Annotated in this window: 51 protein-coding genes (2 of these 51 cut by a window edge); 39 read left to right on the top strand and 12 right to left on the bottom strand. The window is 52.1% G+C overall.

Annotated features, from left to right (window positions below; translation table 11 throughout):
- The 3 genes from efeO to PRIO_RS27375 form a co-directional block, all read right to left on the bottom strand.
- Positions 1–252 carry the beginning of an iron uptake system protein EfeO gene (gene efeO / locus PRIO_RS27385; protein ID WP_020428610.1) on the bottom strand. 645 nt of this gene lie to the left of the window's left edge, so the window shows 252 of its 897 coding nt (coding positions 1–252); it begins with the start codon at positions 250–252; its stop codon lies beyond the left edge, outside the window.
- Positions 253–808: 556 nt separating this feature from the next.
- Positions 809–1,531 (bottom strand): hypothetical protein, encoded by a 723-nt coding sequence (locus tag PRIO_RS27380; protein ID WP_144412137.1) that lies wholly within the window; start codon positions 1,529–1,531, stop codon positions 809–811.
- Between the two features lie 989 nt (positions 1,532–2,520).
- Positions 2,521–3,504: a LacI family DNA-binding transcriptional regulator gene (locus PRIO_RS27375; protein WP_020428609.1), complete on the bottom strand. Its 984-nt coding sequence runs from the start codon at positions 3,502–3,504 to the stop codon at positions 2,521–2,523.
- Positions 3,505–3,906: 402 nt separating this feature from the next.
- On the opposite strand from PRIO_RS27375, the gene PRIO_RS27370 reads away from it, so the two are divergent.
- Positions 3,907–4,131, top strand: coding sequence for a helix-turn-helix domain-containing protein (locus PRIO_RS27370; RefSeq protein WP_019908812.1), 225 nt, complete (start codon positions 3,907–3,909; stop codon positions 4,129–4,131).
- Between the two features lie 205 nt (positions 4,132–4,336).
- On the opposite strand, the gene PRIO_RS27365 is transcribed toward PRIO_RS27370, so the two are convergent.
- Positions 4,337–4,522, bottom strand: coding sequence for a hypothetical protein (locus tag PRIO_RS27365; RefSeq protein ID WP_020428607.1), 186 nt, complete (start codon positions 4,520–4,522; stop codon positions 4,337–4,339).
- Positions 4,523–4,828: 306 nt separating this feature from the next.
- Positions 4,829–5,206, bottom strand: coding sequence for a Dor-1 like family protein (locus tag PRIO_RS27360; protein ID WP_020428604.1), 378 nt, complete (start codon positions 5,204–5,206; stop codon positions 4,829–4,831).
- A gap of 258 nt (positions 5,207–5,464) precedes the next feature.
- Here PRIO_RS27360 and PRIO_RS27355 point away from each other — a divergent pair, with 258 nt between their 5' ends.
- The 3 genes from PRIO_RS27355 to PRIO_RS27345 are packed head-to-tail and all read left to right on the top strand — an operon-like array spanning position 5,465 to position 9,073.
- Positions 5,465–6,886: a spore germination protein gene (locus PRIO_RS27355; RefSeq protein ID WP_020428602.1), complete on the top strand. Its 1,422-nt coding sequence runs from the start codon at positions 5,465–5,467 to the stop codon at positions 6,884–6,886.
- Positions 6,887–6,900: 14 nt separating this feature from the next.
- On the top strand, positions 6,901–7,980 hold the full coding sequence (locus PRIO_RS27350; protein WP_046505594.1) for a GerAB/ArcD/ProY family transporter: 1,080 nt from the start codon (positions 6,901–6,903) through the stop codon (positions 7,978–7,980).
- A complete protein-coding gene (locus tag PRIO_RS27345) occupies positions 7,973–9,073 on the top strand; it encodes a Ger(x)C family spore germination protein (protein ID WP_020428599.1) in 1,101 nt (366 codons plus the stop codon). Before PRIO_RS27350 ends, PRIO_RS27345 begins: the two co-directional genes overlap by 8 nt.
- A 102-nt stretch (positions 9,074–9,175) precedes the next feature.
- On the opposite strand, the gene PRIO_RS27340 is transcribed toward PRIO_RS27345, so the two are convergent.
- Genes PRIO_RS27340 through PRIO_RS27325 form a run of 4 tightly spaced genes read right to left on the bottom strand, consistent with a single transcriptional unit; the run spans position 9,176 to position 11,928 of the window.
- Entirely contained in the window at positions 9,176–9,943 is a 768-nt protein-coding gene (locus PRIO_RS27340; RefSeq protein ID WP_020428597.1) for an ABC transporter permease, read from the bottom strand.
- Positions 9,944–10,705, bottom strand: a complete 762-nt coding sequence (locus PRIO_RS27335) for an ABC transporter ATP-binding protein (RefSeq protein ID WP_020428596.1) — start codon at positions 10,703–10,705, stop codon at positions 9,944–9,946.
- A 15-nt stretch (positions 10,706–10,720) separates the two neighbouring features.
- On the bottom strand, positions 10,721–11,584 hold the full coding sequence (locus tag PRIO_RS27330; RefSeq protein WP_020428595.1) for a pentapeptide repeat-containing protein: 864 nt from the start codon (positions 11,582–11,584) through the stop codon (positions 10,721–10,723).
- A 14-nt stretch (positions 11,585–11,598) separates the two neighbouring features.
- A complete protein-coding gene (locus PRIO_RS27325) occupies positions 11,599–11,928 on the bottom strand; it encodes a PadR family transcriptional regulator (protein WP_020428594.1) in 330 nt (109 codons plus the stop codon).
- Positions 11,929–12,153: 225 nt separating this feature from the next.
- Between PRIO_RS27325 and PRIO_RS27320 the strand changes: the two genes are divergently transcribed.
- The 7 genes from PRIO_RS27320 (at position 12,154) to PRIO_RS27290 (ending at position 20,238) form a co-directional block, all read left to right on the top strand.
- A complete protein-coding gene (locus PRIO_RS27320; RefSeq protein WP_020428593.1) occupies positions 12,154–12,660 on the top strand; it encodes a MarR family transcriptional regulator in 507 nt (168 codons plus the stop codon).
- 19 nt (positions 12,661–12,679) lie between these two features.
- Complete coding sequence (locus PRIO_RS27315) at positions 12,680–13,258, top strand: nitroreductase family protein (RefSeq protein ID WP_046505589.1); 579 nt, start codon at positions 12,680–12,682, stop codon at positions 13,256–13,258.
- A gap of 227 nt (positions 13,259–13,485) precedes the next feature.
- Entirely contained in the window at positions 13,486–13,971 is a 486-nt protein-coding gene (locus PRIO_RS27310; protein ID WP_020428587.1) for a nitroreductase family protein, read from the top strand.
- 356 nt (positions 13,972–14,327) lie between these two features.
- Entirely contained in the window at positions 14,328–15,341 is a 1,014-nt protein-coding gene (locus PRIO_RS27305) for an ABC transporter substrate-binding protein (RefSeq protein WP_039788374.1), read from the top strand.
- The gene (locus PRIO_RS27300) at positions 15,322–16,098 is read left to right on the top strand and encodes an ABC transporter ATP-binding protein (RefSeq protein ID WP_020428582.1); all 777 of its coding nucleotides are present in this window, start codon (positions 15,322–15,324) and stop codon (positions 16,096–16,098) included. The genes PRIO_RS27305 and PRIO_RS27300 overlap by 20 nt, the downstream gene beginning before the upstream one ends.
- Positions 16,092–16,844 carry an ABC transporter permease gene (locus PRIO_RS27295; protein WP_020428581.1) on the top strand — a complete coding sequence of 251 codons (753 nt, stop codon included), beginning with the start codon at positions 16,092–16,094 and terminating at the stop codon, positions 16,842–16,844. Before PRIO_RS27300 ends, PRIO_RS27295 begins: the two co-directional genes overlap by 7 nt.
- A gap of 1,024 nt (positions 16,845–17,868) precedes the next feature.
- Complete coding sequence (locus tag PRIO_RS27290; protein ID WP_020426650.1) at positions 17,869–20,238, top strand: S-layer homology domain-containing protein; 2,370 nt, start codon at positions 17,869–17,871, stop codon at positions 20,236–20,238.
- Between the two features lie 130 nt (positions 20,239–20,368).
- On the opposite strand, the gene PRIO_RS27285 is transcribed toward PRIO_RS27290, so the two are convergent.
- On the bottom strand, positions 20,369–21,196 hold the full coding sequence (locus PRIO_RS27285; protein ID WP_020426651.1) for a TerC family protein: 828 nt from the start codon (positions 21,194–21,196) through the stop codon (positions 20,369–20,371).
- Positions 21,197–21,772: 576 nt separating this feature from the next.
- Here PRIO_RS27285 and nifB point away from each other — a divergent pair.
- From nifB to PRIO_RS27200, 16 genes are all read left to right on the top strand, one after another.
- A complete protein-coding gene (gene nifB / locus PRIO_RS27280) occupies positions 21,773–23,143 on the top strand; it encodes a nitrogenase cofactor biosynthesis protein NifB (protein WP_020426652.1) in 1,371 nt (456 codons plus the stop codon).
- A 3-nt stretch (positions 23,144–23,146) separates the two neighbouring features.
- Positions 23,147–24,016 (top strand): nitrogenase iron protein, encoded by an 870-nt coding sequence (nifH, locus tag PRIO_RS27275; protein WP_231869764.1) that lies wholly within the window; start codon positions 23,147–23,149, stop codon positions 24,014–24,016.
- A gap of 134 nt (positions 24,017–24,150) precedes the next feature.
- Positions 24,151–25,608, top strand: coding sequence for a nitrogenase molybdenum-iron protein alpha chain (gene nifD, locus PRIO_RS27270; RefSeq protein ID WP_046505584.1), 1,458 nt, complete (start codon positions 24,151–24,153; stop codon positions 25,606–25,608).
- The gene (nifK, locus tag PRIO_RS27265) at positions 25,605–27,164 is read left to right on the top strand and encodes a nitrogenase molybdenum-iron protein subunit beta (protein ID WP_020426654.1); all 1,560 of its coding nucleotides are present in this window, start codon (positions 25,605–25,607) and stop codon (positions 27,162–27,164) included. The genes nifD and nifK overlap by 4 nt, the downstream gene beginning before the upstream one ends.
- A gap of 67 nt (positions 27,165–27,231) precedes the next feature.
- On the top strand, positions 27,232–28,596 hold the full coding sequence (gene nifE, locus PRIO_RS27260; RefSeq protein WP_020426655.1) for a nitrogenase iron-molybdenum cofactor biosynthesis protein NifE: 1,365 nt from the start codon (positions 27,232–27,234) through the stop codon (positions 28,594–28,596).
- Complete coding sequence (gene nifN / locus PRIO_RS27255; protein WP_020426656.1) at positions 28,586–29,914, top strand: nitrogenase iron-molybdenum cofactor biosynthesis protein NifN; 1,329 nt, start codon at positions 28,586–28,588, stop codon at positions 29,912–29,914. The genes nifE and nifN overlap by 11 nt, the downstream gene beginning before the upstream one ends.
- Complete coding sequence (nifX, locus tag PRIO_RS27250) at positions 29,889–30,299, top strand: nitrogen fixation protein NifX (RefSeq protein WP_020426657.1); 411 nt, start codon at positions 29,889–29,891, stop codon at positions 30,297–30,299. The genes nifN and nifX overlap by 26 nt, the downstream gene beginning before the upstream one ends.
- On the top strand, positions 30,283–30,846 hold the full coding sequence (locus tag PRIO_RS27245; RefSeq protein WP_020426658.1) for a DUF269 domain-containing protein: 564 nt from the start codon (positions 30,283–30,285) through the stop codon (positions 30,844–30,846). The genes nifX and PRIO_RS27245 overlap by 17 nt, the downstream gene beginning before the upstream one ends.
- A gap of 38 nt (positions 30,847–30,884) precedes the next feature.
- Positions 30,885–31,637: a HesA/MoeB/ThiF family protein gene (locus PRIO_RS27240; protein WP_020426659.1), complete on the top strand. Its 753-nt coding sequence runs from the start codon at positions 30,885–30,887 to the stop codon at positions 31,635–31,637.
- The gene (locus PRIO_RS27235; protein ID WP_020426660.1) at positions 31,634–32,776 is read left to right on the top strand and encodes a homocitrate synthase/isopropylmalate synthase family protein; all 1,143 of its coding nucleotides are present in this window, start codon (positions 31,634–31,636) and stop codon (positions 32,774–32,776) included. The genes PRIO_RS27240 and PRIO_RS27235 overlap by 4 nt, the downstream gene beginning before the upstream one ends.
- 207 nt (positions 32,777–32,983) lie before the next feature.
- Positions 32,984–33,457: an IS200/IS605 family transposase gene (gene tnpA / locus PRIO_RS27230; RefSeq protein ID WP_046502536.1), complete on the top strand. Its 474-nt coding sequence runs from the start codon at positions 32,984–32,986 to the stop codon at positions 33,455–33,457.
- Positions 33,458–34,214: 757 nt separating this feature from the next.
- On the top strand, positions 34,215–35,915 hold the full coding sequence (locus PRIO_RS27225; protein WP_046505577.1) for a glycoside hydrolase family 13 protein: 1,701 nt from the start codon (positions 34,215–34,217) through the stop codon (positions 35,913–35,915).
- 356 nt (positions 35,916–36,271) lie between these two features.
- The gene (locus PRIO_RS27220) at positions 36,272–37,006 is read left to right on the top strand and encodes a class I SAM-dependent methyltransferase (RefSeq protein ID WP_020430154.1); all 735 of its coding nucleotides are present in this window, start codon (positions 36,272–36,274) and stop codon (positions 37,004–37,006) included.
- A gap of 40 nt (positions 37,007–37,046) precedes the next feature.
- Positions 37,047–38,072: an MBL fold metallo-hydrolase gene (locus PRIO_RS27215; RefSeq protein ID WP_144412136.1), complete on the top strand. Its 1,026-nt coding sequence runs from the start codon at positions 37,047–37,049 to the stop codon at positions 38,070–38,072.
- Positions 38,073–38,925: 853 nt separating this feature from the next.
- On the top strand, positions 38,926–40,119 hold the full coding sequence (locus PRIO_RS27205; RefSeq protein ID WP_020426247.1) for an IS256 family transposase: 1,194 nt from the start codon (positions 38,926–38,928) through the stop codon (positions 40,117–40,119).
- Between the two features lie 244 nt (positions 40,120–40,363).
- Entirely contained in the window at positions 40,364–40,672 is a 309-nt protein-coding gene (locus PRIO_RS27200) for a hypothetical protein (RefSeq protein ID WP_046505573.1), read from the top strand.
- Between the two features lie 35 nt (positions 40,673–40,707).
- Here the strand turns inward: PRIO_RS27200 and PRIO_RS36465 are convergent, their stop codons facing one another.
- Both PRIO_RS36465 and PRIO_RS27190 read right to left on the bottom strand, forming a co-directional pair.
- A complete protein-coding gene (locus PRIO_RS36465; protein ID WP_046505571.1) occupies positions 40,708–41,685 on the bottom strand; it encodes a hypothetical protein in 978 nt (325 codons plus the stop codon).
- Positions 41,686–42,147: 462 nt separating this feature from the next.
- Positions 42,148–42,753, bottom strand: a complete 606-nt coding sequence (locus PRIO_RS27190) for a phosphatidylglycerophosphatase A family protein (RefSeq protein ID WP_020426434.1) — start codon at positions 42,751–42,753, stop codon at positions 42,148–42,150.
- A gap of 176 nt (positions 42,754–42,929) precedes the next feature.
- On the opposite strand from PRIO_RS27190, the gene PRIO_RS27185 reads away from it, so the two are divergent.
- From PRIO_RS27185 to PRIO_RS27130, 12 genes are all read left to right on the top strand, one after another.
- Positions 42,930–44,054, top strand: coding sequence for a GerMN domain-containing protein (locus tag PRIO_RS27185; RefSeq protein ID WP_020426433.1), 1,125 nt, complete (start codon positions 42,930–42,932; stop codon positions 44,052–44,054).
- Positions 44,055–44,414: 360 nt separating this feature from the next.
- Positions 44,415–45,173 (top strand): ribonuclease PH, encoded by a 759-nt coding sequence (gene rph, locus PRIO_RS27180; protein ID WP_020426432.1) that lies wholly within the window; start codon positions 44,415–44,417, stop codon positions 45,171–45,173.
- Position 45,174: 1 nt separating this feature from the next.
- The gene (locus PRIO_RS27175) at positions 45,175–45,819 is read left to right on the top strand and encodes an XTP/dITP diphosphatase (RefSeq protein WP_046505568.1); all 645 of its coding nucleotides are present in this window, start codon (positions 45,175–45,177) and stop codon (positions 45,817–45,819) included.
- Positions 45,820–46,272: 453 nt separating this feature from the next.
- A complete protein-coding gene (locus PRIO_RS27170) occupies positions 46,273–48,201 on the top strand; it encodes a glycosyl hydrolase family 18 protein (protein ID WP_046505565.1) in 1,929 nt (642 codons plus the stop codon).
- Between the two features lie 142 nt (positions 48,202–48,343).
- Positions 48,344–50,797, top strand: coding sequence for a glycosyl hydrolase family 18 protein (locus PRIO_RS27165; RefSeq protein WP_052741526.1), 2,454 nt, complete (start codon positions 48,344–48,346; stop codon positions 50,795–50,797).
- 391 nt (positions 50,798–51,188) lie between these two features.
- The gene (locus PRIO_RS27160; RefSeq protein ID WP_020426282.1) at positions 51,189–52,517 is read left to right on the top strand and encodes an ABC transporter substrate-binding protein; all 1,329 of its coding nucleotides are present in this window, start codon (positions 51,189–51,191) and stop codon (positions 52,515–52,517) included.
- Positions 52,518–52,586: 69 nt separating this feature from the next.
- Positions 52,587–53,468: a carbohydrate ABC transporter permease gene (locus tag PRIO_RS27155; RefSeq protein ID WP_020426283.1), complete on the top strand. Its 882-nt coding sequence runs from the start codon at positions 52,587–52,589 to the stop codon at positions 53,466–53,468.
- Positions 53,465–54,313: a carbohydrate ABC transporter permease gene (locus PRIO_RS27150; RefSeq protein ID WP_020426284.1), complete on the top strand. Its 849-nt coding sequence runs from the start codon at positions 53,465–53,467 to the stop codon at positions 54,311–54,313. Before PRIO_RS27155 ends, PRIO_RS27150 begins: the two co-directional genes overlap by 4 nt.
- A 35-nt stretch (positions 54,314–54,348) precedes the next feature.
- The gene (locus PRIO_RS27145) at positions 54,349–55,884 is read left to right on the top strand and encodes a DUF4127 family protein (protein ID WP_020426285.1); all 1,536 of its coding nucleotides are present in this window, start codon (positions 54,349–54,351) and stop codon (positions 55,882–55,884) included.
- 45 nt (positions 55,885–55,929) lie between these two features.
- Entirely contained in the window at positions 55,930–56,631 is a 702-nt protein-coding gene (locus tag PRIO_RS27140) for an N-acetylmannosamine-6-phosphate 2-epimerase (protein ID WP_407944507.1), read from the top strand.
- A complete protein-coding gene (locus PRIO_RS27135) occupies positions 56,609–57,436 on the top strand; it encodes a MurR/RpiR family transcriptional regulator (RefSeq protein WP_020426287.1) in 828 nt (275 codons plus the stop codon). Before PRIO_RS27140 ends, PRIO_RS27135 begins: the two co-directional genes overlap by 23 nt.
- Positions 57,437–57,467: 31 nt before the next feature.
- Positions 57,468–57,671: the 5' portion of an ROK family protein gene (locus tag PRIO_RS27130; RefSeq protein ID WP_020426288.1), read on the top strand. It continues 729 nt past the right edge of the window; the window shows 204 of its 933 coding nt (coding positions 1–204); its start codon is at positions 57,468–57,470; its stop codon lies off the right edge, out of view.

Below are 57,671 nucleotides of genomic sequence, written 5' to 3'. Positions count from 1 at the left end.
AGCTTCTGTCTGCTTCACAAACTCGTCGCATTGTTCAATAACATAAGCGCGATATTGCTCAATGGCAGCGGTGAAGTCGGCCGCCGGAGCAGAAGCATCAGGAGCCGCGGTATTAGTTACAGCGCCTGCAGTGGCGGCTGCTTCATTTCCTGAATTATTTCCAATATTATTGCTGTTATTGTCATTGCCGCAGCCGGCGAACAGAATGGAGGCCGCAAGCAGGCCCGCAGGAAACGTATAACTAAACTTCACCAAGAACACCCCTTTTTATATATGCAAATGATAATCGTTATCACTATTGCTGGATTTATCATAATTGCCTGCCCGTAGACTGTCAATATAAAAATGTGATTTACATCACTGACATATCACTGGGCCAAAGCATTACACAAAGAGGGCCAAACGAAACAAGCGGAGGGAATCTTAGACTTGAAGCAGAAAGAGGGATATGTGACCGGAGGAAGGTGAAGGAGGGAAGAAAAGTAGCAACGGAGGAAGCAGAGAAGAGAAGAGAAGAGGGATATGAAGCAGAGGGTGAAGAGAAATGGAAGTGTGAACATAAACGTAGGCAGTGCGCATGCGTAAGTGAAAGTGAATATGTAAGTGTAAGTGCGTGATGTGGGTATGAGTGTGCAACGTTAAGTGTTAAATGAAGAGGGAAGTAGACTGTAGTGAGTGAAAAGAAAGTGTTGCGGGTGTTGTTAAAACAATATAAAAAGATACGCCCTTTGGCTGTTCCGAAGTCACAGAGCGTATCTTATTGTTTCGCGCATTAACAGAGCGGAGGCTCGCCTTGAGACCAGAGCATTCAGCTGTTAAACAAATTGATCATAGACAATGTTTTAGGTGCAAATGCTGCTTGTGTATTTGCCATTACGATTACCATCATTAACAAAGCAAGAACAACCGTGGCACTACCAAAAACAAAGCAGGTTTTTTCTTTAAATCTCCATTTTGAATCATTTGATTTAGCCCTTCTTACCAATGCGTTCCAAATATACACACTAAGTCCCGCAAATAGTATCAACAATATTCCACTAACAATGGCTTTTGTAGTATGAAACTCAATGCGCTTATTAAACCTTTCCTGAATAATAGACGGGATATTTTCATTACCTGATTGTATCCATTCAGTAAACGCATAACGTAATTCGTCCTTATATGGTTCTCCAGAGGAGATTTTAAACGAAAAATCAAGCAATGAAAATCCATGCAAAGGATTCAACGTGTTTGTCAGATTGGCTACAACAATCAAAACCATAAATAATGCAACGCTACTACTCAAAAATCCGAAAACAAAGCAGGCTTTTCTTTCAAAGCCCCATTTTAAACTGCTGACTTTAGGCGACCTTTTAAATTTTGTCCAAAAAATTATACTAAGCCATGCGAATATGAGTACCAAGCATCCGCCCACCATAGCGAGTACAGCATGAAATTTAGCGTAATCACTAATAAGTGCATTCACGGCGGGGTTAGATTGTGAGCCTGATTCAATGATCTCACTTAACGTGCGTTGTAACTCGTCATTCATTTTAACTGCCTCCGAAATTTGATTTATGCTTTGTATTCTATTGTGCCAACAACCGTTGCATGGGTAAAAGTCCCACGAATATAACCGCAGGTGGGGTTTTAATACATTCATTTTGAAGTATAGCAATTGCTCCATCCAGATCAGAACCAGCTCAAGTCTAGTCTTTTTCCCAGACCTAAGGCTTGTAGGGAATAAGCATATTGTTGAAGAATCAGCAAACGGCGTCGTCGATCCTAATGTGAGGACAGCTGAGTAACTCGCTTTTTTCTCCACTTGCTTGGAAGTGCGGCGCGCGACTCCCATTCATTTGAGTCTCTTCTCTCGCCATAGAAAACTCCTCCCTGGTTTGGCTTCGGTGGAGAATTATCTCATAGCGAATTCACGAATCGAAGGTGGAGACAGTCTGTTGTTTACATTTGTAAGTTCAAGTGTAAGTGGAACGGAGTACGAAATAGCTAAACTGAATTTATGAGAAGAGGGAAGAGGAGGAGGAGGAGGCGTTGAAGACCATGGGGCCGCGGCAGACAGGAGTAGTTAATGAAGTGTTCAAAGACAGCTATGCCTGAGAGCTCATTGCAGTTTATGCAATAGAATAACTTATTTCGGCGCTTCCAAAAGCTTCTATTGCAGTTTGTACAGCAGATTTCAGAGAAACAGTCTTAAATCACTCTTTTTGGCGAGATCTATTGCACATAGTGCAGCAGAATCGAAATTAACCCCCGTTTGTGAGCAGATCTGTTGCAGAAAATGCAATCGAAGTCGCACGTAGTCACCCAAGTCACTCAAGTTACTCAAGTAAATGAATCACTAAAGTAACCAAAATCGCTCAAAGTCAGAGCATCCCACTCAGAGCATCGCATTCTGGGAGGAAGCACAGCTGACCGCATTTTTTGTCCCCGTGGCCGATTTCTCGGTTACAGTAGTCCGCATATGTAAACGATGCGGTTAATTACCCGCCAGCGATGCTCCAAGACTGCGAACTTCCGCCCTTATACCGTGGACCGCTCGATAATCCGGTAATCCAGCTTGCGCGTAACCGGAAGGCTGCTGCCGTTAATCTGCTCATGTATGATCCCGAAGGCGGCTTCGCCCATCTGATAGAGCTGATTGTCGATCGTCGTGATCCCGAGCAGCCGTCCGATCGGCTGGTTGTCAAATCCCATCACCGCGAGGTCCTCCGGGATTTTTAGGCCGTGTTTGCGGGCTTCGATTATCAGGCCTGCGGCGATATGATCCCCTGAGATCATCATGGCCTCAGGCCGGCCTGACCTATCCGGGTTATCCAGCAGCCGCCGGGCCACTTCCGCACCATCCTCTTCACGCATACAGTCAAAAATCATCCATTCCGGATCAAAGAGCAGCTCTTTTTCAGCAAGGAAGTCCTGGAAAGCGTTCTGGCGGATGGAGGCACTGCTGCCGTTCTGACGGCCTTCGCAATAACCGATTCTGCGGTGTCCCTTGCCGTACAGATACTCCAGGCCATGGCGGAAAGCGGCATAATGCTCAATATATACAGAAGAGAATTGGCGCTCTCCGCTATTCTGGCAGGTTACAACCGGTCCGTAAATTGTATAGGATTCGATGACTTCCGGCTTCAGAGCGGTGGAAACAATGATTACCCCGTCAATCTCCTTGTTGCGCAGCATGTCCAGTACCTTTAGCTCTTCTTCAGGGACATAGTTGGTCTGGCACAGAATCAGCCGGTACTGCGCGGCCAGCGCTGCCTGAGCCAGCCCGTCCATCACCACCGAGAAATAAAAAGAACTGATGTACGGCAAAATCACCGCCACCGCCCCGGTACGGCCAGTGATCAGATGGACAGCGTTCATATTGCGTGTATAATTCAGCTGCTCTATGGTTTGCAGCACAGCAGTTCTTTTGTCCTTGCTTACATAAGGATGATTGTTCAGCACACGTGATACAGTCGTTACGGAAACCCCGGCAATGCGGGCAATTTCTTTGATGTTGGCCATTGGCGCTGCCTCCTGGGATCAGAGATATAGTGCTTTTATTTTAGCACATTGCACGCCGGCGGCCCTCCGAATAAAAAACTTGCTATGGAATCCATTTCATAAACTACACTAAAGCTGCAACAGCATTACCGGACCAAACCGGCGTGACCGCAAGGGCGTGACGGACCGGTATATGTAACCTATAACGGGTGGGCTTCCTGATGCGAAGGGAAGCGCAGCCGTTTCTGCTTGTTTACTGTCTGGAGCGCTTAGGCATCTAGGGTTGTTTTATGTTAGAAAAGTGCACCGCCCATTTTAAAGCTGTGATCGCACCATTGATCTCCCTGAAACATAATATGGTTTTGACTGTATCCCTTTACCTTGTTATACCAAACAAACCCAGGGCAAGGAGGGGTGACACCATTGAAAGGGAACGAACATCACAGTAAATTTCTCTTGACGCACCGTGAGCGCGAAGTATTCGAGCTTCTTGTGCAGGACAAAACAACACGGGATATTGCCGGATTGTTATTCATCAGCGAGAAAACCGTCCGCAACCACATCTCCAACGTCATGCAAAAACTAAACGTCAAAGGCCGTTCGCAAGCGGTTGTCGAGCTGATTAAGCTTGGGGAGCTAAAAATCTAGCTCCTTGCTTCTGAAGCGACGCGTTTATGCCTTCTTTTATCCTTTGGGATGAAGGGAGGTTTTTTGTTGGGGGAGTTCACCCGGGGGCTGTTCCTAATTCAGGTCTACATAGTAGTTAAAAAAACCGCGTAGACCGGAATTTCTCCGGCTTACGCGGCTTTATGCTCAAGATATTATAAGAGTAATTGATCTCGTTAGTAGTTGGTTAGTGGTATTTCACTGATTTGATGCGTGCTTCTTCCTGATAGGTGAGCGGGCTAGGTGTTGGCGGAGTGTGCAGATGGCGCTCTGCCGAATATTCGATTTTCCAGTAGTCCTCTTCCTCTGAGGTCATCCACGGCTGCCACATTCCCGCTACCCAATTCTTAAGTTCCTTCAGTCCTGCCAGCATTTCTTCCATCCTCCTTGGGCGATGAAATCTATTGTTCACAGCTCCTTTGGTTACGCTTTCATTATAACACAATAAAATGATTTTAAAAGGTGTGTCCGCCTGAAAAAGACAGAAATATGTGAACTATTTGCGTAGATAAAGGAGTTTGTTTCTGGGCGGAAGATATATGTCTCCTGGGGGAGGACGCTGTTTGGATCTCCGCAGTGCCGTTCAAGAGTAGCGCCGGGAAGGTGGACCAAACCGGCTTGTCCCCAAAAAAAGCGGCTGGCTACGAAGGCAGCCTCATGGATAGGATATGCAGAAAGATTATTTAATCCGCTTCAAAGCAGCTTCCTGATCGATGGATCGTCTGGACAGCAAATCAAGTGTTACGTCATGTCCGCGCAGCGTTTCCTCAATGCGCCCGATGGTGTCACGGGTAGCAATAACCTCAGCGTTCACTTCCGATACAGCTTGCTGAATCAACGGAATCAGCCGGGTATCCTCCTTGATGCTGGCAATTTCGGTTTTCATCTCGTTGATCTCAGTTCTTATCTCACTGATCTCTGATTTCATGCCACTGATCTCTGATTTCATGCCGCTAATCTCTGATTTCATCTCACTGAACTCAGTTCTCATCTCGTTTAAATCCGTCTGTACGCCAGTTAAAGCAGTCAGTATCTGTTGAAGAACGGGGTCACTCATCGTCACAGCTCCTCAGCTATTAAATAAATTATCGATGGATGATGGATGCGGGAGAGGGGGACTTCATCGGTGTAATTTTGATTTATTATAGCACAGATCAAGGTGGACAAGAATTGTTAAAATGATGAATTCGCAGCCTGCTGGAAGTGGCAGGGTATGCCAAATTCGAGACAGATGACTGACAGGCAGATACTGACTAATAACCAAGGGGAATCTGGGAATACTACCAAAAACTTATGGTAAAGGCGGGTTAATCTTATGGATGCCAACCCACAAAGTGCTTCTATGCTGCGGCATGTTCTTGAAGAATTTGACCAATGCGCGGATTTGATCTTCCGGTCCTTTCCGGAAATACGGACTGACATTGTCTACTTCCCCAGCATTGTGGATCAAAAAATGTTTACAGATGAGATTCTGGCACCCTTTGCCCAGGTTCAGCTTGATGAGGTTGAGCAGTTATTCCAACAGTCACAATTTACACGGGTAACAGATTCTAAAACAGTGATTGAGGGAATCCTGGCGGGCAGCGTCGCCATTTTTCACGATAAAAATATTTATTTGCTCGATATCTATGGCCCGAAAACGCGGACTGTACAGCAATCCGAAACTGAAACCATTATTGCCGGTCCCCATGACGCTTTTGTGGAATCCGCCATGACAAATATTTCGCTGATACGCCAAAGAATCAAAAGCTCGCATCTGAAAATTAAGGAGTATTCAGTTGGAGAAATCACCAAGACCAGCGTGTATGTCCTTTATATTAAAGATATCGCCAATATGAAATATGTCGGGGAACTGGAGAAACGGATTAAACGGATCGAGATAGATGCTGTTAATGATGGAGGGATGCTGACCCAGTTTCTGGAGGACCGTCCTAATTCGGTTTTCCCACAATTTCTGACTACAGAAAGGCCCGATGTGGCTGTATCTAAGCTGACAGCCGGCCGGATTATCACACTGATTGACAACAGTCCGACCGCATTTGCCGCACCTTCCGCTTTTTTTGAATTTTTCTCCTCACCGGATGATTACTATCAGCGCTGGGCTTTGGGAACGGCACTCCGGCTGTTAAGATACCTCGCTTTGCTGATTACGATTTCGTTCACAGCATTTTATGTATCCGTGACTACCTTTCATTATGAAATGATCCCCGAAGCGCTGCTCCGGACACTGGCTGAATCGCGGAACAGAGTGCCTTTCCCACCGGTTTACGAGGCGCTGCTTATGGAAACTATGATTGAGCTGCTGCGGGAAGCAGGTGCGCGTCTTCCGACCAAAATTGGACAAACCATCGGGATTGTAGGCGGGATTGTCATTGGACAAGCGGCTGTTCAGGCGGGGTTGACCAGTAATGTCCTGATTATTGCTGTAGCCTCTTCTGCGATCGCCTCTTTTGTCATTCCCAGCTATATGATGAGCGCCTCAATCCGGCTGGTTCGCTTTGGCATTATTATGCTGGCTGGTATCTGGGGAAATATGGGGATATCCATGGGAGTTGCCCTGATTGTAACGCATATTTCCAGCCTGACAAGCCTGGGTTCCTCTTATTTAATCCCGGTTGCGCCAATGGCGCTAGGGGATTGGAAGGATAATTTTATCCGTGCACCGTTCACCTTTTTAACCAAGCGGCCCTCTCAGACCCAATCGCCTAATCCAATCAGGCAGAACAAAAGAAAGTAGGCGTCAGAAATTTTATGATGGAGAAACTAAGCCCCTTTCATGTTGCGATCCTGGTGTATATGACTCAAATCGGTATCGTTGTCTTCTCTCTGCCGCGCCAGCTGGCTGACTATTTCGGGACAAACGGATGGCTGGTTCTCCTGCCGGGTCTGCTGCTGACGTCTTTCAATATTTATTTGATCACGCTGGTGTACCGGCTGGGAGACGGGAAGCCGGTTTTTGAAATTATGGAACGGTCCATTCCTAAGGTTATACTGTATCCTGTCTATCTTGGATTGTGTGCTGTCTGGCTGATCTTCGGCTGCATGATCGGTAAAAAATATGTGCTTTTATTTCAAATGATTGCTTTTCCTACGACCAATCCGATGTTATTCAAGCTCGCTGTGGATGTCCTGCTTTTTCTGCTGCTCATTAAAGGGATCTTTACGATATCCAAAGCGGCAACCATCTTCTTTTGGCTGACTTTCTGGATGTATTTTCTCTTATTATGGTTTCTCCCATCCTTCAGATGGGTACGCCTGACACCCTTTATTTTGCAGGGAGGCCATGACCAGATCAAAGGAGCCTTCGATCTATATACTGTTTACTTGGGCTACGAGTTATCGATCCTTCTGTTTCCTTATATGGATAAAAGCAAAAAATCGCTGGCTGCCATTTATGCAGGAAATGCTTATTTATCTGTGATTTACATTAGTTTATCCATAGTCTGTTTCGGTTTTTTTAGCTTTGGACAGTTAAAAAAGCTGCTGTTTCCACTATTGGACCTGCTGGGTTATATCCAGTTTCCATTTGTCGAGCGTCTGGAAAATATGCTCTACGGGTTTTTCCTCTTTTTGATTCTGATCACAGCGGCAATGTATTGGTGGGGGGCTATGGAGGCAATGAGAAGAATAATTCCCAAGTTAAAAATTCCGGTCATGGTGTTTTTGTTGACGGCCATCGCCTACTGCATCTCCTATATCCCGAAGACCTTGGATCAGGTGAATAACTGGATTCTCCATCTGGGATACGCTGCCATCGGGATTGCTTTTGGTCTGCCTGTACTAATAATTGCGCTGCTGCTCCTTCAGGGAAGGAGGGTATCCCGTGTATAAGCGGTTGTCTGCTGTTCTCCTGATGATGCTGCTGCTGACCGGCTGTAACAGCGATCAGAGAATCCTTGAAAAGCTGGGAATGATGCAAACCGCCAGTTACGACCTGGCGGAGAATGACCAACTGAAAGCGACCCTCTCCGTTCCGGTAATTGATCCAGAATCGTCGGAACACAGGCATCTGCTGACGGCAGTAACCGACAGCCTCAAAGAAGCGAGGGTGCAGTTATCCAACCAAATTGATCTCCTCCTGGTCAGCGGTCAGTTAAGAAGTGTTCTGTTCGGATTAAGTCTGGCCAAGGAAGGGCTTGCGGATCATGTCGATACGCTTATACGCGACCCTTCCATTGCTCTTGGGGTTCAAGTTACCGTAGTGGATGGAGATGCTGGTAAATTGCTGTCCAAAACGTTTAAACCCAATAAGGATACAGGCACCTATGTTAATCATTTACTGAAAAAAGAGAGCTCTTCCAACATCATTCCACCAACTACACTGTATGAGTTCACCAGGGAATATTACGATGATGGAATCGATCCGATTGCTCCTATCGTAAAGGATGGGGGGGACAGGGCTGGCATTTCCGGGATTGCTTTATTTCAGGATGACCGCTTTGTGACGAAAATTCCGGCCAAAGATGGAATTATCTTTGCCCTGCTCCGGGGGAATATCAACCAAGGAGAATTGTCGGTGAATTTAGGTGAAAGAAATGGCAGAAAAGAGATGGTCATGCTCAGCTCTATGCTGAATAAGCGCAAGGTGAGTGTGCAGCATCTCGGAGACAACCGCTTCAAGTTTATTATTGCTAATTCCATCCATGGCTCGGTGCTTGAATATACCGGACATGAGGATCTTTCACAGAGTAAAGACCGCCATAAATTGGAAGCGGATATCGCTGAATATATCAGCGACAAGGCCCAGGAAGTGGTAAGGCAGCTGCAGCAGAACAATGTGGACAGCATTGGCATCGGACAATATGTAAGAAACAGCCTTAGCTATAAGGCATGGAAAAGTCTCAATTGGCGAAAAGTATATCCCGGGGTTGAAGTGGAGTGCCGAGTAAAAGTGACAATTAAGGACTACGGTAAATACATGTAGCCGGTTAATTAGCCTTTGCTTGGAGAAGAGGGGCAAGACTGGATGCATCACGCGGCGACACTGCGACGCATCCATCCAACCTATGATGTACATGTCAGTTGATCACACCCGCTTTTTATACACTCTCATAGCAAAGCAATAGGCTACGAGTGAAATCCCGATGCACCAGGCGAGAGCGGCCCATATATCATTGCCCACCGGCTGCCCTGACAGCAGCGCACGAATAGCTTCCACGATTGAGGTCACCGGCTGGTTTTCGGCAAAAATACGGACGGCAGACGGCATCGACTCGGTCGGCACAAATGCCGAGCTGATAAACGGCAGGAAGATAAGCGGATAGGAAAACGCGCTTGCACCTTCCACCGATTTTGCGGATAGTCCGGCAATCGCCGCGACCCAAGTCAAAGCCAGCGTGAACAGCACGAGTATACCGGCTACGGCAAGCCAGGAGAGTACCCCCGCCGACGAGCGAAAGCCCATAATGAGCGCTACGAGAATGATGACGACAACAGAAATGACGTTGGATACCACCGAGGTCAGCACATGCCCCCACAGCACGGTGGAACGTGCAATCGGCATGGAGTGGAACCGCTCAATGATGCCCCGTTGCTTATCCAAAAACAGGCGGTAAGCCGTATAGGATATACCGCTTGCAATGGCAATCAGCAGGATCCCGGGCAACAGGTAGTTCACATAGTTATCCGTATCGGTTTGGATGGCTCCGCCGAGCACATAGACGAACAGCAGCATCAACGCAATCGGTGTGATGCAGACCGTGACGATGGTGTCCATGCTTCGCAAAATATGGCGCATGGAACGTCCTAGCATCACACTCATGTCGCTGAAAAAATGGCTTTTTGTTGTTTCCATTTAAACGGCCTCCTTTTTGCCGATGATTGCGAGGAAAATTTCTTCCAGTGTCGGTTGTTTTTCAACATACTCCACCTTTGCAGATGGAAACAGCTTTTTCAGTTCTGCGAGCGTGCCGCTGGCGATAATCCTGCCCTCGTGCAGAATGGCAATCCGGTCGGCAAGCTGCTCGGCTTCCTCTAAATACTGCGTGGTCAGGAATACCGTAGTGCCGCCGTCCGCAAGCTCCTTTACAATCTTCCAAGCCTCAATGCGTGCCTCGGGGTCAAGCCCGGTGGTTGGCTCATCGAGGAAAATAAGCTGCGGTTTTCCTACAAGGCTCATGGCGATATCAAGCCTGCGGCGCATACCGCCCGAATAAACAGATGCCTTGCGGTCGGCAGCGTCCGTTAAGCCAAAGCGTCTCAGCAAATCGTCCGCAACTTGACGCGGATGATCAAGATGCCGCAGCCTGGCAATCATGATCAGGTTTTCCCGCCCGGTCAAAATCTCATCCACGGCGGCAAACTGCCCGGTCAGACTGATCGACTGCCGCACATCGCCGGGTTTCGCTGCAACGTCGAATCCGTTTACGCTGACGGTTCCGCTGTCTGGTTTGAGCAGCGTAGAGAGGATTTTGACGACCGTTGTCTTGCCCGCGCCGTTGGAGCCGAGCAGGGCGAAAATACTGCCCTTTTCCACCTCAAAGTCTACACCCTTCAGGACCTGTAGCTGCCTGTAGGACTTTTGCAATCCTTTTACTTGAATTGATTTGGTTTGCATTTTCTTTTCCCTCCCTTAAATAACTGTAACTTTTGACAAGTCTGCTTCCATGCCCTTGAGTGCGGCGTAGGTCAGTTTATCCATCATCGCGCCGTCGAAGCAGACGGTTTTGATGGCGCGGTAATACTTCTTGGACAGGTTAGACGTCGGGAAAGACACATTTTTCAGCGTTGCACCTTTAAACGAAACCTCGTTCAGCGCCGCCTTGTCAAACTTAACGCCGAGAAAGGTCATTCCGTCCAGGCACAGACCCGTCAGGTTGGAAGACTTAAAGTCCACGCCGTCGAAAATACAGTTCTCAAAGATCGTTTTGCTCAGGTCGCACATGGTTAGGTTGACGTCGGTCAGCTTTGCATCAATGAAATTAGCCCCGGCCAGCCACGACTTGCTGAAATTGGTACGCACAAGGATGGATTGACGGAAGCTTGCACCCGCCAGATCAAGAGCAAAGAAGTTGCAGTCTGTCAGATTTGCGCCGTCAAAATGGGCTTCACGCACATCGCTGGCCTTGAACGAGCTGCCCGTCAGGTCCGCACCCGAAAAGTCAGAGCCAAGCAACGCGCTCCCTTCAAATTTTCCCTTGTGGGCGGTAACGCCGGCGAAGTCGCTCTTTGACAGGTTACTTGAGCTGAAGTTTGTCACCACCTGCCGTTCCAGCGAACGGGAGAGATTGGCGACCTCCTGTACCGTCTGCTCGATATCTCCGATGCTGCTGATGGTCATCTCAAACGCTGTTTCATCGTCCTTGCCCTCGGCTTTGAGTTCACGAAAGCGCTCCTGCAAATCGGAGAGCAGATCGGCCTTTAGTTCGGTGGCGCTTTTCACCCCGTCGTAGGGTGCAAAAACACCATTCAAATAGCTGGTCAATTTCTCGTACATAATATCAACTCTCCCTATAATAAGTTTTCGAGCACACGCTTTGCGTATTCCCAGTTGCTTTTGTTGCGGGCATAAGCCGCCTTGCCCTTTTCGGTAATCCTAAAATATTTACGCCGTCCACCCTGAGATTCATCGCCCCAATACCATTCGATATCTCCGTCCGCCTCAAGCCGCCGGACGCTGGAGTACATCGTGGCTTCCTTTAATTCGTACTCACCGTCCGAACGCTCGGCAATCAGCTTGACAATCTCGTACCCGTAGCGGTCAGCTTCGGATAAGAGCCGTAAAATCATCGTATCGGTATGTCCGCGCAGCAGGTCGGATGTAATTTTGTTTTCGCTCATATTAATCACCCCCCCCGCATCTGTATAATACGACATATTACTATGACTGTCAAGGTAATATTTTAAATACAATACTTTGTTGGATTGCACAGCCAGGCAGTTAAGAAACAGGACCCTTCTTCGAAAAGAAACATTATGGTTGATAACCATTATCAATGATGATAAGATACCAATATAGTTTACTGGTTAACAAAAAACTGATTAGTGAATGGAGCGCCATAACCTATGGAATCTGCAGATGCGGTCAAACAGCAGGTGTATGAACAGTTCATCCGATTTCTGCACGTCTATGAATCTTTTTCGGATACAGAAATTGATCATTTTCTCAGCATCGCCGAAAGGGAGCGGATCGGGAACTTTCCGCACAATATTACTGCTGTGCATGTGATCGATTGTATCGGGCGCCATGAGCCCATCAACAGCACAGCTATTGCCGGGAAGATGGAGCTGTCCAAAGCCAGCATCACCAAGATCGGCGGCAAACTGCTCGCGGATGGACTCGTGGAGCGAATGCAATTGAATGATAACAAAAAAGAAAGTTATTTCCGGCTGACCCCGCAAGGGAAGAAGATATTTGATCTCCATGAACGGATTCATGCGAATGAAGCAGAGCGGCTTAACCGTTTTTTGAGCAAATACTCAGCCGGAGAATTGAAGATTATTGGCAGTTTCCTTAAGGATTACAGCGCGGAGATGGAAGTGAGAATATCCGAGGGAACCGCCAAAAGATGAACCTGGGAGCGTGGGAATCATGAGTCTGGCTGAATTGATCAGAGGACGGCGGACGATCCGCAGCTTTAATCAGACGCCTGTCGCGCGGGAGCTGGTGGCCGAACTGCTGCAGCAGGCAGCAGGCTTGTATCCTAATGCCGAAGATGCCGTCTGGCGCTGTATTTATGCCGGCACCCCCGAGTCGCGTGGGCGGCTGGCTGACTACATGATGGAGCATATGGCCGGAAGCAGGCTGGGCAAATGGATGCCGGGCAAGATGATCGAGCTGTTCAAAAAAAGATTTGCCGATATTCCCGGCCATGTGGTCGTTATTGCAGGCACAGGTCCTGACCGGCAGGCAAGCGACCGGAATTATGCGGCAGTCTGCAGCATCCTGCAGAATTTCCAGCTGCTGGGCTGGGAGCGCCAGGTGGGCATGCTATGGGATACGGAGCCGATGATGCAGAGCGAGGGCTTTTATGAACGTCTCGGCATCCGTGAGAATGAGCGGTTTGTAGGCATTCTTCATCTGGGGTATTACAATAAGACCCCGCGGGGCCGGTCAAGGACACCGGCCGAGAAGAAATGGACCGTGTATGCCGGGAGCTATATAGATTGAACTTGAAAAACTAACAAAAGGATAAAGGGATGGAGGGGAAGTTTGGAACTGTAGGAGCGAATGCGTCCGCCTTTGTCTGCGGATTTCCACCGCGAACAGCGGTACCAATCAAGAAATCTGCAGACAACAGCGGCCGGAAGTCCAAACATTCACCGGAGTCCCGACGAAGTCCCTAATGTAAATATCTTAAGTTCACTCTATATAGAGCCTGAAATAGGAGGGATCATATGACATTATTCGATTTCCGCCCGGAGCTGCGCGGCTCCGGCTTCTTTTCCGGACAGCCTGTACCCCGGCAGCTGGTGCTGGAGCTGCTGAATGATGCGGTATGGGCGCCGAATGACGGGCTGAGAGAGCCTTGGAGATTCATCTATGCCGACAATGGCGGCAGCGGCAGGCTGTCCGGCCTGCAGGAACCTGCTCCGGCATACCTTATTGTGGTCATGAAGGAAGAGAGTGACCCGTACAAGCGGGATGAGGATTTCGCTGCGGTCTGCTGCCTGCTGCAGAACTTCCAATTGCTTGCCTGCGAGCGCAGGCTGGGGGTAAGGCGGACGATGAATGACTGGATATATGACCGGAAGCAAATGAACGCTTTTGGCGTGCAGGACAAGGAACGCATAGCTGCTGTTCTTGAAATAGGTTTTTGGGATGGAGATCCCGGAGCAATGCCTCCGGCAAAAATGGCTGAGGTGAAGTTCGATCTGCTCTAAATAAAGGAACAGCCTTGAGAATCTGCAGCTTTTCCCGGCCTGGACAGGCAGGGGAAAGCTTTTTGCCGTGGAGAAATCCGGCAAATTATTTCAATTTATAAATATACAAAATAGAGCAATGGGTGTAGAATTGCATTACTTGAGCTTTTCGGGGGACAGGCAGCGTACATAAGTCCCGCAAAAACAGATTTGTCAGGAAGGCCGGAAGCGGGGCCTCTGTTTCTGAGGACGGCGTCCCTTCTTGCATGTCCTTATGTGAATAAATTCGCATATGCGGATGTATATTGCAGGCGGACCCCCAGGAGGAAAAAAGCTCAGAACCCAATCAACAAGAAGATGGAGGCTACTCGAGAACCATGGAGAGAAGAAACTGGAAACACCTAATGATGCTGTTTATGCTGGTCGCTGCGATTAGTATGGTGGCGGTGGGCTGCGGCTCAAATACGAATAATGCAGGCGCGCCTGCTACAGGAAATGCTGCTGGAGACGCACCGGCTGCAAGTGATGCACCCGCTGAAGCGGCGGCACTGACACTGGGACTTTTACCTTCGATTGATGCGATTCCATTCATTATTGCCCACGAGCAGGGCTTCGACAAAGAGCATAACGTGAATCTGGAGATTCAGACGTTCAAAAGCGCCAAAGACCGTGATGTGGCCTTCCAGGCCGGCAAGGTGGATGGAATCAGCGCGGATTTGGTCGCAATTTCGATTTACAATGAAGCGGGGCTGGATGTCAAGATCACCAGTACTACCACTGGCGAGTTCGATCTGCTGACCGGAAATGACGGAGTCCAAGAGGTGAAGGACCTTAAGGGCAAGACGGTGATTCTGTCCAAAAACACTTCAACCCAATATACGGTGGCAATGATGCTGAAGCAGGCAGGTCTGACCGAAGAGGACATAAAGGTGACCGAGGTGCCGCAAATTCCAACCCGTCTGGAACTGCTGAAAAACCAAAAAGCGGATGCGGCTGTATTGCCTGAGCCTTATGTCACTATGGGCAAAGCTGCAGGCCTGCGCGTGCTCAGCTCTACCAAGACTGCCGGAATAAATCCGTTTGTGCTGGCCTTTCCGCAAAGCGTAATAGACGCCAAAGGGCAGGCTATTCAGGATATGTATGCCGCCTATGATGAAGCGGTAGCTTATATGAAATCACACGACCAATCCGAATATATCGATCTGATTATCAAGGAGGTCGGCTACCCGGATACCCTGAAGGATCAGATTACAGTGCCGGAGTATCTGCCGGCGAATCAGGTGGACGTGAAAGAAGTGGAAGCGGCATTTGCCTGGGCCCGGGAAAAAGGCCTACTGACCAAAAATATACCGGCCGAAGAAGTGATCTCCGATGTCCAGTTTAAGAAATAGCGGACTGAGCATCAAAGCACTTCAAGTGGAATATAAAAGCGGACAAAAGGCTCTCGGGCAGGTCGATTTAACCTTGCCCGAGCATGGCATATACACGATTATCGGGCCCTCCGGCAGCGGGAAATCCACGCTGCTGCGCGCGGTGGCAGGTCTTCTGCCGGATTATGGGGGTGAACTGCTGTTCAACGGGAAATCCGTGCATGACCAGGGAACGCTGATCGGGCTGGTTCCGCAGAATTACGGATTGCTGCCCTGGAAAACAGTCCGCGATAACATCCGGGTGGCTATGAAGATTACCCGCCCGGCTGGAGGGAACAGGGAAGCCATGGAAGCGGAAATTACCCATTGGCTGCAGTCAATGGGGATTGCTGAGCTCGCCGGCCGCTACCCGCTCTCCCTGAGCGGAGGGCAGCAGCAGCGGGTGGCGATCGCCCGGGCTTTTGCCATTCAGCCGGCGATCCTGCTGCTGGATGAGCCGTTCTCCGCGCTGGATGCCATTACCCGCGAAGCGCTCCAGCAGATTTTCCTGGATAATTGGCTGACACATCCGGCTGCTGCGCTGTTTGTCACCCATGATGTGGAAGAGGCGATTCTGCTGGGGCAAAAAATCGTTGTGATGCCATCAGCCAAAGAGGATACCCCTGAAGTCCTCGACAACGCATCTGTCTTTGCCATGAAACATGCGGAGAAGCGGGACAGTGATGAGTTTTTTGAGCAGAGCAAACGGATCAGAAAGGTAATGCTTGCGAAATGGTGAAAAAACGGCGTTTTCCACACTTGCTGCGGCTGTTGTTTGTCTTTTTGGGCATGAACCTGGTCTGGTACATTGCCTATCTGCTGATGCATCATCCGATTCTGCCCAGCCCCGGAGCAGTCTATGAGGCCATGTTCCAGCTGGGGGCCAAGGATGTGGCCCTGAATGTCGGATACAGCCTGCTGCGGATCTTCGAAGGCGTGCTTCTGGCCTTGCTGATCGGTCTGCTGATTGGTCTCTTGATGGGCCGTTCTCCGCTGTGGAACCGGCTGTTGGACCCGGTAGTATACCTCACCTATCCGATTCCGAAGATTGCGCTGCTGCCGGTGGTTATGCTCTTCTTCGGTCTGGGGGAAACCTCCAAAGTGCTGATGATTATGCTGATTCTGCTGTTCCAGGTCATCATTTCCGTGCGCGACGGGGTTAAGGCGATCCCCGAGAGCACGTATGATGTCCTGACCAGTATCGGCGCAAGCACAGGACAGAAATTCTGGAATGTGACCCTGCCTGGGGCATTGTCAGTCATACTCAGCACGATCCGTATCTCGCTCGGAACCGCGATATCTGTTTTGTTTTTCACCGAAATTTACGGCACGGAGCACGGGATGGGCTTTTTCATCATGGATGCCTGGCTGCGGCTGGACTATCCGGAGATGTATGCAGGCATTATGCTGTTCAGCCTGGTCGGTTTTGTACTGTTCCTGCTGGTGGATGTTATGGATTACAAATTTATGAAATGGCGGCGTTAATCAAGCGAACTGGGGCGCTGCTCCCGCAACTGGCCTCTCTGTCGGAATCGACGGATGAGGTCTTTTTTTGTTGTATAGGAAATTATTCAATGTAAAAAAGTGTAGATACCGTGGAAGCCTCCGAGGATATAAGCGATGCAGGAGGATGGGGCTCTACAGGAGGATTAGACTCCATTCGCGGACGGAAGCGGACTGAGGAACCCTTATTTTTCCAAAAATCTTACTTTTTCAGCAGTTACGGACTCAGGAGCCGTTATATTGTTCGATGTAGCCTGAAATAAAGGGGAAAGGGACAAATAAAGGCCTCTCAGTCCGTCCTGCGGAATAAACGAATCTTCTATCAATAGCGGCTCTCCTGTCCGCAACGGCTGCGGATAGAGCGTGAAGGAATAGGGCGATTCGTGTTCAGAACGCCCCCGTTGATTTTGGAGCGGTGGGGATCCCTGCGGCCGTAAGCCGAAGGCCAGCTTGCCCAGAAACAACGGCAGAAATACCGTTGTTGGAGTGCCGAAGGCCGGTTAGCCCAGAAATAACAGCAGAAATACCGTTGCTGGGGCGGCGAAGGCCGAGTAAGGGGGAGCCGGTCTAAATATCCTAATTTCAACTAACGCTTACTTACCGGCTTCTTCGCAGGTGCTAGTTGGAAAAAGGGAACTTATTTTTCCGGAAATTAAGAAATCCTGAGAGTTAAGTGGAAAAATGGAACCTAATTGGGCTACATTTCCGGTCCAATGGCGAAATGAGCTGAATTAGTGTACCTTTTTCCACTTCATCTGCCCGAGGGTAGGGTACTTCGGCAAATTAGTTAACCTTTTTCCACTTAAAGAGTTGCCGTAGGATTCATGGGGAGTCGTTCTCCAGGTAACGCTAGAACCAAGACGGCTGCGCTGTCCCGTGGAGGACGGCACAGCCGTTTTTGTTCCGTGCATCTGTAGTTTCCTGTCGTAAATAAAATATGGAAAAAATAAGCTTGAATCTTTATACTTAGAAGATTAATGGAATCATATTGAGGAGGATGAATTTTTTGGATAGACATGAACATACGAAAAACAGTTCCCCATTCGTTCATCACACGGTCAAAGCCGCGCTGATCTCTACAGTAGCTCTCACCCTGCTGCTGCCTGGCGGACTGGCAGCGGCCGAGTCAAGCTCTGCCTCTGCGGTTGCTGTGCCTTCAGTTATGGATGCTGGCGGACAAGCCGCAGTCACCCCCGATCCTTCCAAAGCTAAAATCACAGAGGATCAAGCCGTTGCCAAGACCAGAGAGCTGTTCCCGGTTCTGAAGGATGCAACGGTATCCGGTGTCCGTCTGGGAGAGGACAATTCCTGGCCGCCCAGCAGCAATCAGATGATCTGGAATATTTCGTGGAGTTATGAGATTGGCGGCACAAGCTATGGGTTTTCGACCCAGGTTGACGCGCTTACCGGGGATTTAATCAATACTTATATCACGTATCCATTTTTGCAGCAGGATGCCTATTATCCTCCCAAATTGACGCGTGCCGATGCGCTGGAGCAGGCCCGGAAGTTTATTGCCAAAGCGGCGCCTTCCCTGGGGCCTGATGATATTCAGCTGTCGGATAATGAGGCCATGAATCCGGTAGGAGGGAGCCTTTTCGGGACGGTACAATACAATTTCTACTTCAAGCTCCTGAAGAACGGCCTGCCTTCAGCTTCGGATGTACTCTCGGTCACTGTAAACGGCAACGGCGATGTTCTCCAATTCAGCAAGACGGCCCCCGGGCCGGAGTATCCATCCGCCAAACCTGCTATTTCTTTGGAATCGGCGCAGAAGAAGTTTACGGACGGTTTTGCCGTAGGCCTGTACTATATTCCGGTGTATAAGGACAACACCATAGAGAAGTGGGTGCTGGGCTGGCGTCCACAGGAACAATCGCTGTATTCAATAAATGCCCAGACCGGTAAAAGTATAGACAACGAAGGGGCTGAAGCCTCCGCCTTACCGATAACATATGAAGCTGTGCCCCAGGCCAAGGAACGGTTTCAAGCGGCCGGTACCGGCAAAGAGATTACCGCTGCAGAAGCTGCCAAGCTTGTGCAGCAGGTTGTAGCCATTCCGGCAGAACGCAAGCCGGACAATCAATCGTTGGGCACTGGCTACCCGAATACGAAGCAAAAAGTCTGGAGGCTGTCCTGGAGGGATAACAGCAACACACGCATGGCCGCGTTTCCAGCCAGCTCTTACGCAGAGGTGGATGCGGCAACCGGCCAAATCTACCAGTATCAGCTGGAGCAATTTACCGGCAGCAAGGATGTGAAGCCACAGCCAGCTCCTGCCGGAGGAAAGAAGCTGACCCAGGCCGAAGCCAAGCAGCAAGCCATATTACTTGTCAACCGTTTGTATGATCAGGCCAGCAGTGTTCTTAAGCTGGCTGAGCATGGTGGAACATGGAGTGTGCTTCCGGACGGCAAGGGCTTCCGTTTTCAATTTGTGCGCTATTATAACGGTATCCCGGTAAGTGATACAGGTGTAACGCTGGCAATGGATATTTACGGCAGGCTGGAAAGCTATTCTGCAGCGAATCCGGATTTCACAACGATACAAGGGCAGCCAACCCCGGCAATATCCCAAAGCGAGGCAATGCAGAGCTACAAGGACCGCTATGCCATGAAGCTGCAATACAACCGCATAGGCGGATATAACAATATTGGGTATGTAGAACCGCAAGTGAAGCTGGTCTACAGTCCGCTGCCGGTCAACGAACAGAACCAGTACGAAGTACTGGATGCCGCTACGGGGAAATGGGTGAAAGTGAACGCCTATTCCGGTCAGAATGCGGGCACTCCTGCGGCAGTGGACCTAAAAGGCCATCCAGCCGAGCAGGCATTAACTGAGCTGGTGAAGTATGGTGTGCTTGTCCCTGATGCTGACGGCAAAATCAATCCGGATCAGGAAATCACTGTGGGGGATTGGTTTACCTATATTGCCGCAGCATCCACATCCAGCTACCAAGGGTACACGAATGGAACAGAACAGAAGCCCGTAGCCGGGGTTAATCCGGACAGTGAATATTATAAGGCTGTCAGCTTCGCCGCAAATCACGAATGGATCAGCAAGGATACTGTGCTGCAGCCGGACAATAAGCTTAGCCGTGAACAGCTCGCTGTGCAGCTGGCCTCCTTTTTGCAATACAGCAAAATCTCTGTTTTCCTGGAAAATGACACGGCGGTGAGCAGCTTTAGTGACAGTGCCTCTATTAAAAACAAAGGTGCGGTAGCGCTGGCTGTGAAGTTGGGGCTTATGCAGGGAGACAACGGCAAATTCAATCCGCAGCAAAATGTAACTAAAGCTGGCGTTGCCACCGTTCTGATGAAGCTGGTGGAGCTGCAGGGCAAAGTTGACCAGAACATTGGCCAGCGGCAGCGTATGTAGCCTGGAGGCGTACGTTCTCAAAAAGCATATGCATAGTGCATTCTCCACACTATGAGCAATAGCAAAGCCTGCCTCCCGCCATTAGGCGGGGAGCAGGCTTTTTATGTGGCTGGCTATGAACAGCTGCTATTTATTTGCCCAGCTGCTTATCCACTTCACGGACAGGGTTTTCACCGACATTCTCTTCCGTTTTATGGCTGCTCATGAACCAGCCGGTGGCTGCAATAATGACAAGCACGACATAGAAGGTAGCTTTCCACCAGGTGCTGTGGGCGAAGTCCTCGGACAGGACACCCAGTGACGGATGAGCCAGGGTGATGACAGCCAGCTTAACGCCGACCCAGCCAACGATGAAGAATGCAGCAACTTCAAGACCTGGACGGGAGTGGAGCAGCTTGACGAAAAATGAGGCCGCAAACCGCATAATGACCAGTCCAATGAAGCCGCCGGCAAAAATAACGAGGAACTGGCCGCCGTCAAGGCCGCCGATCTTGCCCATTCCGCTTGGCGGAAGCGCTACGGCAAGCGCAACGGCCGCGAGGATAGAGTCAACGGCAAACGCAATATCCGCTACTTCAACCTTAAGTACTGTAAACCAGAAGCTGGATTTCTTTTTTTGTACGGCTTCCTCAGTGCCGCTTTCCGCAGCCTCTTCAGTAACAGGCTTCTTAAACAGCACTTTCCGGAAGATGTGATTCCCCGCGATGAACAGGAGATAGATGGCGCCAATGGCTTGTACCTGCCAGATGTCCACCAGATATGAGATGACGAAAAGCGAACCGAAGCGGAACACAAACGCCCCGGCCAAACCATAGAACAAAGCTTTTTTACGTTCCTCATCAGGAAGATGTTTCACCATGATTGCCAGTACCAGTGCGTTATCTGCGGCGAGCAACCCTTCCAGTGCTACGAGAACGAGTAATACCCATCCGTATTCTAATAATAATCCCCAATCCATTGCTGCTTCCTCCTCAATTGAATGTAAATACGGTACAAAATTCCTGATATACCAATATTTTTACCAAATATATATAAAAAAGACCTTTACCAAACAGATCACCCTTTGGAATAAAGGTCTAACCTGATTGGTAAAGGTCTCGCTAACAATTGTTCATTGCCGATAAAACCGGAGAACATCCTCACGTTCTCGTATTGACGATTTTATCTAACAGCTACTCCCCTTCACGGGATATATTAAATTTTATTGGTTACATGGTTGACTTAAAAGTATCATATACGACTTAAGAGCCGTTGTCAATGCCTGTGAGAACAAATATCAATAGAAAATGGCTGCAATGGAAACGGAAACATGATACGTATAGGTAAGAAAACTTTACATATGATATGACGAAACTGCAAACATAAGGAAATTCAGGGCTTTTTAAGTCTGAATACAATTGACGATGTACAGGAATGAAAATATGATGAGACTAATTAAAGCGGCCAAGCGAATTTTTGTTATGAAACATAACATTCGTTTAATTGTTCCGCACAAAGAAACTCTATTAATCAGGTCACTTTTAGGAGGTGGGAAATGATGCTGCCGTCGCCGTGTATATCAAGTGAAGCAGAGGAGGAGATCAGCCGCCACCCTTGCTACAGCGAGGAAGCCCATCGGTTTTATGCCAGGATGCACATCCCGGTAGCTCCCGCCTGCAACATCCAGTGCCATTACTGCAACCGCAAGTTTGACTGCGTGAATGAGAGCAGGCCTGGTGTGGTCAGTGAGGTGCTAACCCCGGAGCAGGCAGAACGCAAAGTGAAAGGGGTAGCCGCCCAGCTGATGCAGCTGTCGGTAGTGGGCATTGCCGGCCCCGGCGATCCGCTGGCGAATCCGGAGCAGACGTTCGACACCTTCGCCCGGGTGAAAAAGAATGTGCCCGATGTCTCCCTTTGCCTTAGCACCAACGGGTTAACGCTGTACCGGCATATCGATGAGATTGTGGAGCTTGGCATCCGCCATGTCACCATTACGATCAACGCTATCGATGCTGATGTCGGTCAAGCGATTTATCCCTGGGTGTTCGACGAGGGTGTGCGTTATGAAGGAAAAGCTGCCGCCGAACTGCTGATCAGCCGCCAACTGAGGGGGCTTGAACTGCTGGCGAAGCTGGGGATTCTCGTCAAAGTGAATTCGATTATGATTCCTGGGGTCAACGATCATCATTTACCCGCAGTGTCCAAAAGAGTAAAAGAACTCGGGGCCACACTGCACAACGTAACACCGCTGATTATCGCTCCGGGCAGCCAGTATGAGAAGGACGGGCGCAAAGCGCCCCGTCCGAAGGAACTGCACAATCTGCAGGAGCTTCTTGGACAGGGCGGCATGAAGGTGATGCGCCACTGCCGGCAATGCCGGGCTGACGCCATCGGGCTGCTGGGCCAGGACCGCAACCGGGACTTCCCGCTGGAAGCGATGGAGGCTGATCCGGTGATCAACGCAGAAGCCAGAGCATTGTTTCAAGGAGAGCTGGATGTGAAGATCCGCGAACGGGTCCAAGCGAAGGAGGCGAGATTGTTGCGGGAGAATGCACCGAAGATCAGGGTCGCGGTGGCTACCAGAGGCGGCGACAAGGTCAATCAGCATTTCGGGCATGCCACGGAATTCCTGGTTTACGATACCGATGGTGCGGAGGTTCAGCTGCTCGGTGTCCGCAAAATACAGGCGTACTGCCACGGCACAGCAGACTGCAACGGCGACAAAGCCGCCACGCTCCAAGAAATTATCTCTATTGTAAGTGATTGCCGCATTCTTCTCTGCTCCGGTATCGGTGACAGCCCCCGTGCCAGCCTGAACAAAGCCGGGGTCCTGCCGCTCGTCCGCAAAGGCGGAATACAGGAAGCGATTCTCGAAAGTGTGAAGTACAGCTCTTATTTTGAAAATATAAACATTTCGAAGGGATGATGAATGATGAGACAAATAGCTTTCTACGGTAAAGGCGGTATCGGTAAATCCACAACCTCCCAAAACACTTTGGCCCAGCTCGCAACCAAATTCAAACAAAGAATTATGATCGTAGGCTGTGACCCGAAGGCAGACTCCACCCGCCTGATTCTGAACACCAAGGCACAGAACTCGGTCCTGGAGCTGGCAGCCGAACTGGGCTCGGTAGAGGATTTGGAACTGGAGGATGTGCTGCAGACCGGCTTTGGCGACATTATCAACGTAGAGTGCGGCGGACCAGAACCGGGTGTAGGCTGCGCAGGGCGCGGTATCATTACTGCCATCAACTTCCTGGAGCAGGAAGGCGCCTATCAGGATCTGGACTTCGTATCCTATGACGTATTGGGCGACGTTGTATGCGGCGGTTTCGCCATGCCGATCCGTGAAGGCAAAGCCCAAGAGATCTATATCGTATGTTCCGGTGAAATGATGGCGATGTACGCGGCCAACAACATTGCACGCGGTATCCTGAAATATGCTACCAGCGGCGGCGTGAGACTGGGCGGACTGATCTGCAACAGCCGCAATACCGACCGTGAAGACGAGCTGATCATGGAGCTGGCCCGCCGTCTGAACACGCAAATGATTCACTTCGTTCCCCGCGACAACATCGTTCAGCATGCCGAGCTGCGCAGAATGACGGTAGCCCAATATAACCCTGCCCATCAACAAGCCAAAGAATATGAAATTCTGGCTGAAAAAATCCTCAACAACAAAATGCTGACCATCCCTACCCCGATTTCAATGGAAGAACTGGAAGAGCTGCTGATGGAATTCGGCATCATCGAGGATGAAGAAGCTGCACTCAAAAAGCTGCAGGCTTCCGGCCAATAAGACGGCAAGCCGTGATTACCCGGTCATCCGGTGAACGGGAGTGGAGAGACGGCCTTCACCGGATGACCTTTCAGTGGTCTTAAGGCCACGCAGGCGGCTTAAGCATCCTGCACCATGAAAAGGAGGGGCAACGAATGGGACTGAATATCGAAGAGAATAAGAAAATAGTAGAAGAGGTTCTGGAAGCCTACCCCAAAAAAGCGAAGAAGGACCGCGAGAAGCATTTCCAGATCAATACCGAAGAAGCCCAATCCTGCGGCACCTGTGCCCTGAAGTCTAATATTAAGTCCCGTCCCGGCGTAATGACGCCGCGCGGCTGCTCCTTTGCGGGCTCCAAAGGTGTGGTATGGGGCCCGATCAAGGATATGGTTCATATCAGCCACGGTCCTATCGGCTGCGGACAGTACAGCTGGGGCACACGCCGCAACTATGCCAACGGCACGCTGGGGATCGATAATTTTACGGCTATGCAGATTACGAGTGATTTCCAGGAAACGGACATTGTTTTCGGCGGTGACAAAAAGCTGGAAGTGATTATACGCGAGATCACGGAAATGTTCCCCCTCGCCAAAGGGATCTCTGTACAATCCGAATGCCCGGTCGGTCTGATCGGCGATGATATTGAAGCGGTATCTAAAAAAATGGCCAAAGAGCTGGATATGCCGATTGTGCCGGTCCGCTGCGAAGGATTCCGCGGCGTCAGCCAGTCGCTGGGCCACCACATCGCCAATGATGCCATCCGCGATTTCGTGCTGGGCAAAGCCGAACTGGCTGAAACCGGCCCTTATGATGTCAATATTATCGGCGACTATAATATCGGCGGCGATGCATGGGCTTCCCGTATTCTGCTGGAAGAAATGGGCCTTCGCGTCATTGCCCAGTGGTCCGGCGACGGTACCCTGAACGAGCTGGAAATTGCCCATAAGGCGAAGCTGAATCTGATTCACTGCCACCGCTCCATGAACTACATGGTGGAGCATATGGAGAAGGCTTACGATATTCCTTGGATGGAATACAACTTTTTCGGACCGTCCAAGACTTATGAGAGCCTGCGCGCCATCGCAGCGCGGTTCGATGCAACGATCCAGCAGAACTGTGAGAAAATGATTGCGAAACACAAACCGGCAATGGATGCCATTATTAATAAATACAAACCGCGTCTGGAGAATAAAAAGGTTCTGCTGATGATCGGGGGCCTGCGTTCCCGCCATACAATCGGCGCTTATGAGGATCTGGGCATGGATATCGTAGCTTCTGGATATGAATTTGCCCATAAGGACGACTATGAAAAAACCTTCCCGATGATGAAGGAAGGAACCATCATTATGGATGACCCTACCGCTTATGAGCTGGAAGAGCTGGCCCAGAAGCTGAATGTCGATCTGGTAGGCTCGGGCGTCAAGGAAAAATATGTGTACCACAAGATGGGCGTTCCGTTCCGCCAGATGCATTCCTGGGACTACAGCGGACCGTATCACGGCTTTGACGGGTTCAAAATTTTCGCCAAGGACATGGATATGACCGTAAACAGTCCGGTATGGAATCTGATCCGCAAGAAGGAAAAAGCGCAGAAAGAGGGGGCGGGCGTATGAGCAGGGACAGACTGGAAATTCCAGACTACAACTCATTATTCTCCGAAGAACGCTACGTTCAGCAGCGGGCAAACAAAAAGCAGTTTGAAGCACCCTGCAGCGAACAGGATACAGCAGAAGCACTCGCCTACTCCAAATCCGCAGAATATATGCAAAAAAACTTTGACCGCAAAGCTGTGGTCATCAACCCTCATAAAGCCTGCCAGCCGCTGGGTTCAGTGATGGCTGCGCTTGGCTTCGAGAAAACCCTGCCGTTCGTTCATGGCTCACAGGGCTGCAACTCTTATTTCCGCAGTCATCTCAGCCGGCACTTCAAAGAGCCTACGCCTGCCGTCTCTTCTTCGATGACCGAGGACGCGGCGGTATTCGGCGGGATGAACAATCTGATCGACGGCCTGGAGAACAGCATCGCATTGTATAAGCCGGAGATGATTGCTCTCTGTACTACCTGCATGGCTGAAGTCATCGGCGATGACCTGTCTTCTTTTATCGGCAATGCCCGGATCAAGGGAGCCATTACAGAAGATTTCCCGGTAGCCTTCTGCAACACGCCAAGCTTTGTCGGTTCGCATATTACAGGTTATGATTCCATGCTGAAAGGCATTTTGAGCTACCTGTATGAACGCTCAGGGGTTCAGGCTAACCCTGGAAGCGGCGAAGAGGCGGGCGAGAAGCTGAATGTGATGCTTGGGTTTGAGCCTTACACCGGCAACTTTGCTGAAATCCGCAAAATACTCGAGGCCTTCGATACCAAATATACGCTTCTGGGAGATCACAGCGGCAACTATGACTCTCCGGCCACAGGCGAGTATGAATATTACTACGGCGGCACGAAGCTCGCTGATGTGCCTCTGGCAGCCAATGCTCTCGGTACATTGTCACTGCAGAAATACACATTGAAGAAAACACAGGATTTCATCAGCGGCACCTGGAACCAGCAGCTCACTGCATTGTCCACACCGCTGGGGATTACTGGCACGGATAAGCTGCTGGATGCCGTCAGTGAGCTGACAGGCCTTCCCGTTCCGGCTTCTCTTATGGAAGAACGCGGCCGCGTAGTGGATGCCCTGACGGACAGCCATCCTTATCTGCACGGCAAACGGGTTGCGCTCGTAGGCGATCCGGACCTGTTGATCGGACTTATCGGATTCTGCCTGGAGATTGGCATGGAGCCGGTTCATATCGTCTGCTCCAATGGCGATGTCGATTTTAATGAAGTGAAATTCAAGGACGAAGCAGAAGCGCTTCTGGCTTCCAGTCCTTACGGTTCCGAAGCGGCTCTGTACATCGGCAATGACCTGTGGCATATGCGTTCGCTGCTGATCAACGATCCGGTTGACCTGGCGATCGGCAGCTCGCATCTGAAATTTGCCGCCAAAGATGCGGGCGTGCCCCTGGTTCGCGTAGGCTTCCCGATTCTGGACCGTCATCATATGCACCGTTATCCGATCATCGGCTATCAGGGCACGCTGAACCTGTTGAGCTTGCTCGTGAATACGGTCCTTGATGAGCTTGACCGCAACAACTCCGGCTTTAACTATGATTTGGTGCGGTGATATGGCCGCCTGAGCAGCGCGAGGTTTGCGTGAAGCAAGCAACTTTAGCGAAGGAGATGAAGAGCCGATGGACCCTGTTCGAAAAGACGAATTTGATTCCGGGGCTTGCGGGAGCCTGGCCCCGAAAGTACGGCCCTGTCCACGGCCCAAACCGGGCGAAGCGGCTGGAGGCTGCTCCTTCGACGGAGCCCAAGTTACACTGCTGCCGATTATGGACGCTGCGCATCTTGTCCATGGTCCGATTGCCTGTGCCGGGAACAGCTGGGAGAGCAGGGGGACCCTGTCCAGCGGGCCTTCCCTGTCCCAATATGGCTTTGCTACGGATCTGACCGATTCTGATATTATTTTTGGCGGAGAAAAGAAACTGAAGGACAGTATTGACTATATTGCCGGGCGCTTTGCGCCTCCGGCAATATTTGTCTATTCAACCTGTGTGACTGCCCTGACCGGTGAAGACATGGATGCCGTCTGCAAGACGGCTGCGGAGCGGCTCGGTATTCCGGTCATCCCGGTGAACAGCCCCGGATTTGTCGGAAGCAAAAATCTCGGCAACCGGCTGGCCGGGGATGCGCTGCTCCAGTATGTCATTGGTACGGGGGAGCCCTCCCCCGATATGCCCATGGGGATCAATCTTATCGGCGAATACAATATTGCCGGCGAGATGTGGGATATCGAGAAGCTGATGAACAGTGCCGGTATTTCAGTAACCTCACGGATAACAGGAGATGCCCGCTACAAGGAGGTCACCTGGGCGCACCGCGCCAAGGTGAACATGGTTGTCTGCAGCCGGGCCTTGCTTGGACTCGCCAGGGAAATGGAGTCCAGATACGGCATCCCCTATTTCGAAGGCTCTTTTTACGGGGCCAAGGAGACGACGTATTCGCTGCGGCAAATGGCCTATCTGATGAATGACCGGGATATGGAGCGCCGGGTAGACCGGCTAACCGAGCGTGAAGAAGCCCGGCTCAGCCAGGAGCTGCGTCCTTACCGCAAAATTCTGAAAGGAAAGAAAGCGGTGCTCTATACCGGCGGCGTCAAAAGCTGGTCGGTCATTTCAGCATTGAAGGAGCTGGGCGTTCAGGTGGTGGGCGTTGGAACAAACAAAAGCACAGAGGATGATGTCCGGCGGATCGCTGACCGTGTAGGTGACGATACCGAATATATTCCCGAGGGCGGTGCCGGCCGCATCCTCAAGACGGTGCGGGAACGCAAAGCGGATATTATGATCGCGGGCGGCCGCAATATGTATGTTGCGATGAAGGAACAGATTCCGTTCATTGATATCAACCAGGAGCGGCATAAGGCATATGCGGGCTATGAAGGACTTCTGCGGCTCGCCAAGGAACTGACCTATTCGCTGGCTAATCCGATTTGGAAGCTGGCTGCCGGCCCGGCTCCGTGGGATAAGGAGGCGCCTCCCTATGACCGTTAACCGGAGAAGGAAGCCGGCTTCGGTCAATCCGATCAAGACCGGCCAGTCGCTCGGCGCCGTACTGGCCCTGCAGGGCTGCTACCGTGCCATGCCTCTGCTGCACGGCTCACAGGGCTGTTCCGCTTTTCCCAAGGCGCTGCTGACCCGGCATTTCCGTGAGCCGATTGCTGTACAGACCTCCGCCCTGCAGGAGATGGACGTGATCTTCGATGCCAACCGCAATCTGGAGGAGGCCCTTAATCTGGTGCTTAGCAAGCACCGCCCCGATATCATCGGGATCATCGGAACGGAACTGACCGATGTCGCCGGGGTGGATTACCAGAGCATGCTCAAGTCCTACAAGCGGGAGCGGAATATGCGCGGGGGGCTTGCCTTTTCCGTGGTGCTGCCGGACTTCCGGGGCTCGCTGGAATCGGGCTTCAGCGCAGCGGTGGAGTCGATGATCGATGAAATGATCCAGCAGGTGGGCCACCGGGGTTCGAGAAGTGTGAATACCCGGCAGATTACGCTGCTGCCCGGATCTTTTTTGACACCTGCCGATGTGATGGAGCTGAAGGAGATGATTTCTTCCTTCGGGTTCGAGGTGATCGCGCTGCCGGATATCTCGACCTCCTTGTCAGGACATTTGCTGACCGGGTTCTCCCCGCTGACCCGGGGCGGTGTGCCGCTGGATTCCATGCTGCAGAGCCTGCAGTCCGGGCTTACGATCGCCATCGGCGGTAGCATGGAGCGTCCGGCAAGAAGACTTCATAATGCGCTGGGCACCCCCTATAAGGTATTTACGCATGCGATGGGGCTGAAGGCTTCCGACGAGCTGCTGCATTTTCTGCATCAGATCAGCGGAGAGCCGGTACCGCTGCGTTATTGCTGGCAGCGCGAGAATCTGCTCGACAGCATGCTTGACGCGCATTTCCAGTTTGCGGGGATGTCTGCCATCGCGGCACTGGAGCCGGATCATCTCTGCTCGGTCTCGGGTTGGCTTGAGGAGCTGGGGGTGGAGCAGAAGGCGCTGATTGCCTCCTATGAAACACCGCTGGTTGCAGGGATGGAGCGCGAGGTGTGGATAGGGGATCTGGATGATGCCGAAGTGCTGGGCAAGGGGGCTGATCTGTGGATCAGCAATTCGCATGGCATCGCCGGAGCGCAGCGGATTGCTGCTGCATTTATGCCGGCCGGGTTCCCGGTATGGAATGAGCTGGGCGCATATATGTCTGTCTCCGTAGGATACAGAGGCGCTATGGAGTGGAGCAACAAGGCAGGGAATTTGTTAATGCAGAGGGAGGCTGGGCACCGTGAAAGTAGCGTTCGCCACAGATGATGGAAGCCGTGTGAATGCCCATTTCGGGCAAAGCCCAATGTTCGCTGTATATAATGTGACCAAAAATGGCGGTGAACTGGTAGAGCTGCGCAAGCTGCCGGCTGTTCTGAATCAGGATGAAGCCGGTAAAATTGACTGCCGCCTGACGGCGGTAGAAGATTGCACGCTGATCTTCATCATGCAGATAGGCGCTTCAGCCGCCGCGCGGGTGACACGCCGCAGGATTATGCCGGTTAAGGTTCCATTCGGCAGCCCGATTGATGAGCAGGTGAAACGTCTGGTTGAGATGCTTCAGGGCAAGCCGCCGATGTGGCTGGCCAAAGTGCTGCGTGCGGAAGAAGAAGACACGGTGAAAGGGGAGGAAGCGGATGGAACCATTGGCTGATGGAAAGATGGCAGTTCAAGCCGGGCCTGCCCGGGAGGGGGCGGCGGTGAAGCCCCGCCGCAAAGTTGTAAAGGAGCTGGATCAGGGTACGGCGGATGCTTTTGTCCGCCGTTTGTGTAATCTGCTCGATACGGCGGATTTCTTCGGACGGCATGCTTCGCTGTCTCCGCAGGAGAAGATCGCCAAGCTGTTCCTGGCTTCCGCCGAGGACAAGAATAAATCGGACTTCAACTGTGCCGTATCTCCGAAGGTCCGCCAGCAGGTTCCGATTTTGTTCCAGGCTATCGCCGGAGTCATGGAAGAGAAGAGCGGAGCGATGGTGCAAAGCACCGCTGAGATTAATGTGGAGGGTTTTGGACGGGGGCTGCTGTATACCGGGCGCGTGATTTTGGTGCTGAAGAGCCTGCGGGCCGGTGCCCCTTTCCCGTTCACTTCAGAGGAGAAGACCATCCGCTACGGGGTGGAATGCGTCGAGGAGGGGCTGGCTTTTTTGGAGAAATATAAGGAAATGACCGCATGCCACGGGTTGCTCAGCCTTGAAGGATAAAGGCGCAAATTAATGATCAGTCACAGGGGGTAACGGGGATGGAGCAGCTTGCCGGAGGTTTGGAACTGGAACGGTATGCCCGGCAGCTTAAGCTGCTCGGAGAAGAAGGGCAAAGGGCGCTGAAGGAAGCGACGGTGATGGTGGCCGGAATTGGCGGGCTGGGAGGAACGGCTGCGTTGTATCTGGCTGCGGCGGGTGTCGGCAGGCTTATTTTGGCCCATGAAGGGATTGTTGTCCCGCCTGATCTGAACCGGCAGATTCTGATGGATACAGATCACCTGGGGATGGAACGCATGAGTACAGCGATTGCCCAGCTGAAGCGTCTGAACCCGCATGTCGAAATTGAGGGCCACAATGCCAGAATTGAAATTCCTCTTGCCCGGCCCTGGGTGCAGGACGCTGATATTGTGATTGACGCCCGTTATGACTTTCCCGAGCGATATGCGCTGAACCGTCTGTGTGTAGATACCGGAACGCCTATGGTGGAAGCTGCTATGTATGGTTTTGAGATTTCCCTCACGACGGTTGTTCCCGGTGTAACCCCCTGCCTGGAATGCCTGTACCCGGATGTGGCACCCCTGTGGGAGCCGCTTGGGTTTCCAGTTCTGGGAGCCACCTCCGGAATTGCGGGTTGTCTGGCTGCGCTGGAAGCCGTAAAATGGATTACAGGGGTAGGGACAACTTATGCGGGCGTAATGCATCGCTTCAGCTCACTCGACTTCGCCTGTTACAGCGTCCATATTTCCCGTAATCCGAAATGCGCTTGCTGCGGAGAAGGAGGTACACCGTGAAAAGTCTCAAGCTATGTGACACGACACTGCGGGATGGCGAACAGGCGGCTGGAGTATCATTCACGAGGACGGAAAAGCTGGAAATCGCAAAGTTGCTGTCGGAGTGCGGAGTGGAGCAAGCAGAGGTAGGGATTCCTGCTATGGGTACGCGGGAGCAGGAGGATATTGCGGCGATTGCCGAATTGAATCTCCCGATGAAGCTGATGACCTGGAACCGCTCGCTGCCGGGGGATATCGACAAGGCGCGGGCGACGGGAGTCAACTGGAGCCATGTGTCCATTCCTGTTTCGGAGATTCAGCTGCAAGGCAAGCTGGGGCTCTCAACGGATGAGGGACTGAACAAACTGCTGGGTGCGGCGGAGTACGCCCTTTCGCTGGGCATGACGGTATCGGTGGGCATGGAGGATTCATCAAGGGCCGATATGGGTTTTCTGATCCGGCTGGTGAATTCGCTGCACCGGGAAGGCATCTGCAGGTTCCGGTATGCGGATACTGTGTCGGCGCATCATCCGGGACAGATTGCCGAGCGGGTAAGCACGCTGCTCGGTGAAGTTCCCGGTGATGTCGAGCTGGAGGTGCACTGCCATAACGATTTTGGCCTGGCATGTGCAAATACGCTGAGCGGCATTGCTGCAGGCGCTGCCTGGGCCAGCACCACGGTTGCCGGGATCGGAGAACGCACCGGCAACGCAGCCATGGAGGAAGTAGTGATGGCCTGGCACCACCTTTACGGCGGGGATAGCAGCGTAAGATTTGATCTGCTCAAAGGTTTGGCGGACAAGGTGATTGCCGCTTCCGGCCGCAGCGTGGGCGATGCCAAGCCGATCGTGGGCCAGCTGGCTTTTACCCATGAGTCGGGAATCCACGTGGATGGGCTGATGAAGGAGAGAGCTACCTATCAGACCTTTGATCCCTCGGAGGTAGGCCGGAGCCACCGTTTTGTACTGGGCAAGCATTCCGGCACCGGCGGCGTGGCGCATGTGCTGGAGCAGTTGGGCCTGGCAATCACACCTGACACCGCAGGGCGTCTGCTGGTGCGGGTCCGCGAATATGCCGAGTCCCACAAAGGCACGGTTCCTGAGTATATGCTGGTGCAGTGGCTGATGGAAGAGCAGCAGCGGGCACAAAATGTGGTTTAGGAACAACATTCATAATCATGTGTCAAACAGCCCCTGGCTATTTAAGCGGGAGCTGTTTTTTTGTTTAGGCTTTAGCCAGTTGAGTGCGTGAAACGCGCGAAACAAAAAACCACCCGCTATGCGGGTGGAGGGATGTAGGGTTTGACCACCAAGACCATTCCGATAAAATTGAGATGTTCAGGCTCAATTGGAAAGGAATGGTCTTAGATGGCAAACAAGAGCTACAGTTTGGCTCACACAAAGTGGATGTGCAAATACCACATTGTATTCACCCCGAAGTATAGACGGAAAGAGATCTATAATCAAGTGAGAAAAGACTTGATCGAAATCTTCAAACGTTTATGTAAATACAAGGGAGTTGATATTATCGAAGGTCACATGATGCCAGATCATGTACATATGCTCGTAGTGATCCCACCCAAAATCTCAGTATCCTCGTTTATGGGCTATCTGAAGGGGAAGAGCTCCCTGATGATATTTGAGAAGCATGCCAGCTTAAAGTATAAGTATGGCAATCGCAAATTTTGGGCGGAGGGATACTACGTCAGCACGGTAGGCCTAAATGAAGCCACAGTAGCAAAATATATACGTGAACAAGAAGCACATGACCAAGCGATTGATAAATTGAGTGTGAAAGAATACGAAGACCCGTTCAGTAGAAACAGTAGCAAGAAGAAGTAAACCAGTTTAACTGGTAAGTGAAAGGGACAACAACACTGAGCCTGAACGATTTATTGTCAGGCTAGCGTCTTTAGGCGCAGTTTGGCAACAAGGGGTTATACCCCAAGAGCAAACCACCCGTTGGACGGGTGGTTCTGATTTGTTGCATGGGAGATTATGCAATGCCGAAACATGCGGATATCCTGGGAGCTTCAGACATGATATGGACGGTGCGGGAGGGTTAGACCCTATTAGGTGAGTGAAGCGGACAGAAGCGGACAGAAGCCCTTATTTTGCGAAAAAGTCTGCTTTTCGGGCGGATACGGCCTCCGGTATTTGCGGAACAGGGATTGGCTTTGAAAAAAGGGTGGGTCTGAGCCGGAAAATGTGTTCTATATAGAGCGAACTTGAAAAACTAACAAAAGGGAAAGGGGATGGAGGGGAAGTTTGGATACTTACGGAGCGAATGCGTCCGCCTTTGTCTGCGGATTTCCACCGAGAACAGCGGTACAAATCAAGAAATCTGCAGATGGGCAGCGGCCGGAAGTCCAAACATTCTCCGTAATCCCGACGAAGTCCCTAATGTAAATATCTTAAGTTCACTCTATATAGATGAAATTGGACGGCGGGCCTGATTCCTTTTGAACAATTGGAGGATTCGCTGTTGCTGCTGAGTAACGCATGTGAAGCAAGGATTTATCAAAATTTGTTATTCTCTTCCGCCAGTGTGGTTAAGATATACTAATATGTCTGAAATGCAGAAGCGGAGGGAGTCCTTGTGAATCCAAAATGGTGGAAGGAAAGTGTCGTATACCAGATTTATCCGATCAGTTTCATGGATAGTAACGGTGACGGGATTGGAGATCTGCGCGGGATTATGTCCAAGCTGGATTATTTGCAAGATCTGGGCGTGGATGTGATCTGGATCTGCCCGATTTATAAATCTCCAAATCATGACAACGGCTATGATATCAGTGATTATTGCGACATTATGAAGGAATTCGGGACGATGGATGATTTTGACCGGCTGCTGCGGGAGCTGCACTCGCGCGGGATGAAGCTGATGATGGATCTGGTGCTGAACCATACGTCCCATCAGCATCCCTGGTTTATTGAATCCAGAAGCTCGAAGGATAATCCCAAACGGGATTATTACATCTGGAGAAAAGGCAAAAACGGCGGTCCGCCGAATAACTGGGAGTCCTATTTCAGCGGTTCGGTCTGGGAGCTTGATCCCAAGACGGATGAATATTATCTGCATCTCTATTCTAAATTCCAGCCGGATCTGAACTGGGAAAACCCCGCCGTGATTGACAAGCTGCATGAAATGGTGCAGTGGTGGCTGAAAAAAGGGGTCGACGGCTTCCGGTTTGATGCAATCGCCCATATTGTGAAAAAAGGCGGATATCCCGACGCCTTGAATCCCCATGGAACGGCAACGGTGCGGGCGTATGATATGTTCTCCAATCTGGAGCATGTGCACACGCTGCTGCGCAACCTGAACGATCAGGTGCTCTACTTTTACGATATCATGACGGTCGGCGAAACCTCGGGTCTGGGCCCGGAGCAGGCCCTGGATTATGTCGGGGATGGACGCCGCGAGCTGAATATGACCTTTCAATTCGAGCATATGAATCTGGATTGCGCAGCTCCCGGCGGGGGAAAATGGGATACGGTACCCTGGAGCCTCCTGGAGCTTAAGAAGATTATCAGCAATTGGCAGACGGTCCTGCACGGGAAAGGCTGGAACGCCAACTATTTGTGCAACCATGACCAGCCGCGCTCGGTATCACGGTTCGGCAACGATCTGTATTACCGCATCCCCTCGGCCAAAATGCTGGCTACCTTCATTCACATGCTGGAGGGAACGCCTTATATCTATCAGGGTGAGGAGCTCGGGATGACGAATGCGGGTTTTGAGTCGATTGATGATTACCGGGATGTGGAGACGCTGAATTATTATGAAGAAAAACGTACGAATGGCGTTCCCGAAGCCGACATCATGGCCGCGATCCACAAAAAAAGCCGGGACAATGCCCGCACGCCGATGCAGTGGGACGATGGGGAGAACGGCGGATTTACAACAGGCGTGCCATGGATCCGTGTGAACTCCAATTCCAGGGAGATCAATGCAGCGAGCGCGGTGAGGGACCCGGATTCGATCTATCATTACTACAAGAAGCTGATTGAGCTGCGAAAAAAACATCAGGTCATTGTCTACGGCGACTATACCCTGCTGCTGAAAGAGCATCCGGAAATTTATGCGTATACCCGCACGCTGGAGGAGGAGCGGCTGCTGGTAATCCTGAATTTTTTTGAGCGGGAGCCGGTATTTGAGCTGCCGGAGGATTTTCAGCCGGAGAAGCTGGAGCTGCTGATTTCCAATTACACGCCGAATAAAGAGGAAGACCTGCAGAGTCTGAAGCTCAGGCCTTATGAAGCGAGAGTCTATTTGCAGCGGCAGAGCCAGGTAAGATGAACTGGAGGGAAGTCGGAACTGTAAGAGCGGAAGCGTATGCCTGAAAGCTTTTCATAGGAAAGCCCGCACCGGAAGCATAATCAGTCACAGACCCGTATGAAAATCTAAAGTTCAACTGAACTAGAAGTGGCTAAAGAGTTGCCGTGACGCGGGAAGTATGGCGAAATGGCGACTCTTTTTTGAGTTTACCCCTAAAAGGCGGTACAATTGCGTTACATTAGGCGATGTATTCAAGCCCCGATATTAGGAGGAAAAGCAGGAGCATAGCCGCGGATTTGGGAGAATTAAGGTTTGAATACACGCATTAGCATACATAGAAAAAGCTTGTGCAGGTGCTGCTGCGGGAGGAGAGGAATATGGGCGAGTGGTATGAGGAGAGCTTTGGCGAGGATTATTTAATTGTATACAGGCACAGGGATTTCGGCGGGGCACGGCGCGAGGTGGAGAAAATGATCGGCTGGCTGAAGCTGCCGCAAGGCGCCAAAGTGCTGGATTTATGCTGCGGCATGGGCCGCCATTCCCTGGCGCTTGCGGAAGCGGGCTATGAGGTTACGGGTGTGGATTTGTCGGATGCGCTGCTCCGTGAAGCACGGGCGCAGGCCGGGGCCGAAACGGTCACCTGGATACGTTCGGATATGCGCAGGCTGCCGCTTGAAGGCGGTTTTGCGGCTGTGGTGAATTTGTTTACTTCGTTTGGATATTTTGAAGAGGATGAGGAGCAGGTGAAGGTGCTGCGGGAAATTCACCGTATGCTGGTGCCGGGCGGCAAATTCATTGTTGATTTTTTGAATCCGGCCCATGTGATCCGCCATCTGGTTCCGCACTCAGTCCGTGAGGACGGGGACAACCTGATTGATGAGTCGCGGCGGATTGAGGATGGCTATATCAAGAAGGACATCATCCTGACCTCAAAGTCAGGGGGTGCCCCCCGCAAATATCATGAGCGGGTCAAGCTGTACCCGCTGGAGAAATTCCGCGAGATGATTGCCGCTGCAGGCCTTCAGCTGGAGGCCGTGCACGGCAGCTATGAGGAAGATGAGTATGAGGCGGAGAATTCGCGGCGGATGATCTTTACGGGCGTGCGTCCCTAGGATGGTATCGGGGAGAAGATTCAGGGGAGGCGGCGACGGCATGATGCCAAAGACAAACATGACCACATGGGAAGGCGGCATTATCCAGTTCTCAGTTCCGATGGCTCCGCCGCTGCGCCAGGTGAACAGCTATATTCTGCCTGACCGGAACGGACAGCTTACGGTGATTGACCCCGGGCCGCACACGCCTGAGGCGGAAGCGGCATGGGAAGCTGTGCTTCAGGAGCTGGACTGTTCCTGGAGCACAATCCGGGATATCGTGGTGACGCATCATCATCCGGACCACTACGGTCTTGCTGGCTGGCTGCAGGCCCGCAGCGGCGGCAAGGTCTGGATGTCGGAACGGGCCCACGAAGAAGCCCGGCTGACCTGGGGAGCGGAAGGGATGCTGAATGAAGCGCTGCCGCTGTTCTTCCTCCGCTACGGCATGCCGGAGGACTGGGTACAGGGAATCAGGGAGCATCTGGAGAGCTTCCTGCCCCAGGTCACCCCGCAGCCGGAGGTAGCCTATATCAACGCGGCAGAGCCGTTCATCATGGGCAACCGCAAATGGAAGCCGCTGGTAACCGGCGGACATGCGCCGGGGCATTTGTCCTTTTATCACGGCGGCAGCGGGCTGATTCTCTGCGGCGATGCCGTGCTGCCGCAGATCTCGCCCAACGTCAGCCTGCAGCCGGGCAGCGATCCGCAGCCGCTGCGCACCTTCCTGGAGGGGCTGCGCGAGCTGCGCAGCCTCCGGGTGACCCGTGCGTTCCCGGGACACCGGGAACCGTTCACGGGCTTCACGGAGCGGGCGGACAGCCTGCTGCGCCATCACGAAGAGCGGCTGGAGCAGGCAGCCGCTCTGCTCGCGGGCGGCCCGCTCAGCGGCTTCGCGGTATGCGAAGCGCTGTTCCGCAGCCGCGTGTCCAGCGCGCACCAGATGCGGTTCGCGATGAGCGAGGCGCTGGCGCATCTGGCCGAGCTGGTGCGCCGGGAGCGGGCGGAAGTCACCGGGCCGGAGCCCGGCGGGGTGACGATGTTCGCGGCAGTTACGCAGGCTGCCCGCCCGGCAGCAGATGAATAGAGGCCAGGCCGGGTATACAGGGGAACCCGGGAATAGAGGCTAGGCTGCGTATACGGGGGAACCCGAGAATAGAGGCTAGGTTGCGTATACGGGGGAACCCGGGAATAGAGGCCAGGCCGCGTATACGGGGGAACCCGGGAATAGAAGCTAGGCTGCGTATACGGGGGAACCCGGGAATAGAGGCCAGGCCGCGTATACGGGGGAACCCGGGAATAGAAGCTAGGCTGCGTATACGGGGGGAACCCGAGAATAGAGGCTAGGCTGCGTATACAGGGGAACCCGGGAATAGAGGCTAGGCTGCGTATACGGGGGAACCCGGGAATAGAAGCTAGGCTGCGTATACGGGGGGAACCATGTATGCGCAGCCTGGCTTTTTTGGATCAACAACGGCAAAAGTGCGTTGATGAAGCCCACGAGGCGGATTCGCTCCGAAACAACGGCAGAAATGCCGTTGATGAAGTCCCGCAGACTAGATTGTTCGGCAAAAGTGCCGTTGTTGAACCGGTGAAGTCCCGAATCTTGGAAATTATGAAGTTGAGGGATCAGTCTAGATCTCCTCATTCCAACTAGCGCTTGCTCACCGGCCGTTTTGCAAGCGCTAGTTGGAAAAAAGGGAGCTTATTTTTCCCGGAATTCAAAAATTCTGAGAATTAGATGGAATAAGTAAACTTAATGGGGATAAATTCCTCGTCCAAAGGCGAAATGAGCTGAATTAGTGTACCTTTTTCCACTTCATCTGCTGAAAAAAAGATGGCGTAAAGTAAGTTGTGTACCAAGATTTGGAGCCTAGCAGGCAACAAAAAAGTAGGGTATTCTCGGGATTGCGAAACCACCAAGAAAGGAACCCTACTCGATGACTATTGTACCCGAAAATATGCTGAATAATCTATTTGAAAATCTTGTCACTACGTTTGTCAAAGACCACCTGGAATCCATCATGAGGGCTGAGATTCAGTACTTCATGGAGAATGAGCAAGTGGGTGTACGTAACAGCCGCAATGGATATTACAAGCGGGATCTGCATACCAAATACGGTCATTTGGAGGATCTGGAGGTGCCTAGAGACCGTAAAGGGTACTACCAGACCCAAGTGTTCGAGCCCTACCAACGCAGAGACGGCTGGCTGGAAGAGGCGGTCATCCAGATGTACAAAAGCGGCATGGGTACACGGGACGTGGCCCGTTTCATTGAAAGTATGTTCGGCAGTCATTATTCCGCAGCGACCGTGAGCAACATTACGGCTACGGTGCTGGAGGATATTCAGAACTGGCAGTCCCGTCCGCTCGCCAAACGCTACGCTGTGATTTACCTGGACGGGCTGTACGTGAAGCTCAGACGCGGGACCGTCAGTGGGGAAGTCATCTATTTTGCGATGGGCATCGACGAAGAGGGACATCGTCAAATCCTTGGGTTCTACGTCGGTGGTCAAGAGAGTTCAAACGGCTGGCGGGAGGTCCTCAAAGATCTGTACAACCGCGGAGCGCAGGAAGTGCTTCTGGGTGTATTTGACGGACTCCCGGGCCTGGATGCCGCCTTTAAAGAAATGTACCCCAAAGCGGATGTGCAGCATTGCGTGGTGCACAAGGTACGGGCCACGTTTCCCAAAATCCGGGTCGAACACAAGACTGACGTCATTGAAGCCCTGAAGACGGTATACACCGCGCCGGATGAGGAGGTAGCCCGGGCCGCATTCGATACCGTGAAAGCCAAGTGGAGCAAGCTGTACCCGAAGGAAATAGCCTCATGGGAAGAACAGTTGTCCACGCTGCTGACATTCTACAAGTACCCTGTGGAAATCCACAAAGCGATCTACACGTCGAACCCGATCGAGCGAATGAACAAGGAAATTCGGAAGCGACTCAAGCCCATGAACAGTCTCACGAACATGGATGCAGCTGAGAAAATCGTATATTTGGAAGCAACGGCCTACAATGAACGGTTTGCGGACCGAGTGGTGCCTGGGTTTGGGATGGATACGGTGAAAAAGGAACTCAGCAAGTTATTTGACGAACGCTATTCGATGGCCGAACCACAGGCCGCAGAGTAGAGCGTTTGCAGGGTTGTGGGTGCGGGGGTACCCCCGCACCCACAACCCCCCTACACCCTAAAAAGATACAATCCAAAGAGATACTCTACTCTTACACAAACTTCTTGACACTACCGAAAAAAAGGGTGAGCAAGCAAATTAGTTATCCTTTTTCCACTTAAAGTTGCCGTGGGGTTCATGGAGAGTCGTTCTTTAGGCAAACGCTAGAATGAAATCCAAGACGGCTGCACTGCCGTGGTGAACGGTGTATACCAACAACGGCAAAAGTGCCGTTACTGAAGCGCCGCCGGCGGGTTTGCTTCAAAACAACGGCAAAAGTGCCGTTGCTGGAGCCCGCGAGACGGGTTTGCTCCGAAACAACGGCAAAAATGCCGTTACTGGAGCCCGCGAGGCGAGTTTGCTCCGAAACAACGGCAAAAATGCCGTTGTTGAAGCCCGCGAGATGGGTTCGCCCCGAAATAACGGCAAAAGTGCCGTTGCTGGAGCCCGCGAGACGGGTTTGCTCCGAAACAACGGCAAAAATACCGTTGTTGAAGAACCCCGGGCTGGTTGAAGCGCCCGGGGCTGGTTCGTACTGCATATAGACGGCTAGTCCACTTTTTTTATCTTGGACGGGTTGTTGATTTTGTATTTGACCGGATGCTGGGTAAGCTTTTTGGCGACGATCTTTGCCTCGAAGGAGAGAGTATCGCCGACGGCCAGCTCCAGCTTTTTCAGCGTGGCGCTGTGGCTGGACCAGACCTCCTCGATGGCAAGATCTTGTCCCTCCACGGTCACCACGTCATAAATAATTACCTCGTCGTCGTTATCCGAGAAATGATTGGGCACGGTTGTGAACTCTTTGACAGTGGCTGTCATCTGGAGTTTCTCGTCCGGCAGGACAAGGGCCGGCTTCTTTTTGGATTTAGCAGGCTTCTTCGGAGCCTCCGGCGTTTCATCGGCAGGTGCTGCCCCAGCAACTGTCGCATCTACCTCGGCAGCACCTGCCCCGGCAACAGCAGCACCTGCCCCGGCAACAGCAGCACCTGCCCCGGCAACAGCAGCACCTGCCCCGGCAACAGCAGCACCAGCTCCAGCGACAGTTGCTGCATCTGCCTCAGCACCCGCCCCTGCCCCAGCTACTGCTGCAGCTGCCCCAGTGCCTGCAGATGTTTCGGCTGCGGCCTGGACGTTTTCGTCCCCTTCAGCTCCGGGTGCTGCATCTGCAGCGTCGGCATCCCTGTCTTCCGCGATAACCTCTTCAGGAGAGGTCCCGGAGTCCTCCGTCTTCACCGCATCGGAAGCTGCGCCTGCCCTTGAGCCGAAGGCGGCGGTCTGCATTTCTTTTAGATAAGCGGGATGAATGCAGTGCTGCTGCTTATTCTCAAACTGAATCACAACGGTCTGCGGATCCACGTATCCGACAATTTCACAAGGCAGCGTGAGCCCTTGCCGCTTGTACAGATAAGTTTTTACCCGGGTAGCTGTACTGGACAAAAGATTCCATTCCTTGCAGCGCTCGATCAGCTCATCTTCGCTCTCAAAATCCTGTACGGACACCGGGCTGATTACAAACGAATAAGTCATCCTGGTGTTTCACCCTCTTTCCAATCTATTATTCCAAACGTTCTTACTCACACAACCCAGGGTACGGAAAAACGTAAACCTATTTCTGCAGGCCGGTAAAAAAAGGGGGGGGCTGTGCTAAATTCCGCCGAGTATCTACCCGGTATTCCGCCGAGCATCTACGCGATATTTTGCCGGGCATCTACCCGGTAATCCGCCGAGCATCTACGCGATATTCTGCCGAGTATCTACCCGGTAATCCGCCGAACATCTACGCGATATTCCGCCGAGCATCTACGCGATATTCTGCCGGGCATCTACCCGGTATTCCGCGAGCACCTACGCGATATTCCGCCGGGCATCTACCCGGTATTCCGCCGAACATCTACGCGATATTCTGCCGAGCATCTACCCGATTCTACCCGAACATCCACCCGAGATTCCTCCCGGATTAGCTGACCCATCCGGCAAAACTTGCCCGCTTCACTCGGGCTGCAGCTTGTCCGTTGCCGCCTTCCGGGAGGCTGCCTCAAGATCTTCGGGCGCATGCGGCTGGCCCAGCTCCTGTTCGCGCTCGGCCTGCTTCCGGTGTGCGATGCGGGAGCTGGCGGCGGCAGCTACAGCCCCGACAATATCGTCCAGATAGGTATGGATTTGGCCGGTGCTTTTGTCGTTCAGCCGCTCCAGCACACCGGGCTTCAGCTTGTCCACATAACCATAGTTGGTGAAGCCGATGCTTCCGTATACGTTCACAATCGAAAAAGCCAGAATTTCATCTACGCCGTATAAGCTTTCGTCGTTTTCAATCATCTCCTGCAGAGGGGAGAGCAGCTTGCCCTCTTCGGCCAGCACATCCAGCTGGATGCCGGTCAGCACAGCATTCTGCACCTCGCGTTTGCTCAGTACCATTTCTACGTTATGCACACATTCTTCCATGGTCAGACCCGGATAGTATTTCTTCTGCAGCAGCAGCACCAGCTCGGCGATTTCTTCCAAGGTTACTCCGCGTTTATGCAGCCAGAATGTGGTTGCTTCCGCGACCTTTTTGCTGTTTAGACTGTAAGGTATTTTTGCATTAGCATCAGCCATGTTCAGTCACCCCGTAATTTATGTCTTAGTTTGATTGGTTTAGAAAATTGTACTCTGTCTGCGCAGTAATTGTCCAGAAACCGGCAATTTAGGATAAGCTGTTGTTATTTTTTGAGCAGAGGGCTCGTATACATAGCAGTACAACTGATCTCAAGCGTTGAAAGGGGTAATCATTCATGAAGCATATGAAACCAATCCGCGGGCTGTCCGCGGCTTGCCTGCTCGCAGTTCCATTAACCTTGTCCGGCTGCGGCCTGTTCGGTTCGGAGTCGGCATCGGTAGACCCGCCTCCCAGTGAGGTCGAAGCGCAGATGCTGCAGGTCAGCGGCGAGGGAACGCCGGATACAGGGGTACTCGGGCCTGTAGCGCTGGATGAGGCCGATCTTGCGGCAGGGGTGAGCACGGATACAGCGCCTGCGGCTGCAGCCGGGGAACGGACAACCGTTTTCCTGGAGGATGGCAACGGCCTGCTCGCACCGGTGTCCCTAAGCTTGCCGGAAGGCGATAACACCGCCATGCTGAAGGATTCGCTTGCTGCGCTCGTCAGTAAGGGACAATATGCTTCGGCATTGCCGGAAGGCTTCAAGGGTGTGCTTCCTGCCGGTACCGAGGTAAAGAATATCACCGTAGACAAGGATAAACTGGCTGTGGTTGAGTTCAATTCCAAGTTTAACGATTACGAACCCGCAGATGAGCGCAAAATCCTTGAAGCGATCACCTGGACACTCACCGGCCAGGACGGGATTCAGGGAGTACAGCTGTGGGTGGATGGCAAGAAGCTTACGGAGATGCCGCTGCAGGACACACCGCTGGACCGCCCGTTAACACGCGCTCTGGGAATCAATCTGCCGAAACACGGCCCGCTGCTGATGAATTCAAGCGCGGTTACCGTATATTTTTCCGCAGCAACGTCTGACGGCACTCATCAGTATTATGTACCTGTTACCCGCTTTGTACCCGCAGGGCAGGATACGCTGAAAGCGGCGCTGAATGAGCTGATTGCCGGACCGGAATCAGAGAAGGGGCTGGAGATGGTGATGACCCAGGAAACTGTGCTGGATTCCGTGGAAGCGGGCCAGAACGGAGTGGTCACGGTTTCCCTCAACGATGATATGTTCGCCGACGGCAAGGGCGTACCGGCGGAAATGCTGGAATCGGTCGTGCTTACCGTTGCCCAGAACTCGGACGATGCACTGGTGCAAATCCGCATGAACGGGCAAAAGACCGTAACCGGCACCAATAATGTAGATTACGGACAACCGGTTTCGGCGCCGGAATATGTGAACGTGCTCCCGCTGTAGAATCGAAAGCAGGGTCAAAAGATGCTTTTATGCCTGCTCTTTGGTAGAATAAAGCTTGCTAACAAGAAACGGCTGCCTGAAGGAGAACGAACTCTCCTGAACCGGCTGTTTGCCGTAAGCGTTGCAGGTATCTGTGCTGCGGGAACAAGGCACTAAGCTATCGTGCAGGCTCTTCCAAATCTTATAGCTGAACTTAAATGGTGATGCCGTCCTGAGCAGTCGAGGACGGCATCCCTTTCTGCTTAGAATATAAGAGGGCGAAATGTTGATGCAGGGGCTTTATTACCCGTAAACATACGTGCACAAGGCCAGGCGGAATTCACAACAAACTTAGAGCTAAAGATGTAGGAGGCAGAAAAGATGAGATCAAACGGGCGCCATGCAGATCAGCTTAGGCCGCTGACAATAACTACCCAAACCAATAAATATGCTGAAGGTTCTGTAATCATTGAGATGGGGGACACCAAGGTTGTTTGTACGGCAACTGTGGATGAGAAGGTTCCTCCGTTCCTGAAAGGACAGGGCAAAGGCTGGGTCACAGCTGAGTACTCCATGCTTCCCCGTGCCACACAGACGCGCAACCAGCGGGAAGCGGCACGCGGCAAGCTGACCGGACGCACGATGGAAATACAGCGGCTGATCGGCCGGGCGCTGCGTTCCGTAGTGAACCTGCATGCTCTCGGCGAGCGCAGCATTACGCTGGACTGCGATGTCATTCAGGCAGACGGCGGGACCCGGACGGCTTCGATTACGGGCGCTTTTGTAGCCATGGCTTTTGCGGTTAACAAAATTGCGCTGCAGCATAAGCTGAGCGTGTTTCCGATTACAGATTATCTGGCGGCGATCAGCGTGGGGGTTGTCGGCGATGAGACACTGCTCGATCTGAACTATGAAGAGGATTCCAAGGCGAAGGTCGATATGAATGTGGTGATGACCGGCGGCGGGGCTTTTGTAGAGGTCCAGGGCACCGGCGAAGAGCGTCCGTTCACCCGTCAGGAGCTGGATCAGCTGCTGGGCCTGGGCGAGAAGGGGATTTATGAGCTGATCGCTGTGCAGAAGGAAGTGCTGGGAGCCATCGCGCTCAAAATTCCTGCAGGCCAAACCGGCCAAGAGGTGTAGTATGGAGTCCGGCAGCGGTGTTCTGATTGTAGCGACGAAGAATAAAGGCAAGGTGCGCGAGTTCCAGCATGCGTTTGCACCGCTTGGCCTGACCGTTAAAAGCATGTTCGATTATCCCGGTCTGCCCGATGTGGTGGAGGATGGAACGACTTTTGCCGAGAATGCGCTGAAAAAGTCAAAAACGGTCGGGGACGCTCTCGGCTTCCCCGTTCTGGCGGATGACTCCGGTCTCTGTGTCGATGCCCTGGATGGAAAACCGGGGGTCTACTCGGCCCGTTATGCGGGTGAGGGCGCGGACGATATGGAGAATAATCTGAAGCTGCTGAACGAGCTGGAGAAGCTGAAGCAGGGGGAAGACACCGGCCAGCCGCTGCTAAGTACAGCCCGCTTTGTCTGTGCTTTATCTTTGTACGACCCAGTGACGGGCACAGAATTGACGGCTGAGGGAACCGTGGAAGGCTGGATCACCTCCGAGCAGGCGGGGGCAGGCGGCTTCGGCTATGATCCCCTCTTTTACCTGGCAGAGTATGAAAAAACCATGGCCGAGCTGACGCTGGAAGAGAAGCAGGCGATCAGCCACCGGGGCAAGGCGCTTATGCTCTTAACCGGGAAGCTTGCGGCGCAGCAGAATCAGCAGAATCAGTAAAAGCAACCTTGACTTAAAATGAATGAAGGCTATGCTGCCCAAGTGAGGGACAGTGTAGCCTTTTTTTGGTACATAATTTGGAAATTAGATGATATTATCCCCCGACTATGGAAATTTCTCCCTAGATTAATCAGGTGCTTTATATGACAATAAGATTGCCTTCATCCTTCTTTCGTTATGAATTCTCCCACTCCATGCACACCATCCCCCCAACCGTTATGCAGGTATAAGCAGGTGCCCGGACAACATTACCGAGATTGCAACCCGTGAACAGCAATACCAGTAAGGGCACAGATTATTTTTCGTGCGCTTTTTTGTGTGCTTAATCTACCATCCTGATCTCGTGAATCTGATAGAGACACTGGATGAAGGTGAATCCGAACCAGGAGGTGACTTTGGGGAGCTTTGCCTGTAAAGCAGTACTGTAAGCTATGCATTGAACCGAGGAGGTAAATGAAAATGAAGTCGAAAAACAGCAGATTTCGAAAAACCTTTGCGCTTGGCATGGCCGTTGCTCTTGTAATCGCACTCTTTTCAACGATAGGCACCAGTGTCAAAACTGCAAATGCGGCTGCGGGTTACAAGCTCGTCGGTTATTATGCTTCCTGGGCGGCCTACGGGCGGTCCTACAACGTAACGGATATCGATCCCGGTAAAATGAATGTGATCAACTACGCGTTTGCCGATATATGCTGGAACGGGGTTCACGGCAATCCTGACCCGACCGGACCGAATCCGGTCACCTGGACCTGCCAAAATGAGCAAGGCCAAACGATCAGCGTTCCGAATGGAACGGTTGTGCTGGGTGATCCCTGGATTGATGCCCAGAAAAGCTTTGGGGATGACAAGTGGGATGATCCGATTAAAGGCAACCTGAAGCAGCTCTGGAAACTGAAAGAAAAGAACCCGAATCTCAAAACGGTGATATCCATTGGCGGCTGGACCTGGTCAAACCGTTTCTCGGATGTTGCCGCTACAGCAGCGACCCGTGAAGTATTCGCGAATTCCGCAGTCGATTTCATCCGCAAATATCATATGGATGGTGTCGATCTGGACTGGGAATACCCGGTCAGCGGAGGGCTGGCAGGAAACAGCTACCGTCCGGAGGATAAGCAGAATTATGTGCTGCTGCTGCAGAAAATCCGTGAAAAGCTGAATGCCGCCGGAACCGCTGACGGCAAAACCTATCTGCTGACCATTGCCTCCGGAGCAAGCCCTGCCTACGTTCAGAATAACAATCTCAGCGGGATTGCGGCCATTGTTGACTGGATCAACATTATGACCTATGACTTCAATGGCAGCTGGAACACGACTACCGGACACAATTCTCCGCTCTACTATGACCCGGCGGCAGCCTCGTCAGGTCTGACCGATCCGGAGAATTTCAATATCGACAAGGCTGTCACAAGCTATCTGGCAAACGGGGTCCCGGCGAACAAGCTCGTCTTGGGCCTGCCGTTCTATGGGCGCGGCTGGGGCGGTGCGCCGGGTACAGGAAACGGGCAATATCAGGTGTCAGCCGGTATTTCGTCCACAGGCACTTGGGAAAAGGGAAATTATGATTTCTGGGATCTCGAAGCCAACTATATCAACAAAAACGGCTATACGCGCTATTGGAACAACACCGCGAAAGTTCCATATCTCTATAATCCGACTACACAAACATTCATCAGCTATGATGACGCGGAGTCCATCGGCTACAAAACCAGCTACATCAAAACCAAAGGCCTAGCAGGAGCGATGTTCTGGGAGACCAGCGGCGACCGCAACAAAACGCTGCAAACCAAGCTGAACACCGATCTGGGCGGCGGAGTAGTGCCGACCCCTACGCCGACAGCTACAGTGAAACCAACAGCAACGCCAACGGCCACAGTGAAACCGACGGCTACACCGACGCCGACGCCAACGGCTACAGTGAAACCAACCCCAACGCCTACATCTACTGTGACGCCGACGGCAACACCGGGACAATGTTCGGCGGAGGCTTGGAGCGCAACAGCCGTATATACCAAGGGGCAGCAGGCCTCCTATGGAGGTGTGCTGTATGAAGCCCAGTGGTGGACACAGGGGGAACGCCCTGATCTGAGCGGGGCCTTCGGGGCCTGGAAGGCGATCGGCAGCTGCGGCAACACCACGCCAACGCCAACGCCGACGGCTACGGTGAAACCAACATCAACGCCTGTACAGACGGCAACACCCGTGCCAACCGCTACAGTCAATCCGTCTGCCACGCCCGGCGCATCCGCCTGGGCCGCAGGAGTGGCCTATACAGCAGGCGATAAAGTAAGCTACAGCGGCAAAACGTACACCTGCCTGCAATCTCATACCTCGCTGGAGGGCTGGGAACCGGCGGTAACACCGGCCCTATGGCAGCTGAACTAGAACAATAGGGCAGGCATCATACAACGGCGTTCCGGCAGCAACCTCCCTTCCGGGTCTATTTTAACGGTACAGGATTTGCGCAAGCGAACGCCGTTTCTGCACTTTATGGCAATAACATGATCTGAAAGTGGAGGAATGCAAGATGAAACGATTGAAGTCAAGGCGTGTAACATTACCTTCTCTGCTGGCGGTATTGATGGGGCTGACCCTTCTCTTGCCCTTCTATCCAGGGCCAGGAAGCAGCGCTAGGCTGGTAGCAGTCGCGGCCGGAGCTGCTGCTGAGGCACCACCGCCTGCTGCGGACCATCCCCGCAAGATTGTTGCCTATTTCCCTGAATGGGGGGATCAGGAGAACAAAGGCTTTTATACGGTGAGTAAAATTCCTTGGAGCAAAATCACACACATTAACTATGCTTTTGCCAAAGTGAATGCCCAGAACAAAATTGACTTCATGGACCGTACAGCGGCGATTGAAAAAGACTATTCCGGCCAGCTTACCGATGTGCCGTTCAAAGGGCATTTTAATCAGCTGATCAAATACAAACGGCTCTACCCGGATGTGCGCACCCTGATTTCCGTCGGCGGCTGGGCCGCCTCAGGCGGTTTTTACAATATGGCGAATTCGGCGGCAGGCCGGGAGACCTTTGCCAACAGCGTGGTGGATTTTCTGCGCACATATCAGTTCAACGGGGTAGATATTGACTGGGAATATCCGTCCGGCACCGCACTTTCCGGCAACCCGATAGACTCCTCCATGGCCGAGCCTTTGCGTGCGGTCAATTATGACAACTATGTGCTTCTGATGAAAAAGCTGCGTGAAAAGCTGGATCTCGCGGGTGCGCAGGATAACCAGAAATATGACCTGACTATCGCTGCGACGGCTTCTTCGTGGGTTCTCGGCGGGATGAAGCTTGGTGAAGCGAATTCCTATTTGGATTGGGCAAATCTCATGACCTATGATTTCCACGGCGCGTGGAACGGCTATGTGGGGCCGCAATCCGCCCTCTACCCGGATTCCCGCGACACGGAAACGGCTGCACTGGGTACGCCGGTGCTGAACACGGACTGGGCAGTCCGGTACTATCTCGGTACACTTCCGCCTGAAAAAATCGTCATTGGGGTTCCTTACTACTCGCGGGGCTGGAAAAATGTCAGTGGCGGAATTAATAACACGGGCCTCTATGGTACTGCTCCGACTACGGGCGGGGGAGCAGACGGAATTTACGGCATCTGGAATGATCCTGCTCCGGAGAAGCCTTCCGGGGCTAACCCCGTCTGGCATATCCTGAATCTGCTGAAAGATCCGGCCAATCAGCGGTTTTTTGACCCTGTAACCAAAACACCGTATCTGTACAACGCAGACAAGAAGGTGTTCCTGACTTATGAGGATAAGGAATCGCTGGGCTACAAGCTGAACTATATAAAGGAAAAAGGCCTCGGCGGGATGATGCTCTGGGAGCTGACGGGAGACTATTCCCAGCAGGCGGACGGCACATACACATACGGCAGCTCGCTGACCGACTATGCCTACGAACAGTTGAAAACGGCTGGGCAACCGGGCGGCCCCGTCAAGCCGGTATTGCCTTCACCCAAAAATTTCAGCATTTCCTTCGGCGGCACCTACGATCACCCGAACTACACCTATTCGCTGAAAATAACCAACAATACTGGAGCGGAGATTCCCGGGGGCTGGAAGCTTGAATTTGATCTGCCGACCACAACTGCGCTGACCTCAGCCTGGGGAGCGGGAGCTGTGGAGCAAATCTCGACAGCCTGGGATTTCAACCGCTACCGGCTGACCGGAACGGCGTCGCAAGCCATAGCAAATGGTGCGACACTTGAGCTGCAGGGCATGATGAAGCTGAATTTCTCCGGCGGTCCGCAGCGTTTTATCCTGAACGGCAGCTCGTCGCAGAAGGAATACGACAAGCTGTATGGAGGTGTGACCCCAACCCCGACACCGTCAGCCACGGCAACGGCTACCGCGAAGCCGACACCAACGCCAACAGCCACAGTGAAACCGACGGCTACACCGACACCAACGCCAACAGCTACAGTGAAACCAACAGCAACGCCAACGGCCACAGTGAAACCAACGGCTACACCGACGCCGACGCCAACGGCTACAGTGAAACCAACCCCAACGCCTACATCTACTGTAACGCCGACGGCAACACCGGGACAATGTTCGGCAGAGGCTTGGAGCGCAACAGCCGTATATACCAAGGGCCAGCAGGCCTCCTATGAAGGTGTGCTGTATGAAGCCCAGTGGTGGACACAGGGGGAACGCCCTGACCTGAGCGGGGCCTTCGGGGCCTGGAAGGCGATCGGCAGCTGCGGCAATACCACGCCAACGCCAACGCCGACGGCTACGGTGAAACCAACATCAACGCCTGTACAGACGGCAACACCCGTGCCAACCGCTACAGTCAATCCGTCGGCCACGCCCGGCGCATCCGCCTGGGCCGCAGGAGTGGCCTATACAACAGGCGATAAAGTAAGCTACAGCGGCAAAACGTACATCTGTCTGCAATCGCATACTTCGCTGGAGGGTTGGGAACCGGCGGTAACACCGGCCCTATGGCAGCTGGACTAAAAGCGGGTACCGCATTAGTTCTAAATCTGTGAATAAGGTCAGACCCTCTGTGGTTCGGTGAAGCTCCTCAGTCCGTCACATAACCAGACTCCCCCGATCAAGATATAATCAATTTGGGAGGGGTACACCTTTTTAAGCCGCATTTATTGTAATCATGGGTTGCCGTACAGATTCAGATTGTTTGACACAAGCTTGCAGGGAAGGCATCGCTTTTCTCTGCAAGCTTTTTTGCGGACAAAATGGAGAAAAATTTCTTTTTTTATTTTATTTTAGAAAAAAATATTCATTTTTATGGCAAAGCCTGCTATACTCCTAAGAAAGAGAGGGTTAAGTTAGGGAATCTGACATTGGCATAACTCTCGTCTTACACCACTATTAAGGGGGATTTTGTGTGAGGACAAACAGACCGTTCTTTATTCTGTCGCTGTTCGTTGTATTGGCGTTGTCGATGCTGCTTGCCGGGTGTGGAGAAAATGGGAATCCGGCTGCTCCGGCCAACACTGCAAATGCCACCGGTGCACCTGCTGAACAGACGGATAGTCCCCAAGCGGAACCTGTTACGCTGGAATTTTGGACGATTGCCCTGCAGCCTACCTTTAATGATTATTTCAATGATCTGATCGCGAAATACGAGGAAAGCCACCCTGGTGTAACGGTTGAATGGAAGGACTATCCCTACGATGCCATCTCACAAAGGCTGCTGACAAGTACAGCCAGCGGCAAAAGTCCCGATGTAGTAAATCTCAATACAGAATTTGCCAGCCAATTGGGGAGCAAGGGTGCTTTACTGAATTTGACGGAATATCTAACGGATGAAGAGAGGAATTCTTACTTTGAAGGGATTTATAACTCTACTGTTATTGACGGCAAAGCTTATTCTCTTCCATGGTATACAGGTACGGAAGTCTTATTCATGAATAAAAAGCTCGTGGAGAAGGCAGGCCTGGATCCGGCCAATCCGCCGAAAACCCGGGAAGAGCTGATCGAGTGGGCCCGTCAGATTCATAAGCAGACCGGTGCGGCCGGTTATGCGCAGCAGCTTGTATCCAAGCTGTTCCCGATAGATGGAATCTCCATTCTGAATGAGGACAAAACGGCAGCGGCCTTCAATACGCCTGAAGCTGAGGCAATGATCTCCCAAATGCGCGATTTGATGAAAGAAGGCGTGGTTCTGAAGGAGGATGCGGATTTCAAAAAGCAGATCCAGTATTTTTCCGGTCAACAGGTAGCTTTCCAGCTGTCAGGACCAACGTTTATCAATTTTATCAAAACCTCGGCGCCGGATGTGTATGCAAATACGATTGCGGTTCAGCTTCCAACAGGCAAAGCCAACCTGCGCCTCTCCAATTCCATGGACCTGGTTGTGCCGCAAAAGTCGAAAAATCCGGAGCAGGCGGTGGAATTCGCCGCGTTCGTGACCAATGCGGATAATCAGACTGCCTTCTCCAAGGTTGCCAACACACTGCCGTCCTCTAAAGCATCGATCCAAGATCCTTTCTTCACGGAATCCGACGGCACTCTTGAAGCTGAGGCGAAGGTTGTTTCTTCGCAAAGCCTGGATAAAGCTACCGATTATATGGTCGGAGTTCCAAACGCATCCGATATCAACTCCGCCATTGCCCGCGGATTCCAGGAAATATTGCTAAACGGGGCGGACATCAAGCAGACACTGGATGCCGTGGAGAAGGAAGTGAACAGAATCATAAGCCAGGGTTCATAATCCGGTTGCGATTCGGGGAGGCGCTGCTCCTCCCCTCTTTTAGAAAAGAGCGGAAGGGAGGAAGATTGAATGAAGAGCTGGTTTCGTTCCGAGTCTTTCAGCGCTTGGGCGTTTATGACGCCGGGTCTTTTGTTTCTCGCTGCTTTTACATTCTGGCCGATCATTTACGGAATTCCGCTTTCATTAACCGATTATTCGGTCATTACCGAAACGCACTATGTGGGTTTTGAGAATTTCACCAGAGCCTTTCAGGATCACAATTTTATCATTTCGTTATGGAATTCGCTGGTGTATGTCTTGATTGTTCCGGTTATTCAGGTGATTTCCATCCTCATGGCTATCCTTGTAAACAGCCGCATTCCGGGCGTGAAGATGTTCCGGACAGCTTATTACATTCCGGTCGTGACTTCGATGGTGGCGGTGGCCCTGATTTGGAGCTGGCTGCTGGGCAATAACGGGGTGGTTAATTATCTGCTTATACAGGCGGGAATCATCAGCGGACAGGTATCATGGCTGTCAACCAGCACCACTGCCCTGTATGTTCTGATGTTTATCACCATGTGGAAAGGCCTCGGTTATTATATGATGCTCTACCTGGCAGGTCTTCAGGGTGTTCCCTCTGATCTGTATGAAGCGGCCAGAGTGGACGGGGCGAACTTCCTGAAGCTTATCATTCATGTCACTATTCCCCTGCTGAGACCCCATATCCTGTTCTGTACACTGATCTCGGTTATGGGGGCAATCCGGGTATTTGATGAGGTGTACATTCTGACAAAGGGCGGACCGGGAACCTCCACTCTTACCTCAAGCGTGTATATTTTTCAAAAGGGGCTGGAACAGTTCAACTTCGGATATGCGTCGGCCCTTGGCCTGATAGTCAGTGTTCTTGTAGGGGCGCTAAGCGTTCTGGTATTCCGGCTCAATCGGAAAGGCGGGGTGAACTCATATTGAACCCAACCAGCAGATCAACCAAACAGCTGATCACAGGAATCCGCTATACGATCATCTACATTCTGTTAATTCTGTTAGCCCTGTTCATGATGGGACCTTTTCTCTGGCTGCTAAGCGTATCGCTGATGCCCGGCAGGAATGTGTTCTCAAGCCCGCCGGCCATCCTGCCGACGTTCATCGACTTTGACAACTACGTGCAGGTCTGGAAGTTCATGTCCTTCCCGCGGTATATCTCGAACACAGTCATTATTACGGCGCTTGGGGTAGTATTTAATATATTGCTGTCCAGCCTGACGGCATATCCGCTGGCTGTTTTTCACTTCAAAGGCCGGAATATCGTCTTCTCACTGCTGATAGCCACTATGATTATTCCGTCCTCGACAGCGATGATCGTGCATTATTTGACCATCCAGGCCTTTCAGCTGGGAAATTCATTTCTGGGCGTGGTGCTTCCGGCCGCCGTCTCGGTATTCAATATCTTTCTGATGCGCCAGACCTTTCTGGGGGTTCCGTCCGATATCCGCGATTCGGGGAAAATGGATGGCGCTTCAGAGCTGCGCATCTTCTGGCAGCTCGTCCTGCCGCTCGTCAAGCCGGGGATTGCCGTGATTGGGCTGCTTGAGGTTATGGCGTTCTGGAATAACTTCCTGTGGCCGATTGTTGTACTTGAAGACCCGGGAAAATATCCGCTGGCTGCAGCGCTCACGTACCTGAACGGCCAGTTCTCCTATAACTTTGGCTGGATTGCCGCGGGAACTATGATATCGGTTACGCCAATTATTGTCGTTTTTCTGTTCACACAGAGATATTATATGGAAGGAATCGCAGGCGCCATCAAAGGTTAGATGGCGCATACTGATTGAGAGGATGGCGGGTATTCATGTCGAAGTCATACACAATCGCTTTTGTGCCGCTGGATGAGCGGCCCTGCAATTACGGGTTTCCCCCTCTTTTGGCCAGGGGAACAGAATTTGAGGTGCTGCGTCCCCCGATGCAGCTGATGGGACTGAAAAAACGTCCCGGAGATGTAGACGGGTTGTGGACATGGTTCGAGGAAGCCTGCTGTCAGGCGGATGGAGCAGTGGTTGCTTTGGATACGCTGCTATATGGAGGGATTATTCCTTCCAGATTGCACAGCTTGAAGCTGGAGGAGCTGGCTGCAAGGCTGGATAAGCTGCGCGCCCTCAAACGCAGGCACCCGAAGCTGGTCATTTATGCCTTTCAGCTCATTATGCGCTGCCCGCAGTATTCACTTTCGGACGAAGAACCGGATTACTATGCCGACTGGGGACGGGAAATTTTTCGCAAAGGCTTCATCAGCCACCGCAAGGAGCTGGGAGCGGCATCAGACGAGGAACTTCAGGAGCTTGCAGAAATTGAAGACCGCCTGCCCCGGGAAATACTGGATGATTATCTGGGCCGGCGGAGCATCAATATCGAAGCGAACAAGCTGGTGCTGGAGCTGGTGAAGGAAGGCATTATCGGGTTCATGATCTTTCCGCAGGATGACTCGGCTCCCTTTGGACATACGGCCAAAGACCAGCAGAAGGTACGTTCACGGATTACTGAGCTTGACCTGGAGCTTAGAGCTTATATGTACCCTGGCGCCGATGAGGTGGGATGCACCCTGCTGGCACGGATGATCAATAAGGCCACAGGAACAGTGCCGCTTATTTATCCGCGGCTGTCATCGGTACAGGGGGCGTTTGTCACCCCGCTGTTCGAGGACCGTTTTTTCTATGAGACGCTGAAGTACCAGATTACAGCCGCGGGCGGCCTGATTGCCTCCAGTGCCGGGGAGGCCGATCTTGTGCTTCTGGTCAATACGCCGGGTGAGACAATGATCGAAGCGGCCTCGCAGCAGGGCTCCTTTTTCAGCTATGATGTGTACCGGAACCTGATGGAAATTGTGGAATACGGGAATTATATCTTGAACCATAAGGGAAAGCCGGTCGCCGTAGCCGATGTCGGATACGCCAATGGCGGGGACCAGAAGCTGGTGAAGATGCTGCGGGAGAAAAATATTTTGTTTAAGCTGGCCGGTTATGCGGGCTGGAATACAAGCTCCAACACGCTCGGTACAGTCATTTCTCAAGCAATGATATACCTGCATTACGGACGTACACAGGAGCATTTGGATTTTCTCGGCCTCCGTTATGCCGAAGATGTCTGCTACTGCTCGGTTGTCCGGGGCGAACTCAGCGATGGTCCGATCCAGGATATGGGTTTCGGCAAATATCTGCTCGACGGGCAGCGCGGGAGCGTAGCGTCCATGGTTGAACAACGGCTGCGTCAGGAGTTGGCTGTTAGAATTGACGGCCCGGAGGGAAGGGTAGAGATTACAGACTGCTACATGCCGTGGAACCGGATGTTTGAGGTGGGATTGTCCGTCCGTTTTGTGCCTTCTGGAGAATAGAAGGAAAAGTAGACTACAAGAGAGAGGGTGGGGACCCTGAATACGATAATACAGAAGTTGCATCACGGACTGATCGTATCCTGTCAGGCACTTCCGGGTGAACCGCTGTATGGTGCCGAAATGATGGCACGTATGGCAGCCGCTGCTGAGGAAGGGGGCGCGGTTGGCATCCGGGCTAACGGTGCCGCGGATGTCCGCGCCATCAAGAGCGCGGTTTCACTGCCTGTTATCGGCATTGTAAAGAGAGATTATCCGGGTTCGGCGGTGTACATCACCCCGACGCTAAGAGAAATAGAAGAACTGCTTGAGGCAGGAGCCGATATGATTGCGTTGGATGCGACTGGGCAAAAGAGACCGGAGGACTGTACGCTGGAGCAAATGGTTGCTTTTCTGAACCGGAACGGCACAGCTTCAATGGGCGATATTTCGATTCTGGAGGAGGCTATCCATGCAGAAGCCCTGGGGGTCAGCTGCGTCTCAACAACACTCTCGGGCTATACACCATACTCCCTTCAACAGGAGGGCCCTAACTTTGAACTGCTGCAAAAAGCGGTTGAGCGCTTATCGATCCCTGTTATGGCTGAAGGCAGGATGATTGAGCCGGACCAGGTCCGGAAGGCCATGGATTTGGGTGCGTATGCAGCAGTGGTGGGTTCAGCCATAACAAGACCCCAGTTGATTACAGGGCGGTTTGCGGCAGCAATAAGAAGGGTGGAAATGAACAATGGAAATGACAGACCGGATTAATACGTATTATCCCTCCATGACCAAATCGGAGCAAAAGGTGGCCAAATGTGTTCTTGAGCACCCGGATAACCTGATCTACCTTTCTGTAACAGAGCTCGCGGACTTTGCCGGTACAGGCGAGACGACGGTTATGCGTTTCTGCCGCAAAATCGGATTCAAGGGATACCAGGATTTTAAGCTGATGCTTGCCCAAGGGCTGCCGAAGCAGCAGGCCCCTTCTGGAAGAGATGGCGGAGACGCGGATGATGCGACGCTTCTGTACGAGTCGATGGTCAACATTCTCCAGTCAAGTCTCGGTATGCTGGACCGTGAACAGCTGGAAGAGGCCATTAATCAAATCGATGCGGCGCACCACATGCAGTTTTTTGGAGTGGGCTCATCAGCCATTACTGCACTGGATGCTAAAAACCGCTTACTGCGGATTGGAAGACGGGTTGAGGCGATTGCGGACAGCCACATCCAATCGATGATGGCTGTAACGATGGGCGAAGGGGATGTCGCCTTCGGCATCAGCGTCTCCGGAAGCACACTGGATACCAATGATATGCTGATGAAAGCAAAGCAGAACGGGGCAAAGGTTATTGCCATGACCAATTATGCCAAGTCTCCCATAGCGTCCATTGCAGATATCGTTCTCCTGACAGCCGGGAAGGAGTCGCCTCTTGAAGGAGGGTCCATGGGCGCGAAAATCTCCCAGCTGTTCATTATTGACCTGATCTGTAAAGGGCTGGAGCGGAGACATGCGGATGAGACGAAAAACATGAAGGAACTGACAGCACGGGCTGTCATTGACCGAATCTATTAAGGGAAGCGATAGCGGTAAAGGAGGGAGAGGGATGAGGCAAGTCATCGGAGTGGATATCGGGGGTACAGCCGTCAAAGGACTGGTCATTGACGAAACTGGAGCTGTGTGGGCAGAAGCCAGGCGCGATACGGACGCCCGGCAGGGCAGGGAAGCAATATTGGGCAAGCTGGAAGCGCTGGTCCGCGAGCTGCTGGAGGTCTGCCCCTTGGTTCAGGCAATCGGCATAGCTTCGGCG

The sequence above is a fragment of the Paenibacillus riograndensis SBR5 genome, assembly GCF_000981585.1.
GTDB lineage: Bacteria > Bacillota > Bacilli > Paenibacillales > Paenibacillaceae > Paenibacillus_AQ > Paenibacillus_AQ riograndensis.
Note: the sequence above shows the minus strand (reverse complement) of the source record. Positions and strands in the feature narration are given on the sequence as shown.

What these genes read in the sequence shown, in the direction of transcription:
- PRIO_RS27310 (WP_020428587.1), top strand. Translation starts at nt 13,486, where the DNA reads ATGACATTATTCGATTTCCGCCCGGAGCTGCGCGGCTCCGGCTTCTTT.
- PRIO_RS36465 (WP_046505571.1), bottom strand. Translation starts at nt 41,685, where the DNA reads ATGACTTATTCGTTTGTAATCAGCCCGGTGTCCGTACAGGATTTTGAG.
- nifH (WP_231869764.1), top strand. Translation starts at nt 23,147, where the DNA reads ATGATGAGACAAATAGCTTTCTACGGTAAAGGCGGTATCGGTAAATCC.
- tnpA (WP_046502536.1), top strand. Translation starts at nt 32,984, where the DNA reads ATGGCAAACAAGAGCTACAGTTTGGCTCACACAAAGTGGATGTGCAAA.
- PRIO_RS27380 (WP_144412137.1), bottom strand. Translation starts at nt 1,531, where the DNA reads ATGAATGACGAGTTACAACGCACGTTAAGTGAGATCATTGAATCAGGC.
- PRIO_RS27315 (WP_046505589.1), top strand. Translation starts at nt 12,680, where the DNA reads ATGAGTCTGGCTGAATTGATCAGAGGACGGCGGACGATCCGCAGCTTT.
- nifD (WP_046505584.1), top strand. Translation starts at nt 24,151, where the DNA reads ATGGGACTGAATATCGAAGAGAATAAGAAAATAGTAGAAGAGGTTCTG.
- PRIO_RS27170 (WP_046505565.1), top strand. Translation starts at nt 46,273, where the DNA reads ATGAAAATGAAGTCGAAAAACAGCAGATTTCGAAAAACCTTTGCGCTT.
- PRIO_RS27175 (WP_046505568.1), top strand. Translation starts at nt 45,175, where the DNA reads ATGGAGTCCGGCAGCGGTGTTCTGATTGTAGCGACGAAGAATAAAGGC.
- PRIO_RS27360 (WP_020428604.1), bottom strand. Translation starts at nt 5,206, where the DNA reads ATGAGTGACCCCGTTCTTCAACAGATACTGACTGCTTTAACTGGCGTA.
- nifN (WP_020426656.1), top strand. Translation starts at nt 28,586, where the DNA reads ATGACCGTTAACCGGAGAAGGAAGCCGGCTTCGGTCAATCCGATCAAG.
- PRIO_RS27165 (WP_052741526.1), top strand. Translation starts at nt 48,344, where the DNA reads ATGAAACGATTGAAGTCAAGGCGTGTAACATTACCTTCTCTGCTGGCG.
- PRIO_RS27245 (WP_020426658.1), top strand. Translation starts at nt 30,283, where the DNA reads ATGGAACCATTGGCTGATGGAAAGATGGCAGTTCAAGCCGGGCCTGCC.
- PRIO_RS27145 (WP_020426285.1), top strand. Translation starts at nt 54,349, where the DNA reads ATGTCGAAGTCATACACAATCGCTTTTGTGCCGCTGGATGAGCGGCCC.
- PRIO_RS27220 (WP_020430154.1), top strand. Translation starts at nt 36,272, where the DNA reads ATGGGCGAGTGGTATGAGGAGAGCTTTGGCGAGGATTATTTAATTGTA.
- PRIO_RS27285 (WP_020426651.1), bottom strand. Translation starts at nt 21,196, where the DNA reads ATGGATTGGGGATTATTATTAGAATACGGATGGGTATTACTCGTTCTC.
- PRIO_RS27300 (WP_020428582.1), top strand. Translation starts at nt 15,322, where the DNA reads ATGTCCAGTTTAAGAAATAGCGGACTGAGCATCAAAGCACTTCAAGTG.
- PRIO_RS27335 (WP_020428596.1), bottom strand. Translation starts at nt 10,705, where the DNA reads ATGCAAACCAAATCAATTCAAGTAAAAGGATTGCAAAAGTCCTACAGG.
- PRIO_RS27375 (WP_020428609.1), bottom strand. Translation starts at nt 3,504, where the DNA reads ATGGCCAACATCAAAGAAATTGCCCGCATTGCCGGGGTTTCCGTAACG.
- PRIO_RS27325 (WP_020428594.1), bottom strand. Translation starts at nt 11,928, where the DNA reads ATGAGCGAAAACAAAATTACATCCGACCTGCTGCGCGGACATACCGAT.
- PRIO_RS27305 (WP_039788374.1), top strand. Translation starts at nt 14,328, where the DNA reads ATGGAGAGAAGAAACTGGAAACACCTAATGATGCTGTTTATGCTGGTC.
- PRIO_RS27205 (WP_020426247.1), top strand. Translation starts at nt 38,926, where the DNA reads ATGACTATTGTACCCGAAAATATGCTGAATAATCTATTTGAAAATCTT.
- PRIO_RS27320 (WP_020428593.1), top strand. Translation starts at nt 12,154, where the DNA reads ATGGAATCTGCAGATGCGGTCAAACAGCAGGTGTATGAACAGTTCATC.
- PRIO_RS27340 (WP_020428597.1), bottom strand. Translation starts at nt 9,943, where the DNA reads ATGGAAACAACAAAAAGCCATTTTTTCAGCGACATGAGTGTGATGCTA.
- PRIO_RS27330 (WP_020428595.1), bottom strand. Translation starts at nt 11,584, where the DNA reads ATGTACGAGAAATTGACCAGCTATTTGAATGGTGTTTTTGCACCCTAC.
- PRIO_RS27185 (WP_020426433.1), top strand. Translation starts at nt 42,930, where the DNA reads ATGAAGCATATGAAACCAATCCGCGGGCTGTCCGCGGCTTGCCTGCTC.
- rph (WP_020426432.1), top strand. Translation starts at nt 44,415, where the DNA reads ATGAGATCAAACGGGCGCCATGCAGATCAGCTTAGGCCGCTGACAATA.
- PRIO_RS27190 (WP_020426434.1), bottom strand. Translation starts at nt 42,753, where the DNA reads ATGGCTGATGCTAATGCAAAAATACCTTACAGTCTAAACAGCAAAAAG.
- PRIO_RS27155 (WP_020426283.1), top strand. Translation starts at nt 52,587, where the DNA reads ATGAAGAGCTGGTTTCGTTCCGAGTCTTTCAGCGCTTGGGCGTTTATG.
- PRIO_RS27135 (WP_020426287.1), top strand. Translation starts at nt 56,609, where the DNA reads ATGGAAATGACAGACCGGATTAATACGTATTATCCCTCCATGACCAAA.
- PRIO_RS27295 (WP_020428581.1), top strand. Translation starts at nt 16,092, where the DNA reads ATGGTGAAAAAACGGCGTTTTCCACACTTGCTGCGGCTGTTGTTTGTC.
- nifE (WP_020426655.1), top strand. Translation starts at nt 27,232, where the DNA reads ATGGACCCTGTTCGAAAAGACGAATTTGATTCCGGGGCTTGCGGGAGC.
- PRIO_RS27240 (WP_020426659.1), top strand. Translation starts at nt 30,885, where the DNA reads ATGGAGCAGCTTGCCGGAGGTTTGGAACTGGAACGGTATGCCCGGCAG.
- PRIO_RS27365 (WP_020428607.1), bottom strand. Translation starts at nt 4,522, where the DNA reads ATGCTGGCAGGACTGAAGGAACTTAAGAATTGGGTAGCGGGAATGTGG.
- PRIO_RS27215 (WP_144412136.1), top strand. Translation starts at nt 37,047, where the DNA reads ATGATGCCAAAGACAAACATGACCACATGGGAAGGCGGCATTATCCAG.
- nifK (WP_020426654.1), top strand. Translation starts at nt 25,605, where the DNA reads ATGAGCAGGGACAGACTGGAAATTCCAGACTACAACTCATTATTCTCC.
- PRIO_RS27355 (WP_020428602.1), top strand. Translation starts at nt 5,465, where the DNA reads ATGGATGCCAACCCACAAAGTGCTTCTATGCTGCGGCATGTTCTTGAA.
- PRIO_RS27350 (WP_046505594.1), top strand. Translation starts at nt 6,901, where the DNA reads ATGATGGAGAAACTAAGCCCCTTTCATGTTGCGATCCTGGTGTATATG.
- nifB (WP_020426652.1), top strand. Translation starts at nt 21,773, where the DNA reads ATGATGCTGCCGTCGCCGTGTATATCAAGTGAAGCAGAGGAGGAGATC.